This window comes from Actinokineospora lacus (genome assembly GCF_053813445.1).
The window spans coordinates 557,157-613,078 of sequence record NZ_JBQERA010000001.1; the positions used below are offsets into that span (position 1 = coordinate 557,157).

Annotated in this window: 51 protein-coding genes, 1 tRNA gene and 1 pseudogene (2 of these 53 cut by a window edge); 26 read left to right on the forward strand and 27 right to left on the reverse strand. The window is 71.0% G+C overall.

Annotated features, from left to right (window positions below):
- Both dusB and ACTG9Q_RS02765 read right to left on the reverse strand, forming a co-directional pair.
- Positions 1 to 940: the 5' portion of a tRNA dihydrouridine synthase DusB gene (gene dusB, locus ACTG9Q_RS02760; protein ID WP_455570959.1), read on the reverse strand. 191 nt of this gene lie to the left of the window's left edge; the window shows 940 of its 1,131 coding nt (coding positions 1-940); the start codon lies at positions 938 to 940; its stop codon lies off the left edge, out of view.
- Between the two features lie 52 nt (positions 941 to 992).
- A complete protein-coding gene (locus tag ACTG9Q_RS02765) occupies positions 993 to 1,784 on the reverse strand; it encodes a hypothetical protein (protein ID WP_455570960.1) in 792 nt (263 codons plus the stop codon).
- Positions 1,785 to 1,886: 102 nt separating this feature from the next.
- On the opposite strand from ACTG9Q_RS02765, the gene ACTG9Q_RS02770 reads away from it, so the two are divergent.
- Complete coding sequence (locus ACTG9Q_RS02770) at positions 1,887 to 2,615, forward strand: 3'(2'),5'-bisphosphate nucleotidase CysQ (RefSeq protein WP_455570961.1); 729 nt, start codon at positions 1,887 to 1,889, stop codon at positions 2,613 to 2,615.
- On the opposite strand, the gene ACTG9Q_RS02775 is transcribed toward ACTG9Q_RS02770, so the two are convergent.
- The gene (locus ACTG9Q_RS02775; RefSeq protein ID WP_455570962.1) at positions 2,584 to 3,513 is read right to left on the reverse strand and encodes an aminoglycoside phosphotransferase family protein; all 930 of its coding nucleotides are present in this window, start codon (positions 3,511 to 3,513) and stop codon (positions 2,584 to 2,586) included. The genes ACTG9Q_RS02770 and ACTG9Q_RS02775 overlap by 32 nt on opposite strands.
- 174 nt (positions 3,514 to 3,687) lie before the next feature.
- On the opposite strand from ACTG9Q_RS02775, the gene ACTG9Q_RS02780 reads away from it, so the two are divergent.
- Together ACTG9Q_RS02780 and wecB are read left to right on the forward strand one after the other, a co-directional pair.
- Complete coding sequence (locus tag ACTG9Q_RS02780; protein ID WP_455570963.1) at positions 3,688 to 5,658, forward strand: DUF6541 family protein; 1,971 nt, start codon at positions 3,688 to 3,690, stop codon at positions 5,656 to 5,658.
- A gap of 24 nt (positions 5,659 to 5,682) precedes the next feature.
- Positions 5,683 to 6,741, forward strand: coding sequence for a non-hydrolyzing UDP-N-acetylglucosamine 2-epimerase (wecB, locus tag ACTG9Q_RS02785; protein WP_455570964.1), 1,059 nt, complete (start codon positions 5,683 to 5,685; stop codon positions 6,739 to 6,741).
- A 3-nt stretch (positions 6,742 to 6,744) separates the two neighbouring features.
- On the opposite strand, the gene ACTG9Q_RS02790 is transcribed toward wecB, so the two are convergent.
- From ACTG9Q_RS02790 to ACTG9Q_RS02810, 5 genes are all read right to left on the reverse strand, one after another.
- Positions 6,745 to 7,503 carry a glycosyltransferase gene (locus ACTG9Q_RS02790; RefSeq protein ID WP_455570965.1) on the reverse strand — a complete coding sequence of 253 codons (759 nt, stop codon included), beginning with the start codon at positions 7,501 to 7,503 and terminating at the stop codon, positions 6,745 to 6,747.
- Entirely contained in the window at positions 7,458 to 7,865 is a 408-nt protein-coding gene (locus ACTG9Q_RS02795; RefSeq protein ID WP_455570966.1) for a glycosyltransferase, read from the reverse strand. Before ACTG9Q_RS02795 ends, ACTG9Q_RS02790 begins: the two co-directional genes overlap by 46 nt.
- A 157-nt stretch (positions 7,866 to 8,022) precedes the next feature.
- Positions 8,023 to 9,204: a glycosyltransferase family 4 protein gene (locus tag ACTG9Q_RS02800; protein WP_455570967.1), complete on the reverse strand. Its 1,182-nt coding sequence runs from the start codon at positions 9,202 to 9,204 to the stop codon at positions 8,023 to 8,025.
- A 2-nt stretch (positions 9,205 to 9,206) separates the two neighbouring features.
- On the reverse strand, positions 9,207 to 10,181 hold the full coding sequence (locus ACTG9Q_RS02805; RefSeq protein WP_455570968.1) for a Gfo/Idh/MocA family protein: 975 nt from the start codon (positions 10,179 to 10,181) through the stop codon (positions 9,207 to 9,209).
- A gap of 2 nt (positions 10,182 to 10,183) precedes the next feature.
- Complete coding sequence (locus ACTG9Q_RS02810; RefSeq protein WP_455570969.1) at positions 10,184 to 11,275, reverse strand: DegT/DnrJ/EryC1/StrS family aminotransferase; 1,092 nt, start codon at positions 11,273 to 11,275, stop codon at positions 10,184 to 10,186.
- Positions 11,276 to 11,457: 182 nt separating this feature from the next.
- Between ACTG9Q_RS02810 and ACTG9Q_RS02815 the strand changes: the two genes are divergently transcribed.
- Genes ACTG9Q_RS02815 through ACTG9Q_RS02825 form a run of 3 tightly spaced genes read left to right on the forward strand, consistent with a single transcriptional unit; the run spans position 11,458 to position 15,052 of the window.
- Positions 11,458 to 12,549 carry a glycosyltransferase gene (locus ACTG9Q_RS02815; RefSeq protein ID WP_455570970.1) on the forward strand — a complete coding sequence of 364 codons (1,092 nt, stop codon included), beginning with the start codon at positions 11,458 to 11,460 and terminating at the stop codon, positions 12,547 to 12,549.
- A 59-nt stretch (positions 12,550 to 12,608) separates the two neighbouring features.
- Positions 12,609 to 13,580, forward strand: coding sequence for a hypothetical protein (locus ACTG9Q_RS02820; protein WP_455570971.1), 972 nt, complete (start codon positions 12,609 to 12,611; stop codon positions 13,578 to 13,580).
- 32 nt (positions 13,581 to 13,612) lie between these two features.
- Positions 13,613 to 15,052, forward strand: a complete 1,440-nt coding sequence (locus tag ACTG9Q_RS02825; RefSeq protein ID WP_455570972.1) for a lipopolysaccharide biosynthesis protein — start codon at positions 13,613 to 13,615, stop codon at positions 15,050 to 15,052.
- On the opposite strand, the gene ACTG9Q_RS02830 is transcribed toward ACTG9Q_RS02825, so the two are convergent.
- From ACTG9Q_RS02830 to ACTG9Q_RS02850, 5 genes are read right to left on the reverse strand one after another with little or no spacing between them, the layout of a single operon-like run.
- Positions 15,049 to 15,711, reverse strand: a complete 663-nt coding sequence (locus ACTG9Q_RS02830) for a class I SAM-dependent methyltransferase (protein ID WP_455570973.1) — start codon at positions 15,709 to 15,711, stop codon at positions 15,049 to 15,051. The two genes, ACTG9Q_RS02825 and ACTG9Q_RS02830, sit on opposite strands and share 4 nt — an antisense overlap.
- Before the next feature lie 59 nt (positions 15,712 to 15,770).
- On the reverse strand, positions 15,771 to 16,358 hold the full coding sequence (locus tag ACTG9Q_RS02835) for an acyltransferase (protein WP_455570974.1): 588 nt from the start codon (positions 16,356 to 16,358) through the stop codon (positions 15,771 to 15,773).
- Positions 16,359 to 16,373: 15 nt separating this feature from the next.
- The gene (locus ACTG9Q_RS02840) at positions 16,374 to 17,663 is read right to left on the reverse strand and encodes a nucleotide sugar dehydrogenase (protein WP_455570975.1); all 1,290 of its coding nucleotides are present in this window, start codon (positions 17,661 to 17,663) and stop codon (positions 16,374 to 16,376) included.
- A 55-nt stretch (positions 17,664 to 17,718) separates the two neighbouring features.
- The gene (locus tag ACTG9Q_RS02845; RefSeq protein WP_455570976.1) at positions 17,719 to 18,543 is read right to left on the reverse strand and encodes an isocitrate lyase/PEP mutase family protein; all 825 of its coding nucleotides are present in this window, start codon (positions 18,541 to 18,543) and stop codon (positions 17,719 to 17,721) included.
- 54 nt (positions 18,544 to 18,597) lie between these two features.
- Complete coding sequence (locus ACTG9Q_RS02850; RefSeq protein WP_455570977.1) at positions 18,598 to 20,463, reverse strand: hypothetical protein; 1,866 nt, start codon at positions 20,461 to 20,463, stop codon at positions 18,598 to 18,600.
- An 83-nt stretch (positions 20,464 to 20,546) separates the two neighbouring features.
- Here ACTG9Q_RS02850 and ACTG9Q_RS02855 point away from each other — a divergent pair, with 83 nt between their 5' ends.
- Positions 20,547 to 20,897 carry a hypothetical protein gene (locus ACTG9Q_RS02855; RefSeq protein WP_455570978.1) on the forward strand — a complete coding sequence of 117 codons (351 nt, stop codon included), beginning with the start codon at positions 20,547 to 20,549 and terminating at the stop codon, positions 20,895 to 20,897.
- Positions 20,898 to 21,705: 808 nt separating this feature from the next.
- Here the strand turns inward: ACTG9Q_RS02855 and ACTG9Q_RS02860 are convergent.
- The 3 genes from ACTG9Q_RS02860 to ACTG9Q_RS02870 are packed head-to-tail and all read right to left on the reverse strand — an operon-like array spanning position 21,706 to position 24,720.
- Positions 21,706 to 23,436, reverse strand: coding sequence for an AAA family ATPase (locus tag ACTG9Q_RS02860; protein WP_455570979.1), 1,731 nt, complete (start codon positions 23,434 to 23,436; stop codon positions 21,706 to 21,708).
- Positions 23,437 to 23,496: 60 nt separating this feature from the next.
- The gene (locus ACTG9Q_RS02865; protein ID WP_455570980.1) at positions 23,497 to 23,967 is read right to left on the reverse strand and encodes an NUDIX hydrolase; all 471 of its coding nucleotides are present in this window, start codon (positions 23,965 to 23,967) and stop codon (positions 23,497 to 23,499) included.
- A gap of 9 nt (positions 23,968 to 23,976) precedes the next feature.
- A complete protein-coding gene (locus tag ACTG9Q_RS02870) occupies positions 23,977 to 24,720 on the reverse strand; it encodes a DUF5919 domain-containing protein (protein ID WP_455570981.1) in 744 nt (247 codons plus the stop codon).
- Between the two features lie 152 nt (positions 24,721 to 24,872).
- On the opposite strand from ACTG9Q_RS02870, the gene ACTG9Q_RS02875 reads away from it, so the two are divergent.
- The 9 genes from ACTG9Q_RS02875 to ACTG9Q_RS02915 all read left to right on the forward strand — a co-directional run bounded on the left by ACTG9Q_RS02875 (position 24,873) and on the right by ACTG9Q_RS02915 (position 31,634).
- A complete protein-coding gene (locus ACTG9Q_RS02875; RefSeq protein ID WP_455570982.1) occupies positions 24,873 to 25,283 on the forward strand; it encodes a plasmid replication, integration and excision activator in 411 nt (136 codons plus the stop codon).
- 17 nt (positions 25,284 to 25,300) lie between these two features.
- Positions 25,301 to 25,504, forward strand: a complete 204-nt coding sequence (locus ACTG9Q_RS02880; protein ID WP_455570983.1) for a hypothetical protein — start codon at positions 25,301 to 25,303, stop codon at positions 25,502 to 25,504.
- A 3-nt stretch (positions 25,505 to 25,507) separates the two neighbouring features.
- The gene (locus tag ACTG9Q_RS02885) at positions 25,508 to 25,771 is read left to right on the forward strand and encodes a hypothetical protein (RefSeq protein WP_455570984.1); all 264 of its coding nucleotides are present in this window, start codon (positions 25,508 to 25,510) and stop codon (positions 25,769 to 25,771) included.
- A 5-nt stretch (positions 25,772 to 25,776) separates the two neighbouring features.
- A complete protein-coding gene (locus ACTG9Q_RS02890; RefSeq protein ID WP_455570985.1) occupies positions 25,777 to 26,064 on the forward strand; it encodes an AMED_5909 family protein in 288 nt (95 codons plus the stop codon).
- Positions 26,058 to 26,843, forward strand: a complete 786-nt coding sequence (locus ACTG9Q_RS02895) for a helix-turn-helix domain-containing protein (protein WP_455570986.1) — start codon at positions 26,058 to 26,060, stop codon at positions 26,841 to 26,843. The genes ACTG9Q_RS02890 and ACTG9Q_RS02895 overlap by 7 nt, the downstream gene beginning before the upstream one ends.
- A gap of 342 nt (positions 26,844 to 27,185) precedes the next feature.
- Positions 27,186 to 28,673, forward strand: a complete 1,488-nt coding sequence (locus tag ACTG9Q_RS02900; RefSeq protein ID WP_455570987.1) for an FtsK/SpoIIIE domain-containing protein — start codon at positions 27,186 to 27,188, stop codon at positions 28,671 to 28,673.
- Positions 28,670 to 30,271 (forward strand): replication initiator, encoded by a 1,602-nt coding sequence (locus tag ACTG9Q_RS02905; protein ID WP_455570988.1) that lies wholly within the window; start codon positions 28,670 to 28,672, stop codon positions 30,269 to 30,271. Before ACTG9Q_RS02900 ends, ACTG9Q_RS02905 begins: the two co-directional genes overlap by 4 nt.
- 26 nt (positions 30,272 to 30,297) lie before the next feature.
- Positions 30,298 to 30,474, forward strand: coding sequence for a helix-turn-helix transcriptional regulator (locus tag ACTG9Q_RS02910; protein WP_455570989.1), 177 nt, complete (start codon positions 30,298 to 30,300; stop codon positions 30,472 to 30,474).
- 77 nt (positions 30,475 to 30,551) lie between these two features.
- Positions 30,552 to 31,634: a site-specific integrase gene (locus ACTG9Q_RS02915; protein ID WP_455570990.1), complete on the forward strand. Its 1,083-nt coding sequence runs from the start codon at positions 30,552 to 30,554 to the stop codon at positions 31,632 to 31,634.
- Positions 31,635 to 31,688: 54 nt separating this feature from the next.
- On the opposite strand, the gene ACTG9Q_RS02920 is transcribed toward ACTG9Q_RS02915, so the two are convergent.
- Positions 31,689 to 31,761 (reverse strand) — tRNA-Lys (locus tag ACTG9Q_RS02920).
- Between the two features lie 11 nt (positions 31,762 to 31,772).
- Positions 31,773 to 35,150 carry an indolepyruvate ferredoxin oxidoreductase family protein gene (locus ACTG9Q_RS02925; protein ID WP_455570991.1) on the reverse strand — a complete coding sequence of 1,126 codons (3,378 nt, stop codon included), beginning with the start codon at positions 35,148 to 35,150 and terminating at the stop codon, positions 31,773 to 31,775.
- Positions 35,151 to 35,287: 137 nt separating this feature from the next.
- Here ACTG9Q_RS02925 and ACTG9Q_RS02930 point away from each other — a divergent pair, with 137 nt between their 5' ends.
- The 4 genes from ACTG9Q_RS02930 to ACTG9Q_RS02945 all read left to right on the forward strand — a co-directional run bounded on the left by ACTG9Q_RS02930 (position 35,288) and on the right by ACTG9Q_RS02945 (position 43,279).
- On the forward strand, positions 35,288 to 35,773 hold the full coding sequence (locus ACTG9Q_RS02930) for an Lrp/AsnC family transcriptional regulator (RefSeq protein ID WP_455570992.1): 486 nt from the start codon (positions 35,288 to 35,290) through the stop codon (positions 35,771 to 35,773).
- A 73-nt stretch (positions 35,774 to 35,846) separates the two neighbouring features.
- The gene (locus tag ACTG9Q_RS02935) at positions 35,847 to 36,413 is read left to right on the forward strand and encodes a hypothetical protein (protein ID WP_455570993.1); all 567 of its coding nucleotides are present in this window, start codon (positions 35,847 to 35,849) and stop codon (positions 36,411 to 36,413) included.
- Positions 36,414 to 36,416: 3 nt separating this feature from the next.
- Entirely contained in the window at positions 36,417 to 38,414 is a 1,998-nt protein-coding gene (locus ACTG9Q_RS02940; protein WP_455570994.1) for an SPFH domain-containing protein, read from the forward strand.
- A complete protein-coding gene (locus tag ACTG9Q_RS02945) occupies positions 38,411 to 43,279 on the forward strand; it encodes a DNA repair ATPase (RefSeq protein WP_455570995.1) in 4,869 nt (1,622 codons plus the stop codon). Before ACTG9Q_RS02940 ends, ACTG9Q_RS02945 begins: the two co-directional genes overlap by 4 nt.
- Positions 43,280 to 43,292: 13 nt before the next feature.
- Here ACTG9Q_RS02945 and ACTG9Q_RS02950 read toward each other — a convergent pair.
- Positions 43,293 to 44,259 (reverse strand): annotated as a pseudogene (locus tag ACTG9Q_RS02950) (IS481 family transposase).
- A gap of 210 nt (positions 44,260 to 44,469) precedes the next feature.
- Here ACTG9Q_RS02950 and ACTG9Q_RS02955 point away from each other — a divergent pair.
- Positions 44,470 to 44,820, forward strand: coding sequence for a VOC family protein (locus ACTG9Q_RS02955; protein WP_455570996.1), 351 nt, complete (start codon positions 44,470 to 44,472; stop codon positions 44,818 to 44,820).
- 9 nt (positions 44,821 to 44,829) lie between these two features.
- Here the strand turns inward: ACTG9Q_RS02955 and ACTG9Q_RS02960 are convergent, their stop codons facing one another.
- Together ACTG9Q_RS02960 and ACTG9Q_RS02965 are read right to left on the reverse strand one after the other, a co-directional pair.
- A complete protein-coding gene (locus ACTG9Q_RS02960; RefSeq protein WP_455570997.1) occupies positions 44,830 to 45,426 on the reverse strand; it encodes a hypothetical protein in 597 nt (198 codons plus the stop codon).
- Between the two features lie 45 nt (positions 45,427 to 45,471).
- Positions 45,472 to 46,599: an FAD-dependent oxidoreductase gene (locus ACTG9Q_RS02965; RefSeq protein ID WP_455570998.1), complete on the reverse strand. Its 1,128-nt coding sequence runs from the start codon at positions 46,597 to 46,599 to the stop codon at positions 45,472 to 45,474.
- Positions 46,600 to 46,652: 53 nt separating this feature from the next.
- Between ACTG9Q_RS02965 and ACTG9Q_RS02970 the strand changes: the two genes are divergently transcribed.
- Complete coding sequence (locus ACTG9Q_RS02970; RefSeq protein ID WP_455570999.1) at positions 46,653 to 47,228, forward strand: PadR family transcriptional regulator; 576 nt, start codon at positions 46,653 to 46,655, stop codon at positions 47,226 to 47,228.
- A gap of 162 nt (positions 47,229 to 47,390) precedes the next feature.
- Here ACTG9Q_RS02970 and ACTG9Q_RS02975 read toward each other — a convergent pair whose 3' ends face one another.
- The 5 genes from ACTG9Q_RS02975 to ACTG9Q_RS02995 all read right to left on the reverse strand — a co-directional run bounded on the left by ACTG9Q_RS02975 (position 47,391) and on the right by ACTG9Q_RS02995 (position 51,092).
- Positions 47,391 to 48,746: a HAMP domain-containing sensor histidine kinase gene (locus ACTG9Q_RS02975; protein WP_455571000.1), complete on the reverse strand. Its 1,356-nt coding sequence runs from the start codon at positions 48,744 to 48,746 to the stop codon at positions 47,391 to 47,393.
- Complete coding sequence (locus ACTG9Q_RS02980; protein WP_455571001.1) at positions 48,743 to 49,426, reverse strand: response regulator transcription factor; 684 nt, start codon at positions 49,424 to 49,426, stop codon at positions 48,743 to 48,745. Before ACTG9Q_RS02980 ends, ACTG9Q_RS02975 begins: the two co-directional genes overlap by 4 nt.
- Positions 49,427 to 50,228: 802 nt before the next feature.
- A complete protein-coding gene (locus ACTG9Q_RS02985; protein ID WP_455571002.1) occupies positions 50,229 to 50,399 on the reverse strand; it encodes a hypothetical protein in 171 nt (56 codons plus the stop codon).
- Positions 50,396 to 50,767: a hypothetical protein gene (locus ACTG9Q_RS02990; protein ID WP_455571003.1), complete on the reverse strand. Its 372-nt coding sequence runs from the start codon at positions 50,765 to 50,767 to the stop codon at positions 50,396 to 50,398. The genes ACTG9Q_RS02985 and ACTG9Q_RS02990 overlap by 4 nt, the downstream gene beginning before the upstream one ends.
- A gap of 121 nt (positions 50,768 to 50,888) precedes the next feature.
- Positions 50,889 to 51,092 (reverse strand): hypothetical protein, encoded by a 204-nt coding sequence (locus ACTG9Q_RS02995; protein ID WP_455571309.1) that lies wholly within the window; start codon positions 51,090 to 51,092, stop codon positions 50,889 to 50,891.
- 219 nt (positions 51,093 to 51,311) lie between these two features.
- Here ACTG9Q_RS02995 and ACTG9Q_RS03000 point away from each other — a divergent pair, with 219 nt between their 5' ends.
- From ACTG9Q_RS03000 to ACTG9Q_RS03010, 3 genes are all read left to right on the forward strand, one after another.
- Positions 51,312 to 52,625 (forward strand): hypothetical protein, encoded by a 1,314-nt coding sequence (locus ACTG9Q_RS03000; protein ID WP_455571004.1) that lies wholly within the window; start codon positions 51,312 to 51,314, stop codon positions 52,623 to 52,625.
- On the forward strand, positions 52,622 to 53,593 hold the full coding sequence (locus ACTG9Q_RS03005; protein ID WP_455571005.1) for a glutamate ABC transporter substrate-binding protein: 972 nt from the start codon (positions 52,622 to 52,624) through the stop codon (positions 53,591 to 53,593). The genes ACTG9Q_RS03000 and ACTG9Q_RS03005 overlap by 4 nt, the downstream gene beginning before the upstream one ends.
- Before the next feature lie 498 nt (positions 53,594 to 54,091).
- Positions 54,092 to 54,277: a hypothetical protein gene (locus ACTG9Q_RS03010; RefSeq protein WP_455571006.1), complete on the forward strand. Its 186-nt coding sequence runs from the start codon at positions 54,092 to 54,094 to the stop codon at positions 54,275 to 54,277.
- Positions 54,278 to 54,423: 146 nt separating this feature from the next.
- Here the strand turns inward: ACTG9Q_RS03010 and ACTG9Q_RS03015 are convergent, their stop codons facing one another.
- Complete coding sequence (locus ACTG9Q_RS03015; RefSeq protein WP_455571007.1) at positions 54,424 to 54,822, reverse strand: hypothetical protein; 399 nt, start codon at positions 54,820 to 54,822, stop codon at positions 54,424 to 54,426.
- 387 nt (positions 54,823 to 55,209) lie between these two features.
- Between ACTG9Q_RS03015 and ACTG9Q_RS03020 the strand changes: the two genes are divergently transcribed.
- On the forward strand, positions 55,210 to 55,922 hold the start of the coding sequence (locus ACTG9Q_RS03020) for a tetratricopeptide repeat protein (protein WP_455571008.1). It continues 1,474 nt past the right edge of the window; the window shows 713 of its 2,187 coding nt (coding positions 1-713); the start codon lies at positions 55,210 to 55,212; its stop codon lies beyond the right edge, outside the window.

Below are 55,922 nucleotides of genomic sequence, written 5' to 3' on the forward strand. Positions count from 1 at the left end.
CCAGCGCGAAGCGCTGCCTGAGCGTGGCCCCGATGGGGAATCCGCGCAGGTACCAGGCCATGTGCTTGCGCAGGTCGCGCAGTCCCTTGTCCTCCCCGAGGTGGTCGGCCAGCAGCTCCGCGTGGCGGGTGAGGATTCGCCCCACCTCGCCCAGCGTCGGCCCCTCGGGCACCGGCTGCCCGGTGAAGGCGGCGTGCAGCTCCCGGAACAGCCACGGCCTGCCCAGGCACCCGCGCCCCACGACGACCCCGTCGCACCCGGTCTGCTCGACCATCTTGAGCGCGTCCGCCGCGCTGAAGATGTCCCCGTTGCCCAGGACCGGGATCGAGGTCACGGCCTCCTTGAGCCGCGCGATCCGCGACCAGTCGGCCTCCCCGGAGTACCGCTGCGCCGCCGTCCTGGCGTGCAGCGCCACCGCCCGCGCGCCCTCGCCCTCGGCGATCCGACCGGCGTCGAGGTAGGTCACGTGCTCGGCGTCGATCCCGACCCGGAACTTCACCGTCACCGGGACGTCGCCCGCGGCGCCCACGGCCGCGGCGACGATGGCCCGGAACAGCTGCCGCTTGTACGGCAGCGCGGCGCCCCCGCCCTTGCGCGTCACCTTCGGGACGGGGCAGCCGAAGTTCATGTCGACGTGGTCGGCGAGGTTCTCCCCGACGATGATCCGGGTGGCCTCGGCGGTGGTGGCGGGGTCGACGCTGTAGAGCTGCATCGAGCGCGGGTTCTCGCCCGCGCCGAAGGTGATCATCTCCATCGTCTTGGCGTCGCGCTCGACGATGGCCCGCGCGGTGATCATCTCGCAGACGTACAGCGACGTGGGGCTGCCGAACTCCCGGCACAGCGTGCGGAACGCGACGTTGGTGATCCCCGCCATCGGCGCGAGCACGACCGCCGGGTCGACCCGGTGGGGACCGATCCTGAGCGTGCGCGGTGGGGTCATGGCGCCCATTGTCCCTGGTGACCGGGCCCACTGGCGACGTGGGCGAGGGCGGTCACCAGGTGGACAGCCCGGAGGGCTCGTCGCCGCAGGCGCCGTGGTCGGTGGCGGGGTCGTCCATGCCGACGTCGGTGGTGTCCGCGCCGTCGTCGTCGAGGGGCTTGAGGTCGTCGTACCAGTCCGACAGCGACGGCTCGCCGGTGTCGGTGGTCTCGGCGACGGGCTCGGCGGCGCCGGGCTCCTCGCTGCCGGCGGCGTCGCCGGAGCCGTCGGCTGAGTCGTCTGCTGGGGCGTCGCCTGGGTCGTCGGCGGGCTTGAGGTCCTCGAACCACTCGGTGAGGGAGGGGCCGTCGGCGCTCGCGGGGTCCTCGGCGGGCTCGGCGGACCCGGCGGGCTCGTCCTCGGCCGGGGGCTCGTCGGTGGGCTCGGCTTCGGTCGGGGCGTCCTCCGCTGGGGCGTCCTCGGTCGGGTCGGCGTCCTGGGGCTCGGTGGAGTCCTCGGCGGGGGGCTGGTTCTCGAAGCCGCTGTCGGGGTTGTCCGCGGGCTGCACGGGCGCCTCGGCGGGCTCCTGCTCACCCGCCTGGCCCTTGGCGTTCCACGTGCCCTCGCCGGAGGGGTCGTGGTAGGCGGACTCGGCCACGCCGTCGTCGTTGAGGTCGAGGAGGGCGGTGTCGGCGGCGCCGTCGCCGTCGGAGTCCCACATGGCGTCGTCGTAGCGGCCGTCGCCGTCGAAGTCGACCGCGATGGCGTCGGTGGTCCCGTCGCCGTCGACGTCCACGTTGGTCTGTCCATGATGGACGTTCGGGTCGCCGTCACCGGTGCCGAAGTGGTACTGGATATCCGCCATCGTCTGCCCCTCCGCCTGCGCTGTCGCCCACGTAGACGCGCGGCGACCACCCCCGGTTCCGCGCGAGCGTAGTCCACCGCGCCCGCTGCTACGGTCGGTTCCGTGGACGATCTCGGGGTGGCGGCCGACGCCGCGCGCCAAGCGGGCGCCCTCTTGAGCGGACTGCGTGGGGCGGGCGGCGAGGACCTCGGCGGCCGCGGCGACGCGCAGGCCAACGGCGTCATCCTCGCCCTGCTCGCCGACCGGCGGCCGGGCGACGCGGTGCTCTCGGAGGAGTCCGCCGACGACCCGGCCCGCCTCGACGCCGACCGGGTCTGGATCGTCGACCCCCTCGACGGCACCCGCGAGTACGCCCTGGGCAGCCCGGAGTGGGCGGTGCACGTCGCCCTCTGGGAGCGCGGTGAAGGGATCACCGCCGCCGCGGTCGCCCTGCCCGCGCTGGACGCCGTGCACACCAGCGGCGACCGCGTGAGCACCCCGCGCGAAGGCCCGCTGCGCATCGTCGTCAGCGCGAGCCGCGCGCCCGAGGGCGTGCAGGCGCTCGCCGAGCGGGTGGGCGCCGAACTCGTCCCGATGGGCTCGGCGGGCCGCAAGGCGATGGCCGTGCTGCGCGGCGAGGCCGACGCCTACCTGCACGCGGGCGGGCAGTGGGAGTGGGACTCCGCGGCCCCGGTCGGCGTCGCGGTGGCCGCGGGCCTGCACGCCTCCCGCGTCGACGGCACGCCCCTGCGCTACAACCAGCCGCACCCGTACCTGCCGGACCTGCTGATCTGCCGCCCCGACCTGGCCGAGCGGCTGCTCACGGCCTGGGCCCGTCCAGCAGGGTCATGAGCGTGCGCCGCGGCGCGTCGGCGAACTCCCCCGGCCCGCTGCCCGCCGCCCGGGCCCAGGTGAGCGTGCGCGCCACGATCCCCAGCCTGCACGCCAGCGCGAGGTCGGCGCGCAGCCGCTCGACGGGGCCGTGCTCGGCGAACCCGGCCAGGTAGCGCTCGCGGGCGTCGGCGGCGGCCGCGGGCCCGAGCGCGTCGCCGATCACCTGGAGCGGGAGCAGCGCTGCGGCGAAGGGGTGGGCCACGACGCTGTCGCCCCAGTCGTAGAACCGGGGGCCCGCCAGGACGTTGCCCGCGTGCAGGTCGTTGTGGTCCAGGGAGGCGGGCAGCGGCGACTCGGCGAGTTCGGCGGCCCACCCGGCCACGAGCCGCGCGGCGGTCCCGTCGGTGAACGCCGCGGGCAGGTCCCCGCCCACGACGGCCACCGCCTCGGTGAACCGCGCGGGCAGCACGGCCGGGCGCATGTCGGTCACCCCGGCGGCCAGCAGCCGGTCCACGTGCGGCGCCAGCCGCCGCTGCAGGTGGCCGTACTCGACCAGCGCGTCGCCCAGCCCCTCGGGCGCGTCCAGGGTGGGGCCGCCATCGGGCAGCAGCACCCAGCCGCGCGCCGGGTCGGCGGCCAGCGGGGCGAGCACCCGGTCCGGGGCCACCTCGGCGAGCACGAGGTACAGCCCGGCCTCGAACGCGGTCTGCGGCCCGGACGCCTTGAGCCACACCCGGCCGCCGGTCGTCTCCGCTGTCAGCACGGTCGCCCACGGCCGCACCCGGGGCTGGGCCACCTCCCCGGTCCGCGCCAGCCCCGCAGACCGCAACGCGCCGTCCAGCCAGGCGACGGCGCGCTCCCGCCAGCCGGCGCTTTCCCACTCGCAGTCCACGTCCGCTACTCCCGTCTCCGCCATGCCGCGCCCACGATGGCGCACCCCGGTCCGGCCTGGGAATTCAGCCCGAGATCCGGTTGATAGTGTGCGGACCGCCCAGTGGCTTGGGATCTGTCCGCGCCCGGAGCCCGCGCCGCGACCCGCCTGGCCCTCGGCGGTACGAGCCGACTGCACGCGTCAGCCCGAGGAGCACACATGAGTTGGTGGCAGTTGGCTCCGGCCCTGCTCGTCACCGCCGCCATCGTCTTCCTGCCCGGCTACCTCGTCCTGCGGTGCTGGGCCGTCACCGGCTTGGTCGCCGTGGGGATGGCCGCGCCGCTGTCGGTCAGCCTGATCGCGGTGACGGCGATCCTGGGGCCGTGGGCCGGGCTGGGCTGGAGCGTGCTGCTCGTCGTGGTGCCCGCGGTCGTCCTCGCCGCGGCGGGGCTGGCGGTGCGCGCGCTGCGACCGGCCGCGCTCGGCGTCCACGGCAGGCCGCACAGGCCGACGCGGTCGCGGTGGACCCTGCTGGCGCACTTCGGCGCCCTGCTGATCCCGGCGGTCCTGCTCACCCGCGGGCTGACCAGGATGATCGGCGGCCCGGAGAACATCTCCCAGACCTACGACAACATCTTCCACCTCAACGCGATCCGCTACATCCTGGAAACCGGGTCCGGCTCGACGCTGACCATGGGCGGGATGGCCAGCGCGGGCGCCAGGCCCTCGGTCTACCCGGCGGCGTGGCACGACGTGGTGAGCCTGGTCGCGCAGGTCTCCGGCGGGTCGATCGCCGAGGCGGTCAACGCGGTGACCCTCGTCGTCGGCGCGCTGGTCTGGCCGATCTCGGTGATCTTCCTGACCACGAGGGTCACCGGGACCCGGCCAGTCCCTGTGCTGTTCGCGGGCGCGCTGTCGGCGGTGTTCGGGGCGTTCCCGTACCTGATGGTCGACTTCGGCGTCCTGTACCCGTACTTCCTGTCCCTCGCCCTGCTGCCCGCCGCGCTGGCGCTGGTGGTCATGGCCACCGGCGTCGGCGAGCGCGGCGGCGTGCCGCGCTGGCTGGCGGGGGTCGGCGTCGTCGCGGCGTCGCCGGGGGTCGCGCTCGCGCACCCGAGCACCGTGCTGGTGCTACTGGTGTTCGCCGTGCCGGTCTTCGTCGTGGGGATCGTCCGCTACCGCAGGGTGCTGCTCGCCCACCGGGCGGCCGCGACGCGGTACTGGGTGCTCTTGGCGCTGCTGGGCGGGTACCTCGCCGTTGGGGTGGTGCTGTGGACCCGGCTTCGGCCCACGGACGAGGCGTCGCTGTGGAAGCCGTTCCAGACCATCCCGCAGGCGATCGGCCAGGTGATGTCGGGCGGGTACATGGACCAGGGCCCGGCCTGGGTCGTGCTGCTGCTGACCGTGGTCGCCCTGGGCCTGGTCACGCGCAGGCAGTTCAGCCAGTGGGTGGTCGGGGTCTACCTGATCGCCGCGGGCCTGTTCATCGTGGTGTCGGCGGTCCCCCCCGGCGCGCTCCGCGACTTCCTCACCGGCGTTTGGTACAACGACAACAACCGGCTCGCCGCGATCATGCCGATGATCACCGTCGTGGTCTGCGCGATCGCCGCCTCCTGGTGGTTCGACCGCGGCAAGGAGATGCTCGCCCGCCGGTACCCGCGCCTGGCCCCGCGAACCGAACAGAAGGCAGCGCTGGCCGCGTTCGTGCTGGCGGCGCTCATGGGAGTGGTCGGGCAGTACAGCTCGGTCAACTACGCGGTGGCCGACGGCATGGCCGACTACCGGGCGCGCGAGGGCGCCCCCGTGCTGTCCCCGGCCGAGGAAGCCCTCCTGGAACGCCTCGACGAGCACGTGCCGCCGGACGCGCGGATCATCGCCAACCCCTGGACCGGCACCTCCCTGGCCTACGCCATCGGCGAGCGGCGGACCCTCACCCCGCACGTCGGCGGCCGCATCCCCGACGACGTCGCCTACGTGATGAACAACCTCGACCGCATGGACAGCGACCCGCGCGTCTGCGCCACGATCCGGGAGCTGAACAGCTTCTACGTCCTGGACTTCGAGGGCAGGCAGGTGCACAACCGCGACATCCGGTTCGGCGGGCTGGAGCTGCCGTTCATCAACCCGGGACTGACCAGGATCGACGGCGAGGGGGCCCAGGCCACCCTGTTCCGGGTGACCGGCTGCTGAACCGGCAGGAATACACTCCCCGCCATGCGAATCCTGAGCGTCGTCGGCGCCCGCCCGCAGTTCGTCAAGCTCGCCCCCATCGCGCGGGCGACGCGGGGGCAGGCCGACCACCTCATCGCGCACACCGGCCAGCACTACGACCACAACATGAGCGACGCGTTCTTCGCCGACCTCGGCATCCCGCACCCGGACTTCAACCTCGGCGTCGGCTCCGGCAAGCACGGCGAGCAGACCGGGACCATGCTGGCGGGCCTGGAGAAGATCATCGAGGACACCGCCCCCGACTGGGTGCTGGTCTACGGCGACACCAACTCCACCCTCGCCGCCGCGGTCGCCGCGGTGAAGCTGCACGTGCGGGTCGCCCACCTGGAGGCGGGCCTGCGCTCGTTCAACCGCCGCATGCCCGAGGAGCACAACCGGGTCCTCACCGACCACGCCGCCGACCTGCTGCTCGCCCCGACCGAGGTGGCGATGCGCCACCTGGCCACCGAGGGCCTCGCCGGGCGCAGCGTGCTCGTCGGCGACGTGATGACCGACGTGCTTTACCAGGTGCGCGACCAGGTCGCGGGCACCCCGCTCGCGCTGCCCCTGCCGGTCGAGCCGGGCGGGTACTACGTCGCCACCATCCACCGCCCCGACAACACCGACGACCCGGCCAGGCTGCGCGCGATCATCGACGGCATCGCCAAGGTCGGCAAGCCGGTCGTGCTGCTGGCCCACCCGCGCCTGCGCGGGCTCGCCGAGCGGCACGGCATCGAGCTCGGCGCGGGCTCGATCACCGTCTCCCCGCCGGTCGGCTACCCGCAGCTGGTCAACGCGGTGGCCAACAGCGCGGGCGTCATCACCGACTCCGGCGGCCTGCAGAAGGAGGCGTTCCTGCTGCGCGTCCCGGGCACCACGCTGCGCCCGGAGACCGAGTGGGTCGAGACCGTCGAGCTGGGCTGGAACGTGCTGGTGGACAAGGACTTCGCCGCGCTGCCCGGCATCGTCGAGCGGCCCCGCCCCGCCGACACCGACGCCACCCCGTACGGCAGCGGCCAGGCGGCTGAGGCGGTCGTGCGGGCGCTGGTCGAACGCGGGTAGCGCTCAGAGCCGATCGATGACGTCGACGGCCTTGCGGGCGACCGCTTCCAGGCTGTGGTTCTCCCGAACCCATTGCGACAGCGCCGCTCTGCGGGCCGGGTCGGGGTGCTCGGCGAGTGCCTGGTCCATCGCCTCGGAGACCGCGTCGGCGTCCCACTCCACGGCCCAGCCCAGGCCGTTGTCCCGCACGATGGCCGTCAGCGGGCCCACGCCCGCGTAGATGACCGGCGCGCCAGCGGAAAGGCCCGCGAGGGCCTTGGTGGCGTACGCGAAGTCGTAGCCCGCAGAGGGTTTCACCGAGGCGAGCGCGGCCGACGCCGAGGCGAACCGCGCGCTGAGGTCCTCGGCGGGCCGCGGCGGGTGGAACTCGACCCGGCCGGGGGCGAGGTCCTCGGCCAGCGCCTTGAGCGCGGGGACGTCCGTGCCCTGGCCGACCATCAGCAGGACGGCGCCGGGGTGCTTGGGCGCGACCGTCGCGAACGCCCGGACGAAGACCTCCGCGCCGTGGATCTCCGACATCGTCCCGCCGTAGACCAGGGTCTTGGTCGGCGGCCGCTCCACGTACGCGAACCGGCGGGTGTCGACGCCGACCCCGACCACCGTGACCCGCCCCGTGGGCGCGCCCAGGGCCGCCAGGTCCCGCAGGACGCCGTCCGACACGGCGATGACCGCGCGGGAACCCGTGATCACCCACCGCTCCAGCACTTTGAGCACCTTCACGACCACGCGGTTGACGCCGATCCCGGCCGCCGCGGTCGACACGACGTCGGCGGAGAAGTGGACGTACGGCGTGCGGCGCAGGCCACCCTGCTCACCACGCCGGTGGTGGTGGGCGGCTCCACGACGACGACGTCGCCGCGGGTGAGCAGCAGCCGGAAGAACAGCGGGATGTCGTAGCTGAGGTACTGCACGTACCCGCGGACGTTGCCGCCCTTGTCGCGCAGCACCGGCCACCGCCGGACGTCGAGCCCGCCGTCATCGATTCGGGTGCCCTTCGGCGGCACGGTGGTCAGGACCCTGACCTGGTGCCCGCGCACGGCCAGCTCGTCGGCGAGCGCGCCGAGGCGGTACGCGTCGGCGCCCGTCTCGGGCCGGAACAGCCTGGAGACGATCGTGACGCGCACCACGGTCTAGGCGGCGTTCGAGCGGAGGTCGGTGAGCGGTTTCCCGGCGGTGCGCAGGATGCCCAGCTCCTTCCGCAGCGTCACGATCGACCCGAGCGGGCCGACTCGTGGGCTCAGCCACGCCCCGCGGAGAACGTGGTGCGGGCGCCAATTGATCTTAGCGCGCCAGGTCCTCGGTGATCCACTGGGCGGCCACGCGCCCGGTGGTCGCCAGGGAAGCGTTGTCCCGCACCCAGTCCACCAGGTGCGCGCTGTCACGGGGGTGCCCGTCGAGCATCGCGACCATCTGCTCGGCGACGGCCTCCGGGGTGTGGTCGGCGACCAGGCCCAGGTCGTTCTCCCGGATCAGCGCCGCGCTCGCGCCGACCCCGGCGAAGAGCATCGGCGTGCCGCACGCGGCGGCGGCGTAGATCTTCGTCGGCTTCGCGAAGTCGTAGCCCTGGCCCGGCACGATGCTCGCCAGGGCGCCGGTGGCGCCGCTGATCCACCGGGCCGCTTCCGCGGGCGGCACCACACCGCCGAACTCGACGCTGCCCGGGGCGAGGTCCGCCGCGAGCGCGCGCAACGTCGACTCGACCGTGCCCTGGCCGAAGAACCGCAGCCGGGCCCGGGGGTGCTTCTCCAGCACCAGTGGCAGCGCGCGGATGAAGATGTCCGAGCCCTGCCACTCCGACATGGTCCCGGTGTAGACGAAATAGGGCTCCTTCTCCGACGCAGCCGAACCATCCACTGAACCGTCTGCTGGGCCGTCCACTGAACCGTCCACTGGGCGGAACACCGTGGTGTCCACGCCGTTGGCCACGACCCGGACCCGGTCCGCGGGGACCCCGAGGGCCCGGACGCGCTCGGCGACCCCGTCGGACACCGCGATCACCCCGCGCGCGCGGCGCAGCGCGAACCGCTCCAGCCCGCGCATGAGGCCGCTGACGAACTTGGGCGCGCCGATCGCGACCAGCGCGTCGGACCAGACATCGGCGGCGTAGTAATAGAACGGCGTGCGCTTGAGCAGGCACGCGATCGCGGTGACGACCCCGGTGGTCGGGGGCGGCTCGCAGATCACCACGTCGGCGGAGGTCAGCAGCAGCCGCGCCGCCAGCGGCATGTCGAAGCTCGCGTACTGCACGTACCCGCGCACGCTCCCGCCCGCGTCCCGCAGCACCGGCCACCGGCGCACGGTGTAGTCCGGGAACTCCGGTAGGGCGGTGGACTTCGGCGGGGCGGTGGTCAGCACCGTCACCTGGTGCCCGGCCGCGGCGAGGCCGTCGGCGAGCGCCTTGAGCCGGAACGCCGCGGCCGCGACCTCGGGTGCGAACAGCCGCGTCGCGAGGACGACCTTCATGCCTACGTCGCCATCGCGGCGGTCGAGAGCACCTTCTCCGCCGTGCGCAAGGTGTTCAGCCCCTCCTGCAGGGTGACCACATCGGACTCCTTGCCCAGGACGGCGTCGCGGAACCGCTCGTGCTCGGTGCGCAGCGGCTCGCGCTTGGCGATGGCGAAGCGGGTCATGTCGCCCTCGGAGACGCCGCGGAAGTTGGCCACCGACGCCCACTCGGTGGCGACGACGCCGTTGGCGTAGAAGGTGAGGTCGGCGGTGAGGGTGTCGGCGACGAACGCGCCCTTCTCGCCGGTGACGACGGTCAGGCGCTCCTTCATCGGGGACAGCCAGTTCACCAGGTGGTTGGTGATCGTGCCGTTGGCCAGGCGGCCGGTCGCGGCCACCATGTCCTCGTGCGCGCGCCCGGAGCGCAGCGTCACCTGGGCGTGGACCTGGACGTACTCCGACTGCGCCAGCCAGGCGGTCAGGTCGATGTCGTGGGTCGCCAGGTCCTTGACCACGCCGACGTCGGCGATCCGCGCCGGGAACGGGCCCTGCCTGCGGGTGGCGATCTGGTACACGTCGCCCAGCTCGCCGGAGGCCATCCGCGCCCGCAGCGACTGCAGCGCCGGGTTGTAGCGCTCGATGTGCCCGACCGCGCCGATCACGCCGTTGGCCGCGAACGCCTCGACCAGCTTGGTCCCGGCCGCCACGCTGTGCGCGATGGGCTTCTCGATCAGGGTGTGCACCCCGGCGGCGGCCAGCGCGAGGCCGACCTCCTCGTGCATGCCCGTCGGCACGGCGCACACGGCCATGTCGATGCCCGCGTCGATCAGCTCGGCCACGTCGTTCAGCACGGGCAGCCCGGCGGCCACGCCGTGCGGGTCGCCGTGGGCGTCGGCGACGGCGACCAGCGACAGGCCCTCCACCTCGCGGATGACGCGCGCGTGGTGGCGGCCCATCATGCCCAGCCCGATCAGGCCCACTCGCAGGTCAGCCATGCTCACGCACCCGCCTTCGCCAAGGTGTTCACCGCGGTCACGATGCGCTCGCGGTCCTCGTCGTCCAGCGACGGGTGCACCGGCAGCGACACCACGGTGCGTGCGGCCTGCTCGGTGGCGGGCAGGTCCGCGTCCCGCTGGAACGAGGGCAGCCGGTGGTTCGGGATCGGGTAGTACACCCCGGAGCCGATCTGGTGCTCGTCCTTGAGCGCGGCGACGAAGCCGTCGCGGCCCTCGGGCACCGTGATCGTGTACTGGTGGTAGACGTGCACCGCGCCGTCGGCGACCGCGGGAACGCCGACGCCGCGCAGGTTCGCGTCGAAGAACTGGGCGTTGCCCTGGCGGGCCTTGGTCCACTCGCCGATCCTGGTGAGCTGGACGCGGCCGATGGCGGCGTGCAGGTTCGTCATCCTGGCGTTGAACCCGACGATCTCGTTCTCGTACTGGCGCTGCATCCCCTGGTTGCGCAGCAGCCGCAGGGTCCGCTCCACCTCGGCGTCGCCGGTGGAGACCATGCCGCCCTCGCCGGAGGTCATGTTCTTGGTGGGGTACAGGCTGAACATCGCGAACGCGCCGAAGGTGCCGACCTGCCTGCCCGCGAGGCTCGCGCCGTGCGCCTGCGCGGCGTCCTCGTAGATCGCCAGCCCGTGCTCCTCGGCGATCGCGGTCAGCGCGGGCATGTCCGCGGGGTGCCCGTAGAGGTGCACCGGCATGATCCCCTTGGTGCGCTCGGTGACCAGCGAGGCCACGTGCGCGGGGTCGAGGCAGTAGTGCTCGGCCTCGATGTCGGCGAACACCGGGGTCGCCCCGGTCAGCGCCACCGAGTTCGCCGTCGCGGCGAAGGTGAACGAGGGCACGATGACCTCGTCGCCGGGGCCGACGCCCGCGGCGAGCAGCCCGAGGTGCAGGCCCGCGGTGCCGGAGTTGACCGCCACCGCCGCGCGCCCGTCGAGCAGCACCTGGCTGAACTCCTGCTCGAACGCGGCGACCTCGGCACCCTGCGCGAGCATGCCGGAGCGGAGCACCGCGTCCACGGCCTCCCGTTCCGCGTCGCCGATGATCGGCTTGGCCGCCGGAATGAAGTCCTTGCTCACGTCTCGCCCTCGATGTGCGTCGGGGAACAGTCGCCACACTTTAAGTCGGGGACGGGCCCGCGGTTCGGGCGGGGGGCGGAGGGGTCCCGCGGGCGCGGTTAGACTGCGCGACCATGGCCAACGGCGCGAATCGCGGGCGGATCCTCTGCATTTCCTTTTCCGACATCACCAGTGACTCCCGCGTGCTGCGCCAGCTGGATGTGCTCGCCGAGCTGGGCGAGGTGACCACGATCGGCTACGGCGGCAAGCCCGCCGCGGCCACCGAACACCTGGCCATCGACGAGGACCTGACCTCGCTGCCGCAGACCCCCCTCGGTGTCGCCCTGCTCGCGCTGCGCCGGTTCGACCGGGTCGAGTTCATGGCGCCCGCCGTGCGCGCGGCGCGGGAACTGCTCAAGGGCAGGCGCTTCGACGTCGTGATCGCCAACGAGGCGCGGGCGATGGCCATCGCCCACGAGGTCGCCCAAGGCGCCCCGGTCCTGGCCGACATGCACGAGTGGGCCCCCGAGGAGCGCTCGCACGTGCGGTCGTGGCGGCTGCTGGTCAAGCCGTTCATGACCCACCAGTGCGCCAGGTACCTGTCCAAGATGGCGGCGGTGACCACGGTGAACGACTCCATCGCCGGGCTCTACCGGGAGCGCTTCGGGGTGCGCCCGGACATCGTGCGCAACGCCGCGGCCTACCGCGAGCTCGTGCCGAGCGAGGTGCTCGACGGCAGGATTCGCCTCGTGCACAGCGGCGGCGCCGTGCCCGGGCGCAACCTGGAGACGCTGATCGAGGCCGTGCGCGGCCTGGACTCGACCTACACCCTCGACCTCTACCTGGTGCCTGGCCGCGACGGCGGCAAGTACCTCGACAAGCTGCGCTCGCTCATCGGCGGCGACCAGCGCATCACCCTGCACCCGCCGGTCGCCTCGACCGAGGTGCCGCGCACGCTGAACCAGTACGACGTCGGCATCTACAGCCTGCCGCCGCTGACCCCGAACCACCTGTACATGTTGCCCAACAAGATCTTCGACTTCGTGCAGGCGCGGATCGCCGTGGTGTTCGGCTCGGCCCCGGAGACCGACCGGCTGATCAACGAGCACGACCTGGGCGTGATCGCCGCGGACGCCTCGGCGGGCGCCATGCGCGAGGCCCTGGCCGCGCTGGACGTGGACCGGGTCCGCGCGTACAAGCAGAACGTGGACCGGGCGGCGAAGGTGCTCAACTCCGCCGAGGACGCCGCCACCCTGCGGACCCTCGTGGGGGACCTGCTCGCGAGGACCCCGTGAGCCCTGCCCCGCCGACCCCTGGGCCGTCGAGTCCTATGTCTTCGAGTTCTGGACCGTCGGTGCTGCACGTCAACGACGCGGCGTTCACCGCCCAGCGGCTCATCACCGAGGCCGCCCGACGCGGCCAGGACTGGCACTTCCTGCCCAAGGCTGCGCCTGCCCAGCAGTGGCGGGGGCTGCGCGGCCAGGCCCGGCGCGCGGTGATCGGCGCGGCCTGGGTGGCCAGGCTCGGGCTGCTCGCCCGCCGCCACGACATCGTCCACGTGCACTCCGCCTCGACGCTGGCGCACGCCCGGCTGGGCGCGCCCCGCTTCGTCGTGCACTGCCACGGCACCGACGTCCGCACCGCGCAGTACGACCCGGCGCGCGCGGGGTCCATCCGCGCCGGGCTGCGCGACGCCGAGGCCGCCTTCTACTCCACCCCCGACCTCGCCGAGCACGTCCTGCCGCACCGGCCCGACGCGGTCTACCTGCCGGTCCCCATCGACGTCGACGCCATCTCGACGTGGTCGCCGGGCTCGGGCAGGCCGCGGGTCGTGTTCGCCTCGCGGTGGGGCCCGGACAAGGGCGGGGCCGCCATGCTCGACCTCGCGGGCGAGCTCGTCGCCGCGCTCGGCGAGCGGGCCGAGGTGGTCGGCCTGGACTGGGGTCCGCAGGCGGGCGACGCCGCCGCGCGCGGGGTCCGGCTGGTCCCGCGCGGCGAGCACGCGGTCTACCTCGACCTCCTGCGCGGCGCACAGGCCGTCGTCGGGCAGTCGGCGGGCATCCTCGCCGCCAGCGAGCTGGAGGCGCTGGCCATGGGCGCCCCGCTGGTCGTCCCGGTCGGGCTGCCGCTGTACGCCGCGTCGCCGCCACCGGTCGTCGGCGGCAGCCCGGCCGACGCGGTGGCCGCCGTCGTGGGCCTGATCGACGGCTCCGAGCCGCACGACCCCCGGGTCGGCAGGGCCTGGGTCCGCGCGGAGCACGGCATCGTCTCGGCCGTGGACACCGTCGCCGAGGTCTACCGGGATGTGCTGGCGGCCCGCCGGTGAGTCGGTCGGCACGGCCGGGGATGTTCGCGGGGATGGCGCGGCCGGTCCGGCTCGACGCCCCGGTCGGCACGTCGCTGGCCCGCGGCGGGGTCTTCAGCACCGTCGGCCTGCTCGCCCAGGGCATCCTGCGCTTCGCCACGGCCCTGCTCGTCGGCCACATCGCCGGGGACGCCGCGCTCGGCGTGGTGGCCACGGCCATCGCCACCGCCACGATCCTGGCCCTGCTCTGGCCGACGACCACCGGCAGCGCGGCGTCGAAGTTCCTGGCCAGGGCCCGCGGGGCGGGCGACGCCGGGGAGATCCGCGCGATCGCGGCGCACCTGCGCTCCCGCACCCTGGTGACCGCCGTCCTGCTGGGCCTGGCGAGCATGCCCGCCTGGGTCCTCATCGACGGGGGCTCCTGGGCGGGCGCGGTGAGCGTCGGCGCGCTGACCATCGCCTACTCCGGCTACAGCTTCACCCGGGGGGTGCAGTTCGGCGCGGGCCAGGTGCCGCGGGCCACCGCCTGGGACCTGGTCAGCGTGGTCGTCGGCCTGGCCGGGCTGGTCGGGCTGCTGGTGGCCGGGGTCAGCGGCCCGGCCCTGGTGGTGCCCCTCGTGCTCGCCTACGGCCTCTATACCGTCGCGGGCTGGCCGTACGGGGTCTCGGGCCGCCCGGCCCCGCAGCGCCGCCGCGAGCTGGACGGGTTCGTCGCGCTGGGCGTGGTCGGCACGCTGGCGAGCACCGGGTTCCTGCAGTTCTCCCAGATCACGGCCACGCTGGTCGGCGGGGTCGAGCAGGCGGGCGTCTACGCCGCCGCGCTCAGCCTGGCCACCCCGGCGTCGATGCTGGCCGCGTCGCTGAGCCTGGTGCTGCTGCCGTCGATGGCCGAGGCGTGGGGCCGCGGCGACCACACCGCCTTCCACGCCCAGACCGACCAGGCCACGCGCGCGCTCGCCGTGGTGATGGTGGCCATCTTCGGGTCGGTGATCGTCGGCAGCAGGCTGCTCGTCGAGGTGGTCTGGTCGGCGAAGTTCGCGGCCGCCCAGGACCTCCTGCCGGTGCTCGTCCTCGCCGTCCTGGCGACGAACCTCGCCGTGGCCAGCGTCAACTCGCTGAGCACGCGGTCGCAGCGCGGGATGCGGGTGACCACGGTGGCCAGCGTGCTCGGGCTGGTCGTCGGGGCGGTCGTCTGGCTGTTCGTCACCCCGAGCATGGGGCTCGGCGGCGTCGCGCTGGGGTACCTGTGCGGCACGGTGGTCGTGGCCGTCATCCCGACCGTGCTCGCCTGGCGCACCGGCGGGCACCAGTGGGGCGTGCTGTTCGGCAAGGTCGCGCTCGGGCTGGCCGTCGTGGGCGGGATCGCGGTGGCGCAGCGGGTCGCGGACCTGCCGCTCCTGCTCGACCCCGTCTTCGCCGTCGGGTTCCTCGCGGGCTGGTGGCTGCTGAACCGCAAGGCCATCGCCGCGCTCCCGCTCCCCCGGCGTCGCTAGGCCGTGCGCCGGTAAAGGAAGAACGACGAGATCAGGTTGATGTCCGCGGGCGGGTCGACGCGCTGGTCGAGCGTCCACTCAGGACAGGCGTCCGCGACCCACTTGGTGAAGTCGCGGTGCTTCTCGGTGGGCCCGCGCTCGCCGCCGTCCGCGGCGTTGCAGCAGATCACCACGAACCGCTCGGCGCTGTCGAACAGGCGGACCATGTAGTCCTCGTACACCTCGTCCTCGACCAGGTGGAAGATGACCTCCATGGACAGGGCCAGGTCCGCGCGGAACCAGCCCGCCGGGTCGGAGAGGTCCTTGGGGTCGTAGCGCAGGAAGCTCTTGGTCGGGTCGTCGGCGAAGCGCTTGATGCAGTGCTGGATCGCGGTGGAGGAGCGGTCGAGGCCGAGGTAGCGCGGGTAGTCGGCGAGGCTGAGCTGGTTGCCGTCGCCGCAGCCGAGGTCCACAACGGAGGTGACGCCCAGCTCGGCGACCCAGCCGTTGACGATCATGGCCTTCCACTCGGCCTGCCTGCCGTAGGACCCGGCCCCGGAGGTGCCGCCCTTGGCGTAGCGGTCCTCCCAGTAGTCAGCGCTGCCGGGGAAGAGCCGCTGCCGCATGCGGGCCACTGGCGGGGTCTGGGTGACACGAGCGGCGACGGATCGTATGTCCACGCGGGAAACTTAGTCCTACCTCGTCGAAATCGCGATCTGACCGTGGCCGGTTCAACCGATCAGGTGGTCTCGGCGAGCACGCCGTCGGTCTCGGCGTAGGTCTGCCCGGTCAGCGGGCACACCCAGTGCTCCCCCTCCTGGCGCAGGGGCGCGCCCGCCTTGCCGACCCAGCCGACCCTGCGGGCCGGGACCCCGACCACCAGCGCGTGGTCGGGCACGTCCTTGGTCACCACCGCGCCCGCGGCGACGGTCGCCCACGCGCCGACGCGCACCGGGGCGACGCAGACCGCGCGCGCGCCGATCGCGGCGCCCTCGGCGATGGTCACCCCGACGGCCTCCCAGTCCGAGGCGCTCTTGAGGGTGCCGTCGGGGTTGACCGCGCGCGGGTAGGTGTCGTTCGTCAGGACCACCGCGGGGCCGATGAACACGCCTGCGGCGAGTTCGGCGGGCTCGTAGACCAGGGCGTGGTTCTGGATCTTGCAGTTGTCCCCGACCCGTACCGCGGGGCCGATGTAGGCGCCGCGGCCGATCACGCAGTTGGCTCCCAGCTCGGCGTTCTCGCGCACCTGGGCGAGGTGCCAGACCTTGGTGCCCTCGCCCAGCGTGGCGGTTGGGGCGACGTCGGCGCCCTCGGCGATGAAAGACATGGGTTCCTCCGCGGTTCAGGCCTTGCCGATGACCCGGTAGGCGATCCCGGGCCAGCGGTCGGCGGAGCTGACCCGCCTGCCGTCGATGACTGTGGTGACGCCGGGCAGCTCGGCGGGTCCGATCTCGCGGTACTCGGCGTGGTCGGCCTGCACGACGGCGGCGTCGATCTGCTCGCCGAGGTGGTAGGGCTCGAAGCCGAGGGAGCGCAGCTCGTCGTCGGTGTAGAGCGGGTCGTGCACCAGGGCGGTCGCGCCCCGGGTCCGCAGCGCCTCGACGGTGGCGAAGACCCCGGAGAACGCCGTCTCCTTGACCCCGCCGCGGTAGGCGGCGCCGAGCACGGCCACCCGGGTGCCGCTCAGGTCGCCGTGGGCGCCTTCCAGCAGGCCGATGGTGTACTCCGGCATCGCGGCGTTGGTCTCCCTGGCCGCGCGGACGACCGTGGCCTCCGGGTCGTTCCACAGGTACAGCCGCGGGTACACCGGGATGCAGTGCCCGCCGACGGCGATGCCCGGCTGGTGGATGTGGCTGTACGGCTGGGAGTTCGAGGCGTCGATGACCTGGTAGATGTCGACCCCGGCGGTCGCGGCGAAGCGGGCGAACTGGTTGGCCAGGCCGATGTTGACGTCGCGGTAGGTGGTCTCGGCGAGCTTGGCCAGCTCGCTGGCCTCCGCGGAGCCGAGGTCCCACACGCCGTTGGGGCGGGCGAGGTCGGGGCGCTCGTCGAAGTCGAGCACGGCCTCGTAGAACTCCACGGCCTTCGCCGCGCCCGCCTCGGAGAGGCCGCCGACGAGCTTGGGGTACTTGCGCAGGTCGGCGAAGACCCGGCCGGTGAGCACGCGCTCGGGGGAGAACACCAGGTGGAAGTCGACGCCCTCGGTCAGGCCGGACACCTTCTCCAGCATCGGCTTCCACCGGGAGCGGGTGGTGCCGACCGGGAGCGTGGTCTCGTAGGACACCAGGGTGCCCGGGGTCAGGTGCCGCGCGAGTTCTTCGGTGGCCCCGTCCATCCACCCGAAGTCCGGGCGGGCTTCTTTGTCGACGAACAGCGGCACGACCAGGACGACGGCGTCCGCGCCGGGCACGGCCTCGGCGTAGTCGGTGGTCGCCCGCAGCGCGCCGGAGGGGACCAGCCTGCTGAGCTTGTCCTGCAGGTGGTCCTCACCGGGGAACGGCTCGACCGCCCGGTTGACCTGCTCGACAAGGGCGGCGTTGACATCGACGCCGATGACCTCGTGGCCCTTGTCGGCGAACTGGACGGCGAGCGGAAGACCGATCTTTCCCAGAGCGATGACAGCGATCTTCACCGAGGCAAGTCCTATCCTGACGACACAAGGGGGTGCCGCGAGGGTACCCGGGCGCTCACCCGGCCGATGGGGTCGGCCCGCCTTCCATGAGCCGGTTCAGCCCGGTGTGGCCGTGCCCGGCCCGGACCCCCGCGAACGTCCCCGCGCCGAGCACCTCGCCGGCGGCCGTTGCCATCGCCGCCAGCGCGGCCCGCGCCAGCCCCGACCCCAGGCTGACCCGGCGCACGCCCAGTTCGCCCAGCTCAGCCACGGACAGCTCGGCCGCGGCGCCGTAGGCCAGCACGTTCACCGGCTTGCCCACCGCCTGGCAGACCCGCCGGATGGCGTCGGCGTCGGGCAGGCCGGGGGCGTAGAGCACGTCGGCGCCCGCCTCCTCGTAGGCGCGCAACCGCGCGATGGTGTCGTCCAGGTCGGCGCGCCCGTAGAGGAAGTTCTCGGCGCGCGCGGTGAGGAGGAACGGCAGGTCCCGCGCCGCCTCAGCAGCAGCCGCGACCCGACTGACAGCTTCCCCGACCTCGATGACCCGCCCACCCACCACGTCCTCGACCGACCCGCCGACCAACCCCACCGCCGCGGCCCGCCGGACGGTCTCGGCGGGGTCGTCGAACCCGTCGCCGAGATCGGCGGACACCGGCAGCCCGGTAGCCGCGACGATCTCCGCGGCATTGGCGAGGATGTCGTCCCTGCCAACCGCACCATCAGGCACCCCACGGCTGAAGGCAACCCCAGCACTGGTGGTGGCCAACGCCGCAAAGCCAAGCGAGGCCAGAATCCGAGCGGTCCCGGCATCCCACGGATTGGGCAGCACAAGCACCCCCGGCCCCGCGTGAAGCCCGGCAAACACATCCGCCTTGCGCTGCTGATCGGTCACGCCCGGCACGCTATCGCCTGGGACCGACGCGCCTCGGGCTCTGACCGCGTTCGTCCCGCTCATTCATCCTCGGGAGGACGGGCTTGCGCTCGCGGCGCGGGCGACGGCCCGGTCGGGGTGCCGCGCCGCGATCGTCCGGAGCATCTCGTCCCGGGCGGGGTGGTCGGTGTGGGCGAGCCCCCGCACGAAGCTCAGTTGCTCATCAGCGGTGTGGGCGGTCAGTTCCTCGATCAGCAGCCCGAGCTCGTGGAGGGAGCAGAAGCTCTCGGCGAGCGCGAGCAACATCTCGTGCTCGCGAGCCGATTCCGGAGCCAGGGCACCGTGGCGGACCAGCCATTCGGTGGCCACCGCGCCCGCCACACCCCCCTCGGCCCGCAACCGCCTGGCCTGCTCCACGCCCGCCGCCCCGGTGCGATCCAGAGCGGCCCAACCCAGCATGCGGTCCTGCGCGGTGGGTGCGTCCGGGATGAACGCGGCCGACTCCGCGGCCGCGTCACCGGGTGCCCTGGCCGCGACCCACCCGGCCAGCAGGGATTCGACCAGCTCGGGTGCCGCGTGCCGCAGGGCCGCGCACACCTGGTCCAGCGGTTCGCCGACCAGGTCGCCGATCTGGGGGGCGACGAACCCCTCGGCCACCAGATCGTCCCGCGCCGCCGCCAGGCCCAGTGGGGTCAGCCGGACGAGGGTGGGGTCCGGGTCGGCCTCGCCCGACAGCTCCGCGATCTTGTCCAGCTCGGCCGGGTCGTCGCTCACCGCCAGCTCCACGGCCCCGAGCAGCGCCAGCGCGTCGAACACCCGGGCGAGGTCCTGCCGCCACATCAGCTCGCGGATGGACACCAGCAGCCCACCGTCGCCGAAGTCGAACCGGTCCGCCAAGACCTCCCGCGTGACCTGCGCCAACAGCTCAACCGGCACCGGCGTGGTGCCTGCGGTGTACAGGGTCAGCGCCAGCTCGATCGCCAGCTCGGGCAGCACCTCCGCCAGCAAGGAGGTCGGCTCGAAGCGACTCGGCGGCGCGCACACGGCGTGCCCCAGCCGACCGAACGCCGAGTGCGCCCGCAACCACAGCTCCAACGGCCGGTCCAGCAATCCGGCGGCGCTCTTGACGGGCACGAGCCTGCCCTTGACCGGTCTGGCCAAGCGGGCCGCTTTGGCCCACTCCACCAGCAACGCCACCTCCGGCAGCTCGGCGCTGCTGCGGGCCCGCTCCAGGAAGGACTGGTCCACACCCAGCTGCCCGGCGAGTTCGCGCGCGTCGGCGACGCGCAGCCGACTGGTGCTCGTCAGCGGGCGGCCTGCGCCCAACCAGGCCGCGAACGTCCGCAACCGCGTGACCAGGGCTGCGTTCTCCGCCAACGCCACCAGTTCCGCTTCCGACGGCAGCACGACAGGCGGCAGCGGTGCCCGCGCGTCCTCGGCCCCGTCGGTGGCGCGGCGCATGATCTCCGCCAGCACGTCCTCGTCGTACTCGACCTCACCGACGTGAACGGCGTCCAGGAACCGGCGCGTCTGCTCGCCGTCCTCGGGGTCGACGCCGTGCTCGGCCATGCGCGTCGCCCAGAACTTGGCGAGCCCGAAGTTGCGCTCATCGGCCATCGCGGCCAGGAACCCCTTCGCGTCCTGGTCAATCGCGGAGTGCAGCGCGGCGGGATCGTGCGGGAGTTCGGTTGAGGTCGCCAGGAAGTCGACCCAGTGGTGCAGCGTCGACAGCACCCTCGGCCACTCCGGTTGGGGGATGGTGACCTTGCGGGGAAACCAGTCCAGCAGCAACTCCCCGATGTCGTCGGCGTTCCAGCGGCCCGGGTCGAGCTTTTCCTCCAGCTGCCAGTCCAGCGCGACATCGACGACGAACATGTCGACATCGATCCCCTGGCCGGCCGCCCAGTCCTCGAACCCGTTCAGCAGCTCGTCCTCTCGGCCACCTCTCATGCGCCCACTATGGACGAGGGCGATCACTCCTCGTCCCCACCCCTTTCGGGAGCGTCGTCCCGTCTCGCTCCTACGCTCCACCCATGAGCGTGTCCCTCTACTACCGCGCCCACCGAGCCACCCCGCTGACCGAAACCGAGGCGGCCACGCTGGAGCGCGTCACCACGACCCGCCGCACCACCTTCCCCTACGACGACGAGGAGGACCTCTACCTCTACGACAGCAACAAGGGCGAGCCAGGCGAACTCCTGGCCGGGTCCACCAAGATGCCCTCTGACCCATCCCGCCTCATACCGGTGATCGCCCACGTCCTCGACTCCGTGACCGAACTCCGCCGAACCCTCCCGGACGCCAACTGGCACGTCCACCTGGATGACTTGGACGTCCCGTGGGACGAGTCCGAGGGCTACACCCTGCTCGGCATCCGCGATTGAAACCCACGTCCGCCACAACCGCGAGAACGCATGATCGTGCGACTCACCCACTACACCCTGCGGGCACCGACACCGCTCGAAGCGTGAACAGCGACCACAAGACCGCTTCCACGGCCACGGACCGCAGCACAAACTGACCAAAAGCTGTCCTTGGTCGGAGCGTCAGACCCTGACAAGGGGCCTGACCTGGTATTTGGTGGGCCGCCTGGGGCTCGAACCCAGAACCTACGGAGTCCCCGAGGACACTTAGCACTGTCTCTCATGGATAGTCGACACCACTCATGACCTGGGCTGATGCTCCGTCGCCGCTCTCAACACTTCTCGTCGCCTGCCACTTCCTGCCACCCAATTCCGTGGGTAAACCGTGGCTGCCCAGAATCCCACACCTCGCCAGCCCCACCTGAGCTGAGGCACGAACCCATACCCGCAGTGCGCTCCGCGCCAACGCCCCGGCACCCCTACGCCAAGCATGGCGCGGATCGTGCTGCGGGCACCAGGGGTCCAGGGGCGCGGCGCCCCTGGTACCAAGCAAGTCAGCTACGCGCTCAACCCGGTGACACCGAGCTGGCCGCTCTCACGAACTGCCGCCATGCCCTCCTCCGCCGTGTCGCCTGCGCGGCGCAGCGCGTCCTGGACCAAGCCGCGGGGCCGTGCCGCGCGCCCGCGCGGGCGGAGCGAAGCGGGAGCCCGCGCCGTGGCGCGATGGACACGGACCACGTTGCCAACGGCCAGGCACACCCGCGCTGCGCCGCGCAGGCGGCGCGGCCTTGATCTCATAGAGCTACGTTCAGCAGAGTTGTACAGTCTTTTATGAAGCTTTCGGTGGCGCGCAGCCGTTAGCGCGTTGAATGTGTCCAACGAAGCTTTCAACCCGCTGTCGGACCTCTGCGTGCAAATCGTCTATTCCATAGTTCAGGGTAATGTGGCGAGCTATCTTGACTTTGTCGTACTGCGCACCCTTCTCCCGCTTTGGTAGGGGATTCGTCCAACGATCGCCGGTCCATGCCAGTTCGAGATTCGATGTTGCCTTGACTGCCGTGCTTAGTAGTTCCTTAGGTAGGTAGTTTTCCATGGTGTAGCCGCGAGTGACCCATGCCGACCCGGGTGTATGCAACTCGAACTGACCAATCACGCGTATCTTGGTGTCATTTAGCTTGCTCCGCGCGCTTCTCTTGTCGCTATCTATCACGATTGCAATGTTGCGGTTGAGCCTCCGGAGAGCGATAAACTCGATAACCTCTTCATCTTGGGCGGAGAGATGGTTCAACAGGCGGCCGCCGTAGAACATTATGGAGTAATGTATGCCCTCTGTGAGGCTTGGATCTAGCTCGGCAATCCATGCATTGAGATAAATCCGATCCGACGGTCCTTCAACCCAGATGACGAAATTTGCTTGCAGAAGATCACTCGGACGGTAACCAAGCTCAGCGCATATCTCAAAGAGTTGAGATGGAGTTTGTGCCCTAGTTACTACGGTTCCTCGTTCGGTGAGTGCGACACGGAATACTGTGGCATACTTACTATCAAGCAGATGAGCGGAGTGTGTAGCAATAAGATACTGATTTCGCTTTGTTTGGCTTAGGTACTGGAGAAGCTTGCGTTGAAGCAACGGATGTAGGTGAACCTCCGGCTCCTCGATGCAGATCATCTTCTTATCTTCGATGGTGGCAGCTGCTGCGATAATTATTACCTGATGAATACCGGTGCCATAGTTCTCCAGAGGTAGGACGCGCCCATTCTGGTACACCTGGATTGTATCCAGCCGGTGTGGTATTCGAATGTTGACATTGTCGTCCTCTAGGACGGTTTGAACAAAGTCATTGATTTGATTAAACTTACCTCGTTGAGAATCGTAGTCACTTCCCGAATCCGGGTTCTGTAGCTTGCTTAGTTCGGCGATTAGGTTTGTGCCGCTGGTGCTGACGTCTCCTTCGTTGCCCGTCTGTATTCGACGGAAAGCCTCAATTGTGACGACCTCTGGAATGCAGGCGGATAGATCCAGTAGGCCTAGAGCGTTACGCAGATTATTGAGAGTCGGTCCATCGGTCCAGCTTTGCAGTACTGCTTTCGAAATGGCACGCGCAATATCGTCGCAATGTGGATCTGCTTCGCGAATCCTCTCCGCTTGGTGAGTGGACAAGCGATTCTGCGCCCCATTGTTAGGCTCCAGCGTCAACCAGATTAGATTGTCACTAGTAAGGCGTAGAGCCTCGTTATCTAGGAGCCTGCTTACCAGCTTGTCAAGGTCGCTTCGCGCTTTCTGGATGCGTTCGCGGAATTGTTGGACGACCTCGCCATCCTCAGGAATAGCTATAGCGGGAGTGAAGGGTATCTGTTCAGTAGTTTGAGGAGCATCTAGCTTTTCTGGCAATCTGGAATAGCTACTTTTGAGCCAATCCTGTGCAAAACGAAGAATGTTCGATTTTCCTGCATTATTGGGTCCCGCTAGTAGGTTGACCGTTCTCAACGGGCTTACTAGCTGCATGTCTCCATAAAAGCTGCGATAACCGAGAATTCCGAAGCCGTAAGTGCGTCCCATATACGTCCTTAGGTATTGATTCTACGAGTAGTAGCTCGGTGGACTGAAGTAGTTCCTGCTCTACGAGAAGGTGGGCCAAGATGTCGCGTTCTGGGCATCCCGAATTCGTAGCATGATGGAAGGATGTATGGCCAACTGTGAAAGGCTTGACTTGGGCGCCCATCGTACTTCTAAGCTTTCTCGACTGGTTTTCAAAGTACCTCCTTCTGGTGTGCCCGCGAAGCAGATCGAGAACTCCTGTCTAACTTCGCCGTCATCATAAGCAATCACATGGTTAGGATTGCTGTAGATTCCAATTAGTCCGCGAACTGCAATCTCAATCCCTGTTTCTTCTCTGGTTTCACGGATCGCGCAATTTGATAGGGTCTCGCCTGGGTCAAGTTGACCACCAGGTATGCTAAAGTAGCCATTATCTGAGCGTCGAATTAGTAGGACGTCTCCATTGGGGTTCTCGACGTAAGCGCTACACGCTACCGCAATGTTGTTCGGACTTGGCGCCGAAGGGTCATTTAGGTAATCTCTACGCGCCATTGAACTCTCCTAGAAATGGGCCGCCTGAGACAGGTTCCACACGCTCTCGAAACTCTCCGAGTAGGTTTCAAATAAGTCTCCTCCCGAAAGGCGGCGCAGGTGGATGCTGGGAGCATGAGCTCCTTGGAATCCGTACACGTGAGTGTTTATTATCATTTCGTCATCGAAGCGGAAGATGCTATTGTAAAGCGTTGTTCGATGGAATCGAATGTCCACTCCTTCGATTCCATTTAACGGCCGATAGAAGGCGAGTGCGTTACGGATGCGTGCGGAAAGCGTTCCTTCGCCGAGTTGCTCTTCCTCGCTACGAGTGGCTACTTCAGGGCTATCGGGATCACCGAAAAGGAGGCGGACGCGCGTGCCGTTGGTGGCCTTGATGGCTAGGTCCTTGATGAACCGCGGGCGTTCGACGAGGAAAAGCGCGGCGTGCATGAGCAGTTCGACATGTTCGGTGGCGTCGTTGATGAGGCGGTCCCAGAGGTCGGTGGGGATGCTGTTGCGGTGGGGGTAGACCTTGACCACCTCGCTCCCGGCTATCTCGGCCTTGCGTTCGGGGGCTACTGCGTCGGGCCAGAGGTAGTTCTCGGACTCGCGGACCATCGCGGCGATGGTGTGGCGGTGCTTGGGGTATGGCACCCGGCCCTTGGTGATCCAGCGTTCCACGGTCTTGGGGTCGACGCCGGTCGCCTTGGCGACCTTGTCCATGTCCAGGCCCTTGCGGAGCAGGGCGTCTCGTAGGCGTTCGTTGGGCATCCGGGGGCCTCCGTGGACGTGTAGGGACGTCTTCAGGGTACGCCTAGACGTCCGTAGTCGTCCTGCTATGCGGTGCTCGCGTCCTCGCGTTTTGACGACAGTGGTCAGTGTCCGGGAAACAGGTCCCGGGCCTTGACCAGGGAGAAGACGCGATGCCTGTCATCCCTACGCGGTTCGCGGTCGACTTTGGGGACGTGTTCCCCGTCGGTGCGTTTGTGCTTGGTGTGGAGCCGTCGATGGCGTTCTCGGACAACCCGGGGGCTCCGAAGCGGCAGGAGCGGGACAAGGAGACCGGTCAGCTCGTGTGGATCGTGCGGGCGCTGGATGCGAACGAGGAGGCCGCGCGGTTCGGGGCCGAGTTCAAGGTGAAGATCGCTGCTGATCACCAGCCGGTTCCTCCGGCGAAGGCGAACGGGTTTCCGTTCGCGGCGGTGGAGTTCGAGGGGTTGACGATCACGCCGTACGCCAACGCCAAGGGGCGGATCGCGCACAGCTTCCGGGCCTCGGGGATGCGTGCGCCGCGTACCGGGCGCAAGCCTGCTGTTGATCCTCAGGCCGCGTGAGCGGCGGGGTAGTCGGGATGCGCGACATGGTGCACGTCTATGTGACCGCTGACCTGCCGATTCGGGGGCAGGCGTTGCCGTTCGCGGATCGGGTTGAGGTGCGGTTCGGCAAGGCGTTCCCGGTGGCGTTGATCGTGGAGCGGCAAGCCCTGGACGCGCTGGTGAGGGCGATCGAGGACGGGCGGGCCGAGTTGGTCGCCGCTGAGAATCGGGAGGGCTGAGGCGTGTCGGTCAACGTGACGGTTGATCCGGGACCGCGAGCGGCTGCCGGGTTCATGGGTGTTGGCGGTGCTCCCGCGCTGGTCTTGTTCCTCGACCCTGGCAACGTCGTGATCCAGGTTCCGCCGTTCCCCGGCGGCGCGCGATTCCTGGCGATGTTCTGTCGGCAGTTGTCGCGTGAGGCACGCAAGCTCGCTGACGCACTGGAGACACCCGGTGCGCAAGCCGGGCGGCACGCTCTGATCCCTGATGACCAGGGCGGGCGGTGACCGGCGTGAGCACTGTTGACGTGCGGGTCGGTACCGGTGCGGGTGAGATCGCCACTCTCCGCCAGGCACACGAGGTGCTTGCCCGGTTGCGGCCTCCGCGGTCGTCTTCTGCGGCTGCGTGGGTGGCGTTTCACCGGCTGGCGGCGCGGGTGTATGCCGAGGTCGGCGAGATTGATCGCGGGCATCATCACGAGGCGCGGGGTTACTGGTCGGTGCGGGAACGCCGGTATGCGGACTACATCACCGAGACCGGGGTGGTTCCGGAGTCGCCTCTGGAGGTTCCGGGATGGTGACCACCGGTGCGGCGAGGGTCGAACCTGGTGTGGCTCGGCGGCTGCTGCGCTATGAACTCCAGCGCATGTGTGCCGACAGTGGGGTCACGCACGCGCAGATGGGTGCTCGGCTGGGCGTGTCACGGGCGTCGTTCACGCAGATGTTGATGGGCAAGTCGCTGCCGAGTCGGGCCGCGCTTGAGGTGCTGGCGAATCACCTGGGTGCGTCCAATCGCCTGCCGATGCTGCTTGAGGTCCTTGGGCTTGCTCGGTCCCGTTCGGATACCGACTCGACCGGTGGTGACCGTGACCTGTTGGTCGGATTGGAGGCATACGCGCACACCATCGAGGTCTATGACCCGTTGGTGATCTCGCCACCGCTGCGAGCATCGGCTTACGCCCGCGTGCTGTCTGACGCCGGTCCCCCGAGGGGTGGCATGTTCTGGGGTGACAACCCTGCCACGCTGGTTTGGATCGTGGAGGAACACGCCCTACGCCGCGTAGTGGGTGATGCGGCGGTCATGCGCAGCCAATACGTCCACCTGTGCGCCCTGGCGGAACTCCCCCACGTCACGATCCAGGTCATGCCCGCCGACAGCGGCGCACACCCCGGCCTGGCGGGCGGGTTCGAGATCGTCCACGGAAGCGGCGGCACCGTGGTGTGTGAACTCACCAGGCAAGCCGCGCACTACGCCGACCGGCCCGAGGTCGTGGCCGAGTACGCCGAGATGTTCGGCGGGCTGCGGAAGTTGGCGTTGAGTCCGGAGGAATCCGAGGTGATGCTCCGGCACCTGAGGTGATCTGACTGTCCACACCGCACAGAAAATGCTTGATGCTGGTGCGGCGATGCCGCGCGTTTTCTTTGTGGTGCAAGTGATGTGACGACAGAAGCGGCCATCCGTTGGTTGGCGCCGTGGGGCCGCTTCTGTCTGTCCAACCCCTGACGGAGTTGACATGGCAAGCGTAGAACACCCTCGTACAGATCGCGCAACCCCCACCACTCGAACGCGGTGCGTGCGGTGTTGCAAGTTCGCTCGGCTGTTGCCGGGAGATGACCGGTGCGCCTCGTGCTCGGGTGCCCTGGCTCTGGAGTTCGGCACGATCACCGCTCCCACCGACGCCAAGACTCGGGGTGGTTGGTGATGGGCGGCAACAGCCGGTGGGTCGACCCGGCACCCCTGGAGGTGGCACGTCCGCGGCTTCCCTGGTGGACGTTGTTGCCCTGGAAGGCAAAGCTGCTGCTCTCGCCGCTGGCGTTGGCCTGGGTGCTCCTCTGGGCTACGGCCAGGGTGGTGCGGGTGGCCTGGTACTACCCGGTGTCGGTGGTGCTGGGCGTGGTCCTGGCCCTCATCGGGACATGGTTGTATCGGCTTGGCGGGTGGTGGCTGCTCGGCGGCCTGGTCCTCGTGGTCGTGCTGGGTGGGCTGGTGTGGTGGCACCGGGACACCCTCGGGTTTCAACGGCGGGTGGGGTGGTTCCGCACGGAGGTTCGGCGGGCCTGCTTGTACGCGGCGAACTGGCGGACGGTGACGCGGCTGGCGGGGTTGACGGGAGACACCAAGGGGCGGGAGTACCGGCCTCGGCTCAAGCGGACGCGGTCGGAGTGGTGGCGGGATCGGGTGCGGGTTCGGATGGTTCCGGGGCAGGCTCCGGAGCAGTGGGAGTTGCGGGCGTCGGGGTTGGCGCATTCGTTTCGGGCTCGGTCGTGTCGGGTGCGGGTGGTGAAGCCTGGGGTGATCGAGCTGGATTTCGTGCACGCTGATCCGTTGGCTGCGTCGTTGCCTGTTCCGGGGTTGGCGGCTTCTGATTCCACGGTTGATCTGCGGCGGGTGGTGATTGGGCGGACTGAGACCGGTAGGCCGTGGGTGCTGCGGTTGTTGGGTGGGCAGTACCTCACTGTGGGTGTGCAGGGTGCGGGTAAGGCGTCGGTGTTGTGGTCGTTGCTGTGGGCGTTGGCTCCGGCGATTAGGTCGGGCACGGTGCGGGTGCTGGGGATTGATCCCAAGGGTGGGATGGAGTTGGGGCAGGCTCCGGAGTTGTTCCACGGTGGTCCGGTCTTCAGCAATGGTGCGCAGGCGGTGGAGTTGTTGGAGTCGGTTGCCGAGGAGGTTCGTGCGCGGGCGGCGCGGTTCCGGGGTGTTCGGCGTGGGTGGTCGGCTGACAGTGAGGAGCCGTTCTTGCTCCTGGTGCTCGATGAGCTGGCCGATGTCATCGCTTATCAGACTGATCGGAAGCTCAAGGAACGTGCGCAGCTCGCGCTTCAGACGATCACTTCGCAGGGGCGGGCTCCGGGGGTGGCGGTGTTGGCGTTGGTGCAGGACCCGCGCAAGGAGATCGTGCCGTTTCGGAATCTGTTCACGACGCGGATCGCGATGCGGCTGGATGAGGCGGTTCAGGTGGACATGGTGTTGGGGGATGGGGTGCGGGCTCGGGGTGGGAATGCGCATGAGATCGCGGAGTCGACGCCGGGTGTGGCGTGGGTGAAGGAGGACGGGAAGCGCGATCCGGTGCGGGCTCGGGCGTTCCACGTGACCGACACGAACATCACTGAGCTGCGGCATTACGTGACGGGTGGGTCCGCGGTGGTGTTGCCGTTCTCGTTGCGGCCGGATGGGGGTGCGGCGGCGTGAGCACTCCTGAGGTTCCGGTGAAGGTGCGTGCGCCGTTGGCCGCTGATGTGGTGGTGGCGACGGCTGAGCAGTGGGGCGTGTGCGTGCGCCCGTTCACGATGGAAGTCGGGGACCCGAATACCGGCGAGCTGCGCTACATCGGCGTCCCGTGTGGTTCGACCGTTGAGTCGGTGTGCGGGCCGTGTGCGAAGAAGGCGCGGGCGCTGCGCATGACCCAGTGCCGCGAGGGCTGGCACATGGCCGAGGAACCGCAGGACACCCGGCGGAAGCCTTCGGCGGATGAGACAGCGTTGTTGGAGCTGCGGGCGGACTTGGTGGCCCAGTACCGGCGGGCCGACGCTGCCGGGGACGTCGATGCCGACGAGTTGCGCGAGGACATCCGGGCCATTGATGAAGAACTGCACGCGTGTGGGGTCACGGGCAGGTTGCCCAACCCGGACGGGCCTGGCCCGAAGACGCCGAAGCGGTCGACGCGGCGTAGGCAGGATGCGCCGAACCTGCCTCGGCGGCGGGTGGAGAAGCGCACGGTCGGCAGGGAGTACGCCGGGGGCTATCGGCCGTCGATGTTCGTCACGCTCACCTGCGACACCTACGGTCCTGTCCTGGCTGATGGCACGCCGCGCAACCCGAACACCTATGACTATCGGCGGGCGGCTCGGGATGCGGTGCACTTCGCCTCCCTGATCGACCGGTGGTGGCAGAACCTGCGCCGTGTCGTGGGCTGGGATGTGCAGTACTTCGCCACCGTCGAGCCCCAGAAGCGGGCCGCGCCGCACCTGCACACCGCGATCCGCGGTTCCATCCCGCATGAGGTGATCCGCCAGGTCACCGCCGCTACCTATCTCCAGGTGTGGTGGCCCAACCATGACCAGCTCGTCTACGGCGGTGACCGGCTGCCGGTGTGGACCGATGGCGGATTCATCGACCCCGACACCCGGCGCCCCTTGACGGCCTGGGCGGACGCGCTCGACGAGGTGGAGGAACCGGCGCACGTGGCCACCTTCGGCGCACAGGTGCACTCCAAGGGCATCCTCGGCGGCACCGAGGAAGCCGGACGCCACATCGGGTACCTGACGAAGTACCTCACCAAGTCGACCGGTGAGGTCATCTCCGCCGACACCGACCGGCAGCGGGATCACCACGACCGGCTACACGCGGAACTGGCGGTGACACCGTGTTCACCTCGCTGCGCGGTCTGGCTGCTCTACGGCGTCCAACCCCTCGGGGTGACCTCGAAGACCACACCAGGGCACTGCAAGGGCCGCGCACACCGCCGCTCCACCCTCGGCCTACCCGGTCGGCGAGTCTTGGTATCGCGGAAGTGGTCGGGCAAGACCATCGCCGAACACAAGGCCGATCGACGGCGGTTCGTGCTGTCGATGCTGGAAGGGGTCGGTATCCGCCCACCTGAGCGGGATACCTCGCGGTTGATTTGGCGCAAGCTCGCGCCCGGTGACACCAACGCTCCACCTCGGGCGCACCTGCTCATGCACGCGATATCGGAACGCATCCGGTGGCGGGCGGAGTACGACATGGCGCTTCTGGCTGCCGGGATAGGTGGCCCTGATGTTTCAGCAACTCAAGCGATGGCGGCGTGACCTGGGGGTTTGTGATGAGGGAGTCGTTGAGCAAGTTACTGACGATCGAGGAGCTGTCCGAGTACCTGCGGGTGCCGGTGCCGACGCTCTACCGGTGGCGGACGCAGGGGTACGGGCCGGTGGGCAGGCGGATGGGCAAGCACCTGCGCTACCGGGAAGACGACGTCAAGCGCTGGATCGATGGCCTGGAAGGGGCGGCCTGATGGCGCGGCCACCGTTGCCGGTGGGGACGTTCGGTGCGATCCGCACCTACCGGGTGGGGCCTAAGCGGGTGCGGGCGATGACGGACTACCGGGACTTCGACGGCCGGACCCGTCGAATCGAGCGGGTGGGGACCTCGAAGGCTGATGCGGAGCTGCGGCTCAAGGAGGCCCTACGGGATCGGGGCAGGGTGGACGCGGGCTCGGAGATCACCTCGGAGACGAAGTTCGCGGCGGTCGCGGAGGTGTGGTTCACCGGGATTCAGGAGGCCGTGGCGGACGGGCGGCGGTCTCCGAGCACGGGTGAGCTGTATCGGACGCGCCTGGACAAGCAAGTCCTTCCGGCGCTGGGTCAGCTCCGGATCAGGGAGATCACCGTCTCGCGGCTGGATCGGCTGGTGTCGGAGGTCGCCAAGCGGCATGGGAAGGCGACGGCGAAGACCACGCGGACGGTGTTGAGCGGGGTGCTCAAGCTGGCGGTGCGCCATGACGCGTTGCCGGTGAACATCGTGGCCGGGGTGGGGCGGATCGAGGGCCAGGAGCAGGGCGTTGCTCGGGCGTTGACGCTGGACCAGGCGGTGGAGCTGCGGGCCAAGGTCGCCGCGCACCGGAAGGCCAAGGTGTGGGACCTGGCGGACTTCACGGACATGATGCTGGCGACCGGGCTGCGGATCGGGGAAGCCTCGGCGGTGACCTGGGGGGCGGTCGACCTGGACAAGGGCACGGTGGAGGTCCGCGGGACGGTCATCCGGGAGCGGGGCAAGGGGTTGAGCATCAAACCCCGGCCCAAGAGCAAGAGCGGGTGGCGGACGCTGGAGCTGCCCTCGTGGGCGATCACCATGCTGAAAGCGCGCAAGCCGGAAGACGCCCGTGACGATGACCCGGTGTTCCCGGCCCCGCTCGGCGGCCTGCGTGACCCGTCGAACTCCAACCACGATCTACGGGTGGTCTTCGATGACGCGGGCTACCGGTGGGTGACCAGCCACGTCTACCGCAAGACGGTGGCGACGCTGATGGATGAGTCGGGCCTACCGGTTCGGGTGATCGCCGATCAGCTCGGGCACGCGCACATCTCGATGACGCAGGACGTCTATCTGGGGCGCAAGACCCGCAAGACCGGGGCGGCCGGTGTCCTGGAAGCCCTCGACCAAAACCGTGGGTAAACCGTGGGCCGATCTTGAGACGACGAAGCCCCAGGCCGTTGACCTGGGGCTTTGTGGGCCGCCTGGGGCTCGAACCCAGAACCTACGGATTAAAAGTCCGCAGCTCTACCAATTGAGCTAACGGCCCGCTCCGCCATGCTAACGGGGGACGGGTTCGGTGGCGGCGTCGAGGGTCGTCAGGAGGGTGGCCGTGTGGGCTCGGTAGCCGGTGATGGCCTCGGTCTTGATGTGTTCGTAGCCGCGGATCTGCTCTGGGGCGCAGGCCAGGGCCAGGACTGTGGCCTGGGTTGACGGGGTCAGGTGGGGGAGGGCCGCGCGGATCATCGTGGTGTAGTCGGTGATCAGGGTGCGTTCGGTTTTGCGGAGGGGGGCGTGGGCGAAGGGGTCGTACCACTTGCCGCGGAGGGGGCGCATGGCGCGCAGGAGGCGGAAGGCGGGGCGGGCGGTGCGGCGGAGGGTGATCTTGCGGCGCAGGCCCATGGCGCGGAGCAGGGGTGGGTGCAGGGCGTAGGCGACCTGGGTGCCTTCGCCGAAGACGGACTCCACCGACTCCGCCAGGTGGAGCCGGGCGACCTCGTACTCGTCCTTGTACGCCATCAGCTTGTGCAGGCCCCGAGCGACGGCCTCGGTCACCGCGGAGTCGCCACAGAGGGCGACCTCGCGGACAAAGTCCAGGTAGCGGCTGGCGTAGGCGAGGTCCTGGTAGGCCACCAGGTCCGGCACGCGGATTTCCAGCAGGCGGCGCAGTTCCCCGGTGAAGTCGTCCAGGGGCAGCGGCTGGGGGACCGGGGTGACGACCAGCGGCGGGCCCGCCAGCCAGGTCGGGTCGGCGATGGCGGCGCGGCCGGCGTGGAAGGCGGCGATGGACATGTCGACGCCCGTGCCGTTGAGGCGGATGGCCTCCTCGACCGCCTCGGCGGTCAGGGGCAGCAGGCCCGCCTGGTAGGCGGCGCCGACGATCAGGAAGTTGGCGGCCACGGTCGTGCCGAACAGGCGGTCGGCCAGGTCCAGGGCGTCGAAGGCCCGCAGGGACGCGGTGCCCGCGGAGATCGCGGAGAGCAGGTCGTCGCGGCCGGGGTAGGCGGCTGCGGTGTCGACGATCATCCGGCCGGTGGGGACCTCCGAGGTCGACACGATCGCGGCGGTGCGCTCGGCGGAGCAGCGGCCCAGGTTGACCGGGGACGTGGCCGCCAAGGCGTCGAACACCAGGTATGCCGACGCGCCGCCCGCGGGGACCAGGCCGGGGTGGCCGGTCGGCTCGGGGGTGATCCGCAGGTGCGAGACGACCGCGCCCGCCTTCTGGCTCAGGCCGGTCTGGTTCAGCGCGCGGGCGTCGAGGCCGCTGAGCAGGGCGGCGGTGGCCAGGACCTGGTTGACGGTCACCACGCCCGTCCCGCCGATGCCGACCATCACCAGCTCCGCCGACGACGGCAGCGCGGGCGTGGGCAGCCCGACCGGAACCGGCGCCACCGACCGGCGCACGGGCTTGCCCGGCACCACCGTCATGAACGACGGGCAGTCGCCCAGCAGGCAGGAGTAGTCCTTGTTGCAGGAGGTCTGGTCGATCTGGGTCTTGCGGCCGAACTCGGTGTCCACCGGCTCGACGCTGAGGCAGTTGGACTTGCGCCCGCAGTCGCCGCAGCCCTCGCACACGGCCTCGTTGATGTGCACCCGCTGGACCGGGTCGGGCGCCTTGCCCCGCTTGCGCTTGCGCCGCTTCTCCGCGGCGCACTCCTGGTCGTACAGGACCACCGTCACCCCGGGCACCGCCCGCAGCTCCCGCTGCACCTCGTCGAGCCGGTCCCGGTGCACGACGCGCACCCCCGGCGCCCACGCCACCCCGCGCGGGTACTTGCCCGGCTCGTCGGTCACCACGACGGTGCGGGCGACGCCCTCGGCGTGCAGCAGGCGGGTCACCGCTGCCGGGTCGATGGAGCCGTCGGCGTGCTGGCCGCCGGTCATGGCCACCGCGGCGTTGTAGAGCAGCTTGAACGTGATGTTCGTGCCCGCCGCCACCGCCTGGCGCACGGCGAGGCTGCCGGAGTGGAAGAACGTGCCGTCGCCGAGGTTCTGGAAGAAGTGCGAGGTCCCGGTGAACGGCGCCGCCCCCACGAAGCTGACGCCCTCGCCGCCCATCTGCGTGAACCCGACGCTGCGGTCCATGAACGTGGTCATCGCGTGGCAGCCGATGCCCGCGCCCGCCAGCGAGCCCTCGGGGATCTCGGTGGAGCGGTTGTGCGGGCAGCCCGAGCAGAAGAACGGCGTGCGGCTGACCGGGGTCAGCGACAGCGCGAGCCGGGGCCGCCGCGCGGGCCTGCGGACCTCGCCGAGCCGCGACGCCAGGAACCCGCCCAGCGCGGTGACCAGCCGGTCGGCCTCCAGCGCGCCGTCGACCGGGATGAGCGTGGCGCCGTCCGGGCCCTTCTTCCCGTACACCCGGGGCCGCGCGGGCCGGTCGTACAGCGCGTCCTTGACCAGCGTCTCGACGAAGGCGCGCTTGTCCTCGATGACGACGACCTCGTCGAGCCCGTCGGCGAACTCGAACAGGGTGGCCCGGTCGATCGGGTGCACCATCCCCAGGCTCAGCAGCCGGACCCGGTCCTCGCCGACGCCCATCCGGTCGAGGGCGTCGCGCAGCGAGGCGACGTTGTGGCCCGCGGCGATGAGGCCGAGCCGGGCGTCGGGCGCGCCGGAGATCCGGTTGAGCCCGTTGGCCCGCGCGAACGCCTCCGCCGCGGCGAGCCTGCCGTCGAGCACCTCGCGCTCCAGGGCGATCGCCTCGGGGATGCCGACGCCGGGCTTGTGCGTGGGCCGCCACGGCCGCCCGTTCCAGCTGAACTCCGGGGTGACGACGCTCGGCCGCGCGGCGAGGTCGACCACCTCGTAGGCGTCGCCGATGTTGGTCACCACCGTGAACCCGACCCACGACCCGCAGAACCGCGACAGCTCGAACCCGAAGCGCCCCAAGCGGATCACGTCGGCGACGTCCACCGGGGACAACACCGGGAGGTAGGACTCGGCCAGCGCCATCGCCGAGTTCGACGGCAGCGACGAGGACTTGCACGCCGGGTCGTCGCCCGCCACCACCAGCACGCCGCCGCGGGGCGTCGTGCCCATCCACGTGCCGTGCTTGAACGCGTCCACCGAGCGGTCCACGCCGGGCGCCTTGCCGTACCAGAGGCCGAAGACGCCCTCGAACCGCGGATCGGGCAGCTGCGGGGCGAGCTGCGAGCCGTAGACGACGGTCGCGCCCAGCTCCTCGTTCACCCCGGGGATGAAGGTGATGTCGTGCTCGGCCAGCAGCGCGGCGTTGCGCTCCAGCACCTGGTCGAGACCGGCCAGCGGCGAGCCGCGGTAGCCCGAGACCAGCCCGGCGGTGTGCCAGCCGCGCGCGGCGTCGGCGCGGCGCTGCTCGACCAGCAGCCTGCCCAGGGCCTGCACGCCGGTCATGGCGCCGACACCCTCGCCCCGGCGCAGCACCTCCGCCGGGTGGTACCCCTCGAGCAGCCCCGTCATCGACCTCACACCTCTCCACGCAACTCGCACGAGTCCGGACAGAAAACGCCGTGGGCTGAGCGATATGCAAGACTCTGGAACACCAGCTGAGCAGAATGCTCAAAATCGGTGTCACGAGTGCCGGGAGGTTGCGCAGGATGGCCGACTGGAACCGCCTTGACCTGCGGGTCATCCGCGAGCTGGTGGCCAGCCCCCGGGTCGGCGTCACCGAGTTGGCCCAACGCCTGGGGGTGGCCCGCAACACCGCGCACGCCCGGGTGGCGCGGCTGGAGCGCCGGGGCGTGGTCGGGCAGCGCGGGCGCTCGGTGGACTACACCGCGCTCGGCGTCGAGGTGACCGCGTTCGTCACCATCCAGGTCGCCCAGGGCAGGCTCGCGGGCGCCGTCGCCGACCTCACCGCCCTGCCCTACGTGCTGGAGGCGCACGGCATCGCCGGGGACGGCGACCTGCTGGTGCGGGTCGCCGCCCGCAACACCCGCCACCTGCACGAGGTGATCAACGGCGTGCTGGCCTGCCGCGGCGTCATCCGGAGCACGACCGCGGTCGCCATGACCGAGCAGATCGCCTACCGCGTCGCCCCGCTGCTCGACGACCTGGAGCGCGCGTCTCCCGACGAGGGGTGATTTTCCCGATTCGCCTCCGTGCGAAGCGGCCGCGCGGTAATCTCCGCCGCAACACGGGCGGGAAGGCGGCTGCATGGGTGAGTTCGTCGACACCGCGCTGAGCTTTCCCGTCGCCGGGTTCACCTTCGTGCTCATCATCGTTGTCGGATTCTGGCTCATCGTCCTCTTGGGAGGGTCCGATATAGACGCCCTCGACGGTGTCGGGCTGGGATTCGCCGGGCTCCCCGGGGCGGTCGCGCTGTCGCTGGTGGTCGTCATCGGCTGGTTCACCTCGCTGGTCGCCACCGTGCTGCTCGACCCTGGCTGGCCGCTGGGAATCGCCATCGCGCTCGGCGCGCTCCTGGTGGCGCTGCTGCTGACCCGGCTGGTCGCGGTGCGGCTGCGCCACGCGTTCGACGGCAACGGCCAGTCCCGCGCCGACCTCGTCGGCCTGGTGTGCGTGGTGCGCACCGGCCGCGTCGACGAGGGTTTCGGCCAGGCCGAGGTGACCTCGGCGGACGGCTCGTCGGCGATCGTGCAGGTCCGCCAGGCGGGCGAGGACCCCCTCACCTCCGGCAGCAATGCCGTCATCTACGACTACGACGCCACCGGCGAGTTCTTCTGGATCTCCCCGGTCGATCTCGACTCCACAAGGGACTGACAGATGGACTCCAGCATCCTCATCGCCGCGGCCATCGCGCTCGGCGCCCTGATCCTCATCGTGATCGTCGTCAGCAGGCTGTTCCGCAAGGTGGAGCAGGGCAAGGCGCTGATCGTCTCCAAGGTCCGCCGCGTCGACGTCACCTTCACCGGCGCGGTCGTCCTGCCGGTGCTGCACAAGGCCGAGACGATGGACATCTCGGTCAAGACCATCGAGATCAACCGGGCGGGCAACGAGGGCCTGATCTGCCGGGACAACATCCGCGCCGACATCCGGATCACGTTCTTCGTGCGGGTCAACAAGACCGTCGAGGACGTGGTCAAGGTGGCCCAGGCCATCGGCACCGCGCGGGCCAGCGACGAGCAGACCCTGCAGGTGCTGTTCAACGCCAAGTTCTCCGAGGCGCTCAAGACCGTCGGCAAGCACCTGGACTTCGTCGACCTCTACACCAAGCGCGACGAGTTCCGCGACCAGATCATCCGGGTGATCGGCACCGACCTCAACGGCTACAGCCTCGAGGACGCCGCGATCGACTACCTGGAGCAGACGCCGATGTCGGCGCTGGACCCGGCCAACATCCTCGACGCCCAGGGCATCCGCAAGATCACCGAGCTGACCGCCATCGAGCACGTGCGCACCAACGAGTACCAGCGCCACGAGGAAAAAGAGATCACCAGGCAGAACGTCGACGCCAGGGAGGCCATCCTCGAACTCGAGCGCCGCCAGGCCGACGCCGAGACCAAGCAGCGCCGCGAGATCGAGACCATGCGCGCCCGCGAGGAGGCCGAGACGCAGAAGGTGCAGGCCGAGGAGCGGCTCAAGGCCCACACCGCGCAGCTGCGCACCGAGGAGTCCCTGGGCATCCAGGGCGAGAACCAGGCCCGCGAGATCGCGGTGGCGGCGAAGAACCGCGAGCGGGTCATCGCCATCGAGTCCGAGCGCATCGAGAAGGACCGGCTGCTGGAGGTCATCGCCCGCGAGCGCGAGACCGAGCTGTCGCGCATCGCCAAGGACAAAGAGGTCGAGGTCGGCAAGCGCGCGGTGGCCGAGGTGGTCCGCGAGCGCATCGCCGTGGACAAGACCGTCGCCGAGCAGGAGGAGACGATCAAGCGGCTGCGCGCGGTCGAGGAGGCCGAGCGCAAGCGCCAAGCACTGGTGATCGGCGCCGAGGGCGAGGCCCAGCAGGCGCTGGTCAAGGACATCAAGGCCGCCGAGGCCGCGGAGGCGTCCGCCAAGCACCGCGCCCGCGAGGAGCTGGTGCTGGCCGAGGCGCGCCAGCAGGCCGCCGAGCTGGACACCCGGGCCAAGATCCGGCTCGCCGAAGGCGCGCAGGCCACCGCCGCGGCCGAGGGCCTGGCCGAGGTGCAGGTGCGCGAGCGCGACGCCGCCGCCATCGAGAAGGTCGGGCGCGCCGAGGCCGTGGTGGCGCGGGAGAAGGCGCTGGTCGAGGCCGAGGCGATCAAGGAGAAGCTGCTCGGCGAGGCCGCCGGTCTGACCGAGAAGGCGGGCGCGATGGCCGCCATGGACCAGGTCACCCGCGAGCACGAGGAGTACCGGCTGCGGCTGGAGGCGGACAAGGAGGTCCGCCTGCGCGGCATCGACATGCAGCGCGAGGTCGCCGAGGCGCAGGCCATGGTGCTGGCCGCGGGCCTGGAGAAGGCCGACATCGACATCGTCGGCGGCGACACGATGTTCTTCGACCGGCTCGTCGGCGCGGTCGGGATCGGCAAGAGCGTCGACGGGTTCATGGACCACTCCGCCACCGCGCGGGCCCTCACCAAGCCGTGGCTCAACGGGGAGTCCAGCTTCACCGACGACATCAAGGGCATCCTGGGGTCGGTCTCCAGTGAGGACCTGAAGAACCTGTCGGTCTCGGCGCTGCTGCTCAGGCTGATCAACTCCGGCGGCGGCGACGCGGGCAAGCTGCGCGAGCTGCTCGGCCACGCCGAGCGCCTGGGCGTGGCCGACGCGCCGGTGGCGACGCTGGCCGCCGCGCGGTGACCACCACGCTGGACGCCGGGACCTACGAGGTCCTGCGGGCCCGCCTCGGCGAGCAGGCCGCCGAGCTGGCCCGCCGGGCGCACGCGCTCAACGCCGCGCGGCTGGAGGTCTTCGGCGGCACCGAGATGCGGCTGGTCGGCACCGACCGCATCCGCACCGAGCACAACTGCGTGCCGCGCGACATCGTGCAGGTCGGCGGGCTGATCCTGTTCGGCTACAACGTGTTCATCGGGCTGAAGCCGGAGACCGCGATCGCCGACGTGTTCGGCCTGTACCGCTTCGCCCGCGACGGCGACGCGTTCCGGTTCGAGGAGGCCGACCAGGCCGAGCTGCCCGGCCTGCTGGCCGACCCCGGCTTCATCCGCGACTTCGGCGAGCTGTACCGGTACTACCGGGAGACGCGGCTGCTGCAGCTGCGCAGCCTGGACGCCAAGCTGCTGGCGGTGTTCCAGACCGGCCCGCGCACCGAGGACATCAAGGTCCTGCGGTGGGCCAAATCGCCACTGTCCTATACGGACAACCGAGGCGAGCGCGACCACGTCTTCCCGCCCGCGCACGACTTCGAGTGGACCGAGACCACCCGCGACGACCACGTGCTCGGCCGGTTCCCGCACATCTCGGTCCTGGGCACGGTGTTCGTCGAGACCGTCGGCGGGAACCTGACGGTCAAGGTCGAGGACAACACCGAGTCCGGCGAGGGCGTCTACTCCGAGCCGGTCGCCGAGAAGCTGCAGAGCCTCGCCGACGCCGACGTGCACTACGCCGAGGTCGGCGCGCTGATCCTGCTGCGCGTGCGCCCCTACAACGAGACCGCGTGGCGGTACCTGGTCTTCAACACCCACACCCGGTCCGTGGTGCGCCTCGACGGCATCGGGCAGGCGTGCCAGCGGCTGCCCGAGGACCAGGGCATCATCTTCCCCGGCGGCTACTACCTGGCCACCGGCCTGCACAAGACCTTCGACACCGACGTCGCCGACCTGGAGTACGAGCGGGTCATCCGCTCCCCCAACGGCGAGGACGTCCTCTACGCCTTCCACGCCCGCGCCGACGGGCGCACGCTCCTGCTGCCCTACAACGTGATCCGCAAGGAAGTGGCCGCGCCGCTGGTGTGCCACGGGTACTCGCTGTTCGAGGACGGCACGCTGGTCGCCTTCCGCGCCATGTCGGAGGAGCCCACCCGGGTGCACCCGATGCAGGTGTGGCAGACCCCGTACCAGTCCGACACCTTCGCCGCGGGCCAGCCCGTGGGGACCGGCCCGCTGGAGCGGGTGGGCAACCCGGACCTGGTGCGCGGGGTGTCGGACTGCCTGTCGGTGGCGCGGATGGTCGAGGAGATGGCCCCGTCGCTGCCGGTGTACGAGGCGCTGATCGCCGCGTGCGCGCGGGTCTTCGACCACTACCACTGGCTCGGCGACGCCGCGCTGGGCGACCTGCGCGCGCCGCTGTCGGAGATGCGCGCGACCGCCGAGCAGGTGCTCGACGAGTTCGAGACCGTGCAGGCGCTGACCGACCAGGCGGCCTCGGCGCTGGCCGAGGTGGCCGAGACGGTCGCCTCGCTGGTGCGGACCGTGCGCGGCGAGGCGCCCAAGTCCGCCGACGACTGGGTCGCGCAGCTGGCGTCGCTGCGCCGGGCGCGCGGTCGGGCGGTGTCGCTGCGCGAGCTGCGCTACGTCGACCTCGACGCGGTCGACGGCATCGAGCGGTCGCTGGAGGAGGAACTGGTCTCCGCCGGGCGGCGCGCGGTGGAGTTCCTGCGCGGGCCGGACGCGTTTTCCGTTTACCACCAGCAGGTTGACGCGTTGAGCGCGGCGGCGGCCGCGCTGGCGACCGTGGCCGAGGCGAAGCCGGTGGGCGAGCGGCTGGCCGAGCAGGCCGAGGGGCTGGAGATCGTCACCGAGGTGGTCGGGGCGCTCGACATCGCCGACGCGACCGTGCGCACCGGCATCCTGGAGCGGGTCGGGGAGGTGCTGGCCGGGGTCAACCGGGCCAGGGCGGCCCTGCGCGCCCGGCGGGGCGAGCTGCTGGCGCTGGAGGGCCGCGCCGAGTTCGCCGCGGAGTTCGCGCTGCTCGGGCAGGCCATCACCGGCGCGCTGGCGGTCGCCGACACCCCGGCGCGCTGCGACGAGCAGCTCGGGCGGCTGATGCTGCAGGTGGAGAACCTGGAGTCCCGCTTCGCCGAGTTCGACGACTTCCTCGCCCAGCTCGTCGACAAGCGCACCGACGTCTACGAGGCGTTCTCCGCGCGCAAGCAGGCCCTGCTCGACGAGCGGGCCCGGCGCGCGGACCGGCTGGCCGCCTCCGCCGAGCGGGTGCTGGCCAGCGTGCGGCGCCGGGTCGCCTCCCTGTCCTCTCTGGACGAGGTGAACACCTACTTCGCGGGCGACCCGATGATCGCCAAGCTGCGCTCGGTCGGCGAGGAGCTGCGCGCGCTGGACGACCAGGTGCGCGCCGAGGAGCTGGAAGGCAAGCTCAAGGCGGCCCGGCAGGAGGCCGGGCGGTCGCTGCGGGACCGGCTGGACCTCTACGGCGCCGACGGGGAGACGCTGCGGCTGGGCAGGCACACATTCGCGGTGAACACCCAGCCGCCGGACCTCACGCTGGTGCCCTACGAGGACGGGATGGCGTTCGCGGTCACCGGCACCGACTACCGCTCGCCGGTGCGGGACCCGGGGTTCGCCTCGACGCGGGAGTTCTGGGACCAGCTGCTGGTCTCGGAGTCCCCGGAGGTCTACCGGGCCGAGCACCTGGCGGCGTCGCTGCTGGCCTCGGAGGACGCCGGGGCGCTGCGCACGGCGATGGCGGAGGGGTCGCTGGGCTCGCTGGTGCGGGCGGCGGCGGAGTCGCGCTACGACGAGGGGTACGAGCGCGGGGTGCACGACCAGGACGCGACGCTGGTCCTGGAGGTGCTGCTGCGGCTGCACGCCGGGGCCGGGCTGCTGCGGTACCCGCCCGCCGAGCGGGCCGCGGCGCAGGTGTTCTGGACTTTCGGCGTCGACGAGGCCGCGCGGGAGCGGTGGGCGGTGCGGGCCGGGTCGCTGGTCAGGGCGCGGTCGGTGTTCGGGACCTCGCCCGCGCTCGCCGAGCTGGCGGGGTCGCTGGCCTCGGCGATGTCGGGGTTCCTGGCCGAGCTGCTGACCGTCGACTTCGGGCTGGCGGCGGAGTACCTGGTGGAGGAGCTGGCGGACGGGCCGCCGGGGTTCGTCACCGGGGCGGGCGCTCGTTCAATTGTTGAACGATTCCACATTTCACTTGGTGGCGAATCGGAGCGGCGGTTCGCCGCCGACGTGCGGGCGCTGCCGGACCTCGGGTCGCGGTACCAGCTGGTGGCGGCGTGGTACGCGGCGTTCGCCGCGGCCTCGGAGGTCTCGGGCGCCGACGTGCCGGAGGCGGTGGCGATCGAGCTGTGCGGGGACCTGGTGGACCGGCACGACTCGTCGGCGGCGCTGACCGGCGAGGTCACCGGGCTGCTGGGGACGCACCCGCGGATCGTCGACCGGGCGCTGCCGGTGCGGCTGGACGAGGCCCTGGTGCGGACCGGGCGGTTCCGGTCGGCGCGGGTGCCCGCGTACCGGGCGTACCAGCGGGCGCGCGGGGAACTCGTGGAGGCCGAGAAGCGGCGGCTGCGGCTGGGCGAGTTCCAGCCGAAGGTGATGAGCGCCTTCGTCCGCAACCGCCTGCTCGACGAGGTCTACCTGCCGCTGATCGGCGACAACCTGGCCAAGCAGCTGGGCGCGGCGGGCGCGGACAAGCGCACCGACCAGATGGGCCTGCTGCTGCTCATCTCCCCGCCCGGCTACGGCAAGACGACGCTGATGGAGTACGTCGCCAACCGGCTGGGCCTGGTGTTCGTCAAGGTCAACGGCCCGGCGCTGGGGCACGCGGTGACCTCGGTCGACCCGGCCGAGGCGCCCAACGCCACCGCGCGGGCCGAGGTCGAGAAGATCAACTTCGCGCTGGAGCTGGGCAGCAACGTCCTGCTCTACCTCGACGACATCCAGCACACCAACCCCGAGCTGCTGCAGAAGTTCATCCCCCTGTGCGACGCCCAGCGGCGCATGGAGGGCGTGTGGGACGGCCGGACGCGCGCCTACGACCTGCGCGGCAAGCGGTTCGCCGTCTGCATGGCAGGCAACCCCTACACCGAGGCGGGCCAGCGCTTCCGCGTCCCCGACATGCTCGCCAACCGCGCCGACGTCTGGAACCTCGGCGACGTGCTCTCCGGCCGCGAGGAGCTGTTCGCGCTGAGCTACGTCGAGAACTCCCTGACCGCCAACCCGGTCCTCGCCCCGCTGTCCACTCGCGACCGCGCCGACATCGGGCTGTTCGTCCGCCTCGCCCGGGGCGACTCCTCCGTCCGCGCCGACCAGCTGGCGCACCCGTACTCCGCGGTGGAGGTCGACCAGATCGTCTCGGTCCTCCGCAAGCTGTTGCGCGTGCAGGAAGTCGTGATGGCCAACAACAAGGCCTACATCGCCTCCGCCGCCCAGACCGACGCCGCCCGCACCGAGCCCCCCTTCGGGCTTCAGGGCTCCTACCGCAACATGAACAAACTGGCCGAGAGGGTCGTCCCGGTGATGAACGACGCCGAGCTGGAGGCCGCCATCGACGACCACTACCTCGGCGAGGCCCAGACGCTGGCCGCGGGAGCGGAGTCGAACCTGCTGAAACTGGCCGAACTCCGGGGCCGCCTGACCCCCGAGCGGGCCGAGCGCTGGGCCGCGGTGAAGGCGGCGTACCTGCGGGAGAAGGCCCTCGGCGGCTCCGGCGACGACCCGATGAGCCGCGCCGTCGGCGCCGTCGGCCTGGTCGCCGACCGCGTCGGCGCCATCGAAGCCGCGATCACCCGCGCGACGACGCCGCACTAGGTGTATTTGGCCATTAGGTTGGTGTCAGTCGGCTGGTGGGTGGGTGGCCTCCGAGTGCGTGGTGGCGGCGTTGAGTGTTGTAGTGCTCGATGAAGGGGTGCAAGTGCAGCAGCTCGTTCGGCGTTGCTGGTGAACGCCTGCCGGTAGGCCCATTCGGTCTGCAGGGTGCGGTTGAGGCGTTCGACCTTGCCGTTCTGCCAGGGGCAGTGGGGTTTGATGAACTTCTGCCGGATGCCGTGCCGGGCGCAGAGCTCGCGCAGTGACCACCGGTAGGCCCAGGCGTTGTCGGTCATCAGCCGTTCGATGCCGGTGATGCCGTGTCCGGCGAAGTAGGTGATCGCCCGGTCGAGGAACCCGGCGCAGGTGGGGCCTTTCTCGTCGGGAAGGATCTCGGAGTAGGCCAGCCGGGAGTGGTCGTCGACCAGGGAGTGCACGTAGTCGAACCCGATCTTGACGCTGCGGTCGCGGGTGGCTTCCCGTCCGGCCCGGCCTTGGGTTCGCCAGCCTCCGCCATCGGGGATGCGGCCGAGTTTCTTGACGTCCATGTGGACCAGCTCGCCGGGCCGGTCGCGTTCATAGCGGACCGTGGTGGTCTTCGACGCCCGGATCACCTGCCCGGTGATCGGGTCCAGGGCGGCCAGCCTGGGGACGTGGTGGCGGGCCAGGACCCGGGACACGGTGCGGGCGGGGATTCCCAGTTCGGCGCCCAGCCAGGCCGGTCCGCGGCGTTCACGTCCCCGCAGTTCCACGATCCGGGCCTCGACCTGGGCACTGGTCCGTCGGGGGGAGGTGTGCGGACGCGAAGACCTGTCCGCGAGACCCGCCACACCCTCGGCGGCGTGCCGGTCGAGCCAGGTGCGCACGCATTTGCGGGAGATACCCATCGCCGCGGCGATGTGCGCCTGCGGCCACCCGGCCCGATGCCGGGCGACGATGAGCAGCCTGCCATGGACGGTGGTGCGGGCGTTACGGTGGGACACGGAGACCTCCAGGCCAGGTGAATGACGTCGCAATCACCACCGCACCCGGAGGTCTCCCCCATTTCAAGCACCCACCACCAGCGTGTCACCAACCTCCCGGCTCAGTACACCTAGGGCCTGTCCTCAAACCCCGATCCCGACTCTCACCGACCGGGTTTGAGGACAGGCCCTAGCGTTGCCCGCGCGCCGCCGGGCGACGACGATCGGTGGATGACGGTCTACAGAGTGGTGCCGGATCTGGCGAGCACGTCGCCGGAGCAGGCCAAGGCGTTCTACACCGGTGTCCTCGGGATGCGGGTGGTCATGGACCACGGCTGGATCGTGACCCTCGCCGCCCCTGACCGACCCGAGGCGCAGGTGAGCCTCATGACCCACGACGCGACGGCCCCCGTCATCCCCGCCGTGTCGATCGAGGTCGACGACGTCGATGCCGCCTACCGGGCCGCCTTGGCCGCGGGCGCCGAGATCGTGCACGACCTGACCGACGAACCCTGGGGCGTGCGCCGCTTCTTCGTCCGGGACCCGGACGGCCACGTGATCAACGTTCTGGCCCACCGCTGACCTGTCGAGTCAGTACGGACGCTGGGCCGGATGGCCGGGCGCCGGGAAACCGCCGTGGGGCTGGTAGCCCGCCGGGCCGCCGTGGGGCGGGTAGCTCGCCGGGCCGGGGAAGCCGGGGTGGGGCGGGTAGTCTGCTGGGCCGGGGAAGCCTTGGTGGAACGGGAAAGGGGCTGGGCGGGGCGCGGTGGTGAGCCAGGCGCTGGTGGGCGGGATGGCGGCGAAGATGATGGCGGGGAGGGCCAGGGCGGGGCCGACGAGGCCGGTGGGACCGCCGAAGGCGTGCATCGTCATGGACAGCACGATCAGGGCGAGGACGATGCCCGCGCCGATGATCGTCAGGATCTGGCCCGCGCGCTTGCGGGCCAGGAGCAGGCTGCCGCCGGTCAGCAGGACGACGGTGATCAGGCCGTAGCCCGCCGTGAACGCGAGCGGCAGTCCGATGTCGCCGGACCACCCGGCCAGGCCGATGATCAGGTAGACCGTCGCGAGGGCCATCAGCGCGCCGAGGAGCAGGGCCAGGATCGCGGCGGTGACGGCGGTGGCCTTGCTCGGGGCGAGCGGGTGCGGTGGCCACGGCTGGTGGGGGTACGGCGGCGGGTAGGTCACGGGCACATGGTGTCAGGGGCACCTCGGGCGTCGCGGCGGTTTGGCTCAGGCCGCGCGGTGGTCCAACAGCCAGGACAGGTCGCGGGTGGGGAGGAGCCTGAGGGCCGCGGGGAGCAGGAGGCGGCCGAAGACGCCGGGGGCCTTGGTGTTGCCGTTGCGCTTGCCCATGCGGACGACCTTCTCCACGCGGCGGCGGCGCTCGGCCTCGTACGCGGTGAAGGCGGCGGCGGGGGTGGGGTGCGCGCGCAGGCAGCGGGCGAGGGTGACGGCGTCCTCCGCGGCCATGGACGCGCCCTGGCCCGCGGCGGGAGAGGTGGCGTGGGCCGCGTCGCCGATGATCACCATGCGGGCGTTGTGCCAGGTGGGGACGGTCGGGAAGTCGTGGGTGGCGTACGGGGGCACGATGTCGGCGGTGGCGTCGATCAGCCTGCCCGCGGTGGGCAGGTCGGCGTAGGTGGCGTGCAGGTGGGCGCGCCAGTCGGTGGGCGGGGCGCCGGTGTGCGGGAGGTTGGCGAACCACCAGACGGAGCCGTCGGGGTGGGGCAGGTAGGCGAAGAAGGCGCGTTTGCCGTAGCCCATGTACGCGGTGCCCGCCTCGCCGTCGACGGTGATCTTGTCGGCGAAGCCGCCGGTGTTGAGCAGCGGCACGTGGCGCGGGGCCGGGGCGTTCGGGTCGATCAGGGTGCGGACGGTGGAGCGCAGGCCGTCGGCGCCGACGAGGAGGTCGGCGCGGGCGGTGGTGCCGTCGGCGAAGTGGGCGGTGACGCCGTCGGCGTCGGCGCGGGCGTCGGTGAGCCTCTTGCCGTACTCGACCGGGACGCCGCGGTGGTCGGCTTCCTCGCGTAAGACGCGGTAGAGGGCGGCGCGGGTGAGGGTGACGGTGGTGGGGGCGGCGGGGTCGGTGCTGCTCATGGGGAACTCGGCCAGTTCCCGGTCGCCGAGGCGCAGGCGCATCCGCGGGGTGGGGAAGCCCGCCGCGGCCACTTTCCCGGCGAGACCGAGGGTGTCGAGGGCGGCCAGGCCGTTGGTGGCGACGGTGAGGAACGCGCCGATGCCGTCGGCGGCTTCGCCGTGGGCCTCGTGGACGACCGGGTCGAAACCCGCCTGCTGGAGGGCCAGGGCGGTGATCGGGCCCGCGATCCCGCCGCCGATGATGAGTACGCGCTTAGTCATGTCATCACTATACATAAAATGACTAAGGCGCTGCGGGCACTAGGGTCGACGGCATGGCAGGCAGGTCCCACCGCCGGTCCCCGCTGGCGCTCGTGCTGCTCGTGCTGCTGGCGGAGGAACCCGCGCACCCGTACCGGATGCACGAGCTGATCCGCGAGCGCGGCAAGGACCGGGTGGCCAACGTGGCCTCGCGCAACAGCGTCTACCAGGCCGTCGAGCGGCTGGAGCGGCTCGGGCTGATCACGGTGCGGGGGGTGGACCGGGCCTCGGGCCGCCCCGAGCGCACGGTCTACGAGCTGACGCCGGAGGGCACGGCGACCATGCTCGACTGGCTGCGGACCATGCTGTCCGAGCCCGCCGTCGAGTACCCGGAGTTCCCCGCGGCGCTGGCCTCCCTGCTGATCCTGCCGCCGGAGGAGGTCGCGGGGCACCTGGCCGCGCGGGCCGACACGCTGGAGCGGTCACTGGCCGCGGCCTTGGCCGAAGTGGACGCTCTGGGGCTGCCGCGGCCGTTCCTGCTGGAGGAGGAGTACGTCCAGGCGGTGGGGCGCGCCGAGGTGGGCTGGCTGCGCTCGGTCGTGGCGGACCTGCGCTCCGGGGTGTTGACCTGGCCGCGGGAGTGGAGCTAGCGTCCCGCGCCTGCCGATGATCCGCGCCCGCAGGCTCGACGGCGACCACCGACGCCGCCCGGCCGCCGTCCTCGGAACACCCGCACCCGCTCGGGCATCAAGCCGTGGTTCAGCTGTGGTGCGCGGCCGGACTGATCACGCTTCCCACATCTGGCAACCGGTCTAGGCCATGGGCAGGCGCAGGCTGAAGGCCGCGCCGCCCTCGGGGGCCGGGCCCGCCGTGATCGAACCGCCCAGGCGCGCGGCCAGGCCGCGGACCAGGGCAAGACCGATGCCGGTGCCGCCGGGGCGGGTGTCGGCGTAGCGGTTGTTGAGCACCTTGGGCTCGAAGGCGACGTCGTAGTCGTCCCAGGTCAGGCCAGGGCCGCCGTCGCGGACCTGGATCACGGCCCAGTCGGGGGCGTGCAGCGCCAGGACGATCGGCCGTCCCCTCGGGGTGACGCGCAGGGCGTTCTCGGCCAGGCCGTCGATGACCTGCCGGACGCGGCGCGGGTCGGTGCGCAGGCGGACCGGGCCCGGGGGCATGTCCAGGACGAACTCGACGCCCGCCTCCGCGCAGCGCGCGGCCCACACCGTCGCGGCGTCGGCGACCACGGCGGCGAGGTCGACGCCGACGATGTCGAGGCGGAAGTCGTCGGCGCCGAGGCGGGCCAGGTCGAGCAGGTCCCCGACCAGGCGGTCCAGCCTGCCTGCCTCGGCCTCGATGGTGCGGCCCGCGCGGACGGCGTCCTCGCCGGACACCACGCCGTCGGCCAAGGACTCGGCGAAGCCCTTGACGGCGGTCAGCGGGGTGCGGAGTTCGTGCGAGACCGACAGCAGGAACTCCCGCTGGCGACCCTCGCTGGTGGCCAGCGCGTCGGCGAGGCCGTTGACGGAGGCGGCCACGTCGGCGACCTCGCGCGGCCCCTCCACCGGGACGCGCAGGTCACGGCGCCCGTGCCCCATGGCCGTGGCGACCGCGGCGGTGCGGGTGAGCGGCCGGGCCATCAGCCGGGCCAGCACCAGCCCGGCCACCGCGGCCACGAGCAGGCCGATCCCCAGCGCCACCGCGATGTTGCCGATCAGCTTGCGCCCGATCCCGCGCGCGGTCCCCGCGTCACGCACCAGCGCCACCGCGCTGCGGTCCGCGACGGGCCGCAGCTCCACCAGCAGCGTCCGCCCGTCCTGCTCGACGGTGTGGTGCCGGACCCCGGCCGTGGTGGCCAGCCCCGCGTCGAGCGCCGCGCGCTTGGCGCCGTCGGTGCCGCCGACGATGTTGCCGTTGGGCCGCCGCAGCACGATCTCGATCTGCTGACCCTCCAGGATGTCGACCATCCGGCGTATCCCGCCGCTGAGGTCGGCCAACTGGGCGGCGACCACGTCGGCCTGGTCGGCGAGCGTCCGCTGCGTGACCTCGCGCGCGGTGATCACGACCAGCCGCGTGGAGATCACCCCGCCGACCACGGCCACCACCCCGGCCACCGCGAGGCACAGCGCGGTGATCCGCCACGCGATCGGCCTGCTGCGCCCGGCGGTCATGGCCGGTCGATGGCGTAACCGACACCGCGGACGGTGCGGATGCCCAGGTGCCCGCCGAGCTTGGCGCGCAACTGTGCGATGTGGACGTCGACGGTGCGGGTGCCCACCGAGGCGGCGTACCCCCAGACAGCGCTGAGGAGCTGCGCCCGCTCGAAGACCTGCCCCGGGCGGCGCATGAGGTGGGCCAGCAGGTCGAACTCGGTCGGCGTGAGCGCCACCTCGCCCTCAACGGTCCAGACCCGGCGGGTGGCCGGTTCCAGGCGGACGCCACCGAGGTGACGACTCTCGACGGGCGCGCCGCCGCCCGCCCGCCGCAGCACCGTCCGCAGCCGGGCGACGAGCTCCCGCGGGCTGAAGGGCTTGGTGACGTAGTCGTCACCGCCCAACTCCAGGCCGAGAACCCGATCGACCTCGTCATCGCGCGCGGTGACGAACAGGATCGGCGTCCAGTCCTGCTGGGCCCGCAGCGTCCGGCACACCTCGATGCCGTCCAGCCCCGGCAGGCCGATGTCCAGCACCACCGCCACCGGCCGCAGCCTGCGCGTCGCCGCGAGAGCGGCCTGGCCGTCGGACTCCAGGTGCACCCCGAACCCGTCCCGCCGCAGGTACAGCGTGACGAGGTCGGCGATGGCCCGATCGTCCTCGACGACCAGCACCAGGCCACGCTCCCCGGCTGTCACGCGCGACACCGTACCGCCGCCCTCGCCACCCCCCAGCCCAGCCTGGCGCCACCCCGACCCCCTTCCCACCGTGGCGAGCCGGTTCAACACGCCCGTCCGGCTCGGCACCGCCCCCACCACTCCCTCCGACGAACCGGTGAGCTGACCCCGCGCCGGTCACCATCACCCTTCCTCTCATGCCGCGACGAACCTGCTGGCGGCCACAAAACGCCCGCGCTCGCACTCGCGGACCTGACCAGAGGCCGCCACGCGCCGCCATCGTCGCTGTCCTGTCGTTGGGACCGCGGGAGTTCGCCGCGCTTCCCTAGCTCGTCGCACCGCGCCAAGGACGGCCGGGGCCGCGGTGCCGACGTCGTGGTTCTTGTCCTCCCAATGTTGGGGTCAGCGGGCAATCGTGCTGGGTGAGGTGGAATGTTGCCCTTCGTGGTGCCCGCCCAGGCCAGGCCCGCGATGTCGTGCGGCAGTGCCGCATTCCTGTTGTCGGACAGGAGGCAGCGGTGCTGAGGATGAGGTGGTCCGCTCGCCCATCGCGCTGTCCGCCCAGGTCGGCAGTGCAATGCGGACGTTGTGTTCCTGCCGTTCCGCTGTTGGACAACGGGCGGTGTTGGGTGAGGTGCGGTGCCTGCGTGGGTCGGGTTCGCGGTGTTGGTGCTGGTTTCTGCTGTGCCGTAGCGGGCAGCCGGCAGTCGCTCGGTGCGAGACGAGGTGGGGTGCTCGCCGTGGGCGGTGTGCGCGGGTCGGAAGTGGGGTGCCGACGCTGCGGTCTGGTTGTCCTGTTGCCGGGACGGCGGTTGGGGCTTGGTCATTCTCCGTTCAGGTCGGATTCGATGGAGTCCAAAGTGGTCTCGATGTTCTGGAGGTCGGACTCGATGGAGGAGTTGGGGGCGGCCGGTTCCTGGGTGGGGCCGCAGGCGGTGGCGGTGGCCAGGGCCAGGGTGGTCAGGAGTGCGGCGATGGCGCGGTGGCGCCTCATTTCGCGGTGCAGTGTTGGGCGCGGAAGTCGGCGACCTTTGTCTTGATCTGCTCCAGCTGGGGGACTCGGTCGGCGCGGCGGGTGGCGCGCTCCTCGAGTAAGTCGGCCGTGGTCTCGCGGCCGGCCGCGCGTTCGGTGGCGGCGCGGGCCTTGAGCCAGGCGGTGGAGCCGCGGACCTCCGGGCCCGCGCTGATGCGGGTCAGGGCGCGGGTGGCCCGGGTTTCGATCTTGGGCAGGCGCTTCTCGCAGAGGCGCTGCACCTGTTCCGGGCTCAAGGTGATCGTCACCGGCGCGCTCGGCTGGGCGGCGGCCGGGACGGCGGTGGTGAGCGCGAGGCCGATGGCGATGGCCCAGTGGGTGAATCGCATGTCCCCTCCTTCGTGTCGGCCTCCAGATTCGCCGAGAACAGTTAAGGAAGGGCCAGGGGATTGTTCGGGTTTGGTAAGGATCGGAGAAGGGTGGCGATCATCGCGGCCATCGCCCCGGGCATCAGTCCGCTGGGGCCAGCAGACTGTCCAGGACGCCGCCCTTGACGTCGGCGACCAGGTCGGCGAGCTGGCCCATGCTCATCTGCACGCGCTGGCCGAAGTCGTCGGTGATGACCACCCTGCGCTCCTCAGGAGCGTCGGGATCGACCCAGAGCTCGGGGCAGCCGCAGTTGCACTGACCGCAGAATGTGGCGATCTTTTGCATGGCCACCACGGTCCCACCACGGCAGGATTACGCGCCAGAGAGCAACCAGGCGATCGCCCAGCGCAAAGAGTGACGCTGGGTGTCTGTGAGTCGCTGGCCCGGCCCGCGTCGAACGACTAGGTTCAGCGGCGTCAGTGTCCTGGCATCACGGCCAGATGGGGAAGCGGGCGTCGTGCGGGTGAGCGTGCTGTTGACTGGGCCGCCGTGGGAGCACCCGTGGTGACCGAGGTCCAGCCCATGGAGGATCGGGACACCGTGCTGCGCAGGGTGACGAGGTCGGCGACGACCACCCCCGGCAGGCTCTCGCTCGTCGCCGTCGTGCTGGTGCTGCTCACCGCCGTGACCGGGGTCTTCGCCGCGCTCACGCTGCAGGACAAGAAGGACACCCTCGACGACCTGGTCGCCCACCGCGAGCCGCTGGCCGCCGCCGCCCAGCTGATCTTCCGGTCGCTGTCGGACGCCGACGCCACCGCCGCCAGCGCCTTCCTCTCCGGCGGCGCGGAACCGGCGGCGCTGCGGGCGCGCTACGAGTTCGACATCGCCCAGGCCGGGGCCGCCCTCGGCAAGGCGTCCTCCGACGTCGGCGACGACCCGAGGGCCGCCCAGCAGGTCGACATCCTCTCGCGCCAGCTCCCGGTCTACACCGGCTTGATCGAGACCGCGCGCGCCAACAACCGGCAGGGATTCCCCGCGGGCGCGGCGTACCTCCGCGAGGCGTCGGGCCTCATGCGGTCACAACTCCTGCCCGCCGCCGAGACGCTGTACGACATCAACTACGACCGCCTGTCCGCCGAGCAGGCGGACTCCCGCTCCTTCCCGTGGATCACCGCGCTGCTCACGGCGGCCCTGATCGCCGCGCTCGTCGTCACCCAGCTGTGGCTGACCCGCAGGACGAAACGGGTCATCAACGTGGGCCTGGCCGCCGCCACCTCGGCCGTCGCGCTCGCCCTGATCTGGGGCACGGCCGCGCTCCTGATCGAGTCCACCTACGTCCGCTCAGGCGAACGGGACGGCTCACAGCAGGTGGACCTGCTCGTCCAGGCACGCATCAACTCGCTCAAGTGCCGCGCGGACGAGACCCTGACGCTGGTCGCGCGCGGTGACGGCGCGGCCTACGAGCGCGAGTGGACCGAACTCGCCCGGACGCTGGCGGGCGAGGGCAACCTGCTGCGCCGCGCCGCCGACGCCGCCGTGACCCCCGCGCTGGCCGAGCCGACCCGCGAGGCCGTGGGCAACGCCGAGGCGTGGGTCGCCGCGCACCGCAAGATCCGCGAACTCGACGACAACGGCCAGTACGCCGAGGCGGTCACCCTCGCCATCGGCGACGCCCCGGACAGCGCCGCCGTCGCGTTCGCCGCGCTCGACCGCAACCTGATCTCCGCCCTGAACGCCGGGCGCGCCGAGTTCGTCGCCCAGACCACCCGCGCCGGGCAGGCGCTGACCGGCCTGGTGCCGGGCGTCGTCGTGCTGGGGCTGATCGCGGGGGCGGGCACCGCCATGGGCATCCGGGCACGACTGCGGGAGTACCGATGAAGCGCCTCGTCGCGGCCGTGGCCGCCATGCTGGTCCTCGGCGGGTGCGCGGAGCCGGGCGCGCCGGTCAACCTGGCGACGGTGGCGTCGGCGGACCGGCCGGAACCGGTGGGCGTGGAGGTCAACCCGCCCGTGACCACCGGGGCGGCCCAGCCCACCGACTGCGACCCGACCGCCAGCCTGCGGCCGGGCGCGCTGCCCGCACCTGGCCAGATGCCCGCCAAGTCGACCATGGAGCGCATCGCCAAGCGGGGCAGGCTCATCGCGGGCGTTGACCAGAACACCTACCTGTTCGGCTTCCGCGACCCCACGACGAACGCCCTCGAGGGCTTCGACATCGACCGCGCCCGCGAGATCGCCGCGGCCATCTTCGGCGACCCGAACAAGGTGCAGTTCAAGGTGATCACCTCGGCCCAGCGCATCGACGCGCTGAAGGACGGCGAGGTCGACGTCGTGGTGCGCACCTTCACCGCGACTTGCGCGCGGCTGGCGGACATCAACTTCTCGGCGATCTACTACGTCGCCGCGCAGCGGCTTCTCGTCGACAAGGGCTCGGAGATCACCGACATCAACCAGCTCGGCGGCAAGCGGGTGTGCGCGGCGAAGGGGTCGACGTCGCTGGCCAGGATGCGGGAGTTCCCGTCGCCGCCGGAGCTGGTGGCGGTGGACAACTGGACCGACTGCCTGGTGCTGCTGCAGCAGGGGCAGGTGGTCGGCGTGTCGACCGACGACACGATCCTGGCCGGGATGGTCGCGCAGGACCCGAACCTGAAGATGGTGGGCCCCCGCATCCACCAGGAGCCTTATGGGATCGGGATTCCCAAGGAGAACGAGGACATGGTGCGGTTCGTCAACGCCGTGCTGGAGAAGTCCATCAACGGAGGCGCGTGGCAGGCGAGCTGGAACCGGTGGCTGGCCCAATCCGGCGACCGACCCACCCCACCGACGCTGAGGTACCGGGACCGATGAGCCACTGGACACCACCGGGAGAGCCGGAGCCTGAGGAGCGGAGCGGGCCCGCGGACCCGCGCCCGGGGCAGAGCGGTGGCCAGGCATCGGCCGGGCAGCCGCGGGACGGCCACGCGCCGGAAGGCCAGACGCCTGGTGGGCAGCCTCCGGACGCCCTCGGTGGGCGGGGGGCCGAGGGCAACGCGCCGGAGGGCAGGCCGCAGGGCGGTCACGCACCACGCGAGCAAGCGCAGAGTGGACATGCGCAGGGCGGACATGCGCAGAGCGGATACGCACAGGGCGGACATGCCCAGGGCGAGCCTGCGCAGCGCGGTGATGTGGAGGGTGGACACCCACTGAGTGGGCGTGCGCAAGGCGGCAATGCAGAAAGCGGGCGTTCGCCGGGCGGTCAGGCGCACGGCGGGCAGGGTCCGGATGGGCAGGCTTCGAGGGCGCCGGGCGGGCAGGGGACAGACGGCAACGCGCCGGAGGGCCAACCGAGGAGCGGTCACGCGCCGGGTGGGCAGGCCCAAGGCGGGCAGTCGCAGGGCGGCCATGCCCTTGGTGGTCATGTGCCGGGCGGGCAGGCTCCGGGCGGGCAGGCTTCGACGGGCCAACGCCCGCAGCCGGGCCCCGGCCAGAGCGGCGGCCAGGTACCGGGTGGACAAACGCACGGTGGCCAGTTCCCCGGTGACCGCGACCTGAGTGGCCAGCCGCTGGGCGGGCAGCCGCAGGGCAGTCAAGCTCAGGGCGGGCACACCACGGGCGGCCAGCCGCAGGCCGGGCAGGTGCCGAGCACCTACCCGCAGGGCGGTCAGGCATCCATTGCGCAGGCGTTGAGCGGCCCTGTGTCAGCGGGTCATGGTCTGGCCGGGCCTAGGCCCGGTGGCCAGCCCCAGGGCGGGCAAGGCCCTGGTGGGCAGGCGCAGGGTGGGCATGGACCTGGCGGCCAGTCGCAGGGCGGGCATGGTCCCGGTGGGCAGGCGCAGGGTGGGCATGGACCTGGCGGCCAGTCGCAGGGCGGGCATGGTCCCGGTGGGCAGGCGCAGGGTGGGCATGGACCTGGCGGCCAGTCGCAGGGCGGGCAAGGTCCCGGTGGGCAGGCGCAGGGTGGGCAAGGGCCTGGTGGGCAGGTGCGGTCGGGTGGGTCGATGCCGGGGCAGTGGGGTCAGCCTGGGCCGCGGACCCAGTCGCAGCCGGTGTCCGGTGAGCCGCGGCAGCCGCCGTCGGGGCACGGCCTGCGTGGGCACGGTGGGCCCACCTCGCAGTCGCAGCCCGGGCCTGGTGGTCCGCAGCCCAGGGCCGGTGGGCCTGCCGCGCAGTCGCAGTCGCAGCAGGGGGCCGGGGGGATGGCCAGCCAGCCGGGGGCTGGGGGACCCTCCACCCAGTCGCAGCCGCACGTCACGCAATCGCGGTCGGGGTCTCAGGGGCAGCCGTCGGGACGGGGCGGCCAGTCGCAGGGGTGGGATCAGCGGGGACGTCCGGCGGGGCAGACCGGGCCTGGGGGGCCGCAGCTCGGCCACGGTGGACAGCGGCCGTGGGCGCCGGGGCCGCCGGTAGCGCCGGTGGCGCCTCAGCGGCAGACCGCGCCGCCTGCGCTGGCGCCCAATGAGCCGTTGCCCACCAGCGTGCTCAACATGACCACGGTGACGCAGTACATCGTTCCGCCGCGTCCGGAGGACGAGCCCGCAGGGACCGGGTCCGACAGTGGGCCGGGGACCGGGAGCGGGGCGTTTCCGGGGACGGGGCGGCGGACGTCGTCGCGGGCGGCGGGGCGGGGGACGCTGGGGGCCGGGCTGGTCGAGGTGCCGGTCGTGCCCGTCAAGGACCCGGCGAGCGCGGTGCTGGACGACCCCGTCGTCGCTGAGAACAAGCGCTACTGCACCAACTGCGGCGAGAAGGTCGGGCGCGGGACCGACGGGGAGAAGGGGTCGCCGGAGGGGGTGTGCCCCAAGTGCGGGCAGGCGTTCAACTTCCGGCCGCGGCTGTTCCAGGGCGACCTCGTCGCCGGGCAGTACCAGGTGCTCGGGTGCATCGCCTACGGCGGGCTCGGGTGGATCTACCTGGCCAAGGACCACAACGTCAGCGACCGGTGGGTCGTGCTCAAGGGCATGATCGACACCGGGGACGCGACCTCGATGGCCTCGGCGGTCAACGAGCGGCGGTTCCTCGCCGAGGTCGAGCACGCGAACGTCGTCAAGATCTACAACTTCGTGCAGCACCCGGACCCGTACACGCAGCTGCCCAACGGGTACATCGTCATGGAGTTCGTCGGCGGGCAGTCGCTGAGGCAGTTGGCGCTGCAACACCACCGCGACGTCGGCAGGGCCGAGCCGCTGCCCATCGGGCA

What these genes read in the sequence shown, in the direction of transcription:
- ACTG9Q_RS02930 (WP_455570992.1), top strand. Translation starts at nt 35,288, where the DNA reads ATGGCCGACTGGAACCGCCTTGACCTGCGGGTCATCCGCGAGCTGGTG.
- ACTG9Q_RS02900 (WP_455570987.1), top strand. Translation starts at nt 27,186, where the DNA reads ATGGGCGGCAACAGCCGGTGGGTCGACCCGGCACCCCTGGAGGTGGCA.
- ACTG9Q_RS02765 (WP_455570960.1), bottom strand. Translation starts at nt 1,784, where the DNA reads ATGGCGGATATCCAGTACCACTTCGGCACCGGTGACGGCGACCCGAAC.
- ACTG9Q_RS02955 (WP_455570996.1), top strand. Translation starts at nt 44,470, where the DNA reads ATGACGGTCTACAGAGTGGTGCCGGATCTGGCGAGCACGTCGCCGGAG.
- wecB (WP_455570964.1), top strand. Translation starts at nt 5,683, where the DNA reads ATGCGAATCCTGAGCGTCGTCGGCGCCCGCCCGCAGTTCGTCAAGCTC.
- ACTG9Q_RS02895 (WP_455570986.1), top strand. Translation starts at nt 26,058, where the DNA reads ATGGTGACCACCGGTGCGGCGAGGGTCGAACCTGGTGTGGCTCGGCGG.
- ACTG9Q_RS02990 (WP_455571003.1), bottom strand. Translation starts at nt 50,767, where the DNA reads ATGCGATTCACCCACTGGGCCATCGCCATCGGCCTCGCGCTCACCACC.
- ACTG9Q_RS02880 (WP_455570983.1), top strand. Translation starts at nt 25,301, where the DNA reads ATGCGCGACATGGTGCACGTCTATGTGACCGCTGACCTGCCGATTCGG.
- ACTG9Q_RS02870 (WP_455570981.1), bottom strand. Translation starts at nt 24,720, where the DNA reads ATGCCCAACGAACGCCTACGAGACGCCCTGCTCCGCAAGGGCCTGGAC.
- ACTG9Q_RS02925 (WP_455570991.1), bottom strand. Translation starts at nt 35,150, where the DNA reads ATGACGGGGCTGCTCGAGGGGTACCACCCGGCGGAGGTGCTGCGCCGG.
- ACTG9Q_RS02975 (WP_455571000.1), bottom strand. Translation starts at nt 48,746, where the DNA reads ATGACCGCCGGGCGCAGCAGGCCGATCGCGTGGCGGATCACCGCGCTG.
- ACTG9Q_RS02985 (WP_455571002.1), bottom strand. Translation starts at nt 50,399, where the DNA reads ATGAGGCGCCACCGCGCCATCGCCGCACTCCTGACCACCCTGGCCCTG.
- ACTG9Q_RS02865 (WP_455570980.1), bottom strand. Translation starts at nt 23,967, where the DNA reads ATGGCGCGTAGAGATTACCTAAATGACCCTTCGGCGCCAAGTCCGAAC.
- ACTG9Q_RS02970 (WP_455570999.1), top strand. Translation starts at nt 46,653, where the DNA reads ATGGCAGGCAGGTCCCACCGCCGGTCCCCGCTGGCGCTCGTGCTGCTC.
- ACTG9Q_RS02935 (WP_455570993.1), top strand. Translation starts at nt 35,847, where the DNA reads ATGGGTGAGTTCGTCGACACCGCGCTGAGCTTTCCCGTCGCCGGGTTC.
- ACTG9Q_RS02850 (WP_455570977.1), bottom strand. Translation starts at nt 20,463, where the DNA reads ATGAGAGGTGGCCGAGAGGACGAGCTGCTGAACGGGTTCGAGGACTGG.
- ACTG9Q_RS02965 (WP_455570998.1), bottom strand. Translation starts at nt 46,599, where the DNA reads ATGACTAAGCGCGTACTCATCATCGGCGGCGGGATCGCGGGCCCGATC.
- ACTG9Q_RS02825 (WP_455570972.1), top strand. Translation starts at nt 13,613, where the DNA reads ATGGCGCGGCCGGTCCGGCTCGACGCCCCGGTCGGCACGTCGCTGGCC.
- ACTG9Q_RS02780 (WP_455570963.1), top strand. Translation starts at nt 3,688, where the DNA reads ATGAGTTGGTGGCAGTTGGCTCCGGCCCTGCTCGTCACCGCCGCCATC.
- ACTG9Q_RS02995 (WP_455571309.1), bottom strand. Translation starts at nt 51,092, where the DNA reads ATGCAAAAGATCGCCACATTCTGCGGTCAGTGCAACTGCGGCTGCCCC.
- ACTG9Q_RS02775 (WP_455570962.1), bottom strand. Translation starts at nt 3,513, where the DNA reads ATGGCGGAGACGGGAGTAGCGGACGTGGACTGCGAGTGGGAAAGCGCC.
- ACTG9Q_RS02855 (WP_455570978.1), top strand. Translation starts at nt 20,547, where the DNA reads ATGAGCGTGTCCCTCTACTACCGCGCCCACCGAGCCACCCCGCTGACC.
- ACTG9Q_RS02860 (WP_455570979.1), bottom strand. Translation starts at nt 23,436, where the DNA reads ATGGGACGCACTTACGGCTTCGGAATTCTCGGTTATCGCAGCTTTTAT.
- ACTG9Q_RS02940 (WP_455570994.1), top strand. Translation starts at nt 36,417, where the DNA reads ATGGACTCCAGCATCCTCATCGCCGCGGCCATCGCGCTCGGCGCCCTG.
- ACTG9Q_RS03005 (WP_455571005.1), top strand. Translation starts at nt 52,622, where the DNA reads ATGAAGCGCCTCGTCGCGGCCGTGGCCGCCATGCTGGTCCTCGGCGGG.
- ACTG9Q_RS02800 (WP_455570967.1), bottom strand. Translation starts at nt 9,204, where the DNA reads ATGAAGGTCGTCCTCGCGACGCGGCTGTTCGCACCCGAGGTCGCGGCC.
- ACTG9Q_RS02835 (WP_455570974.1), bottom strand. Translation starts at nt 16,358, where the DNA reads ATGTCTTTCATCGCCGAGGGCGCCGACGTCGCCCCAACCGCCACGCTG.
- ACTG9Q_RS02915 (WP_455570990.1), top strand. Translation starts at nt 30,552, where the DNA reads ATGACGGACTACCGGGACTTCGACGGCCGGACCCGTCGAATCGAGCGG.
- ACTG9Q_RS02805 (WP_455570968.1), bottom strand. Translation starts at nt 10,181, where the DNA reads ATGGCTGACCTGCGAGTGGGCCTGATCGGGCTGGGCATGATGGGCCGC.
- ACTG9Q_RS02875 (WP_455570982.1), top strand. Translation starts at nt 24,873, where the DNA reads ATGCCTGTCATCCCTACGCGGTTCGCGGTCGACTTTGGGGACGTGTTC.